The 56457-nt window shown below is 73.3% G+C and carries 51 protein-coding genes (1 of these 51 only partly in view); 18 read left to right on the top strand and 33 right to left on the bottom strand.

The features are described from left to right. The 8 genes from ACFYQQ_RS04930 to ACFYQQ_RS04895 all read right to left on the bottom strand — a co-directional run. A protein-coding gene (locus ACFYQQ_RS04930) for a DUF1996 domain-containing protein (RefSeq protein ID WP_355793968.1) crosses the window boundary here: on the bottom strand, positions 1-61 show its beginning. The gene continues 1487 nt to the left of window position 1, outside the view; only the first 61 of its 1548 coding nucleotides appear in the window; its start codon is at positions 59-61; its stop codon lies off the left edge, out of view. 245 nt (positions 62-306) lie between these two features. Then, complete coding sequence (locus ACFYQQ_RS04925; RefSeq protein ID WP_355793969.1) at positions 307-960, bottom strand: response regulator transcription factor; 654 nt, start codon at positions 958-960, stop codon at positions 307-309. Beyond that, the gene (locus ACFYQQ_RS04920) at positions 945-2225 is read right to left on the bottom strand and encodes a sensor domain-containing protein (RefSeq protein ID WP_356241904.1); all 1281 of its coding nucleotides are present in this window, start codon (positions 2223-2225) and stop codon (positions 945-947) included. The genes ACFYQQ_RS04925 and ACFYQQ_RS04920 overlap by 16 nt, the downstream gene beginning before the upstream one ends. An 81-nt stretch (positions 2226-2306) precedes the next feature. Then, positions 2307-3299: an SDR family oxidoreductase gene (locus ACFYQQ_RS04915; protein WP_356167378.1), complete on the bottom strand. Its 993-nt coding sequence runs from the start codon at positions 3297-3299 to the stop codon at positions 2307-2309. A gap of 64 nt (positions 3300-3363) precedes the next feature. Next, positions 3364-3945 carry a winged helix-turn-helix domain-containing protein gene (locus ACFYQQ_RS04910; protein WP_355790062.1) on the bottom strand — a complete coding sequence of 194 codons (582 nt, stop codon included), beginning with the start codon at positions 3943-3945 and terminating at the stop codon, positions 3364-3366. 119 nt (positions 3946-4064) lie between these two features. Further along, positions 4065-4187 (bottom strand): hypothetical protein, encoded by a 123-nt coding sequence (locus tag ACFYQQ_RS04905; protein WP_355729704.1) that lies wholly within the window; start codon positions 4185-4187, stop codon positions 4065-4067. Positions 4188-4336: 149 nt separating this feature from the next. Beyond that, entirely contained in the window at positions 4337-5365 is a 1029-nt protein-coding gene (glnII, locus tag ACFYQQ_RS04900) for a glutamine synthetase (protein ID WP_355790066.1), read from the bottom strand. 132 nt (positions 5366-5497) lie between these two features. Then, a complete protein-coding gene (locus ACFYQQ_RS04895) occupies positions 5498-7360 on the bottom strand; it encodes a TIR domain-containing protein (RefSeq protein ID WP_355790069.1) in 1863 nt (620 codons plus the stop codon). Between the two features lie 233 nt (positions 7361-7593). Here ACFYQQ_RS04895 and ACFYQQ_RS04890 point away from each other — a divergent pair, with 233 nt between their 5' ends. Continuing rightward, entirely contained in the window at positions 7594-8526 is a 933-nt protein-coding gene (locus ACFYQQ_RS04890) for a Gfo/Idh/MocA family protein (protein ID WP_388903474.1), read from the top strand. 386 nt (positions 8527-8912) lie between these two features. On the opposite strand, the gene ACFYQQ_RS04885 is transcribed toward ACFYQQ_RS04890, so the two are convergent. Continuing rightward, positions 8913-9587: a hypothetical protein gene (locus ACFYQQ_RS04885; protein ID WP_356167366.1), complete on the bottom strand. Its 675-nt coding sequence runs from the start codon at positions 9585-9587 to the stop codon at positions 8913-8915. 119 nt (positions 9588-9706) lie between these two features. Beyond that, entirely contained in the window at positions 9707-10066 is a 360-nt protein-coding gene (locus ACFYQQ_RS04880) for an arsenate reductase family protein (RefSeq protein WP_355793397.1), read from the bottom strand. A 163-nt stretch (positions 10067-10229) separates the two neighbouring features. Between ACFYQQ_RS04880 and ACFYQQ_RS04875 the strand changes: the two genes are divergently transcribed. Further along, positions 10230-10538 (top strand): hypothetical protein, encoded by a 309-nt coding sequence (locus tag ACFYQQ_RS04875; RefSeq protein ID WP_355793395.1) that lies wholly within the window; start codon positions 10230-10232, stop codon positions 10536-10538. A gap of 131 nt (positions 10539-10669) precedes the next feature. On the opposite strand, the gene ACFYQQ_RS04870 is transcribed toward ACFYQQ_RS04875, so the two are convergent. Further along, entirely contained in the window at positions 10670-11863 is a 1194-nt protein-coding gene (locus tag ACFYQQ_RS04870) for a winged helix DNA-binding domain-containing protein (RefSeq protein ID WP_388903470.1), read from the bottom strand. Positions 11864-12115: 252 nt separating this feature from the next. Here ACFYQQ_RS04870 and ACFYQQ_RS04865 point away from each other — a divergent pair, with 252 nt between their 5' ends. Both ACFYQQ_RS04865 and ACFYQQ_RS04860 read left to right on the top strand, forming a co-directional pair. Beyond that, positions 12116-13456: a DUF2252 domain-containing protein gene (locus ACFYQQ_RS04865; RefSeq protein WP_356167357.1), complete on the top strand. Its 1341-nt coding sequence runs from the start codon at positions 12116-12118 to the stop codon at positions 13454-13456. Between the two features lie 386 nt (positions 13457-13842). Next, positions 13843-14154 carry a hypothetical protein gene (locus ACFYQQ_RS04860; RefSeq protein ID WP_356167354.1) on the top strand — a complete coding sequence of 104 codons (312 nt, stop codon included), beginning with the start codon at positions 13843-13845 and terminating at the stop codon, positions 14152-14154. Between the two features lie 78 nt (positions 14155-14232). On the opposite strand, the gene glnA is transcribed toward ACFYQQ_RS04860, so the two are convergent. Next, positions 14233-15642: a type I glutamate--ammonia ligase gene (glnA, locus tag ACFYQQ_RS04855; RefSeq protein WP_356167351.1), complete on the bottom strand. Its 1410-nt coding sequence runs from the start codon at positions 15640-15642 to the stop codon at positions 14233-14235. Positions 15643-15851: 209 nt separating this feature from the next. Here glnA and ACFYQQ_RS04850 point away from each other — a divergent pair, with 209 nt between their 5' ends. Then, positions 15852-16319, top strand: a complete 468-nt coding sequence (locus tag ACFYQQ_RS04850; RefSeq protein WP_355795219.1) for an RDD family protein — start codon at positions 15852-15854, stop codon at positions 16317-16319. A gap of 112 nt (positions 16320-16431) precedes the next feature. On the opposite strand, the gene ACFYQQ_RS04845 is transcribed toward ACFYQQ_RS04850, so the two are convergent. From ACFYQQ_RS04845 to lipB, 4 genes are all read right to left on the bottom strand, one after another. Then, positions 16432-17130: a DUF4191 domain-containing protein gene (locus ACFYQQ_RS04845; RefSeq protein WP_355790737.1), complete on the bottom strand. Its 699-nt coding sequence runs from the start codon at positions 17128-17130 to the stop codon at positions 16432-16434. A gap of 49 nt (positions 17131-17179) precedes the next feature. Then, positions 17180-17383 carry a hypothetical protein gene (locus tag ACFYQQ_RS04840; RefSeq protein ID WP_121403422.1) on the bottom strand — a complete coding sequence of 68 codons (204 nt, stop codon included), beginning with the start codon at positions 17381-17383 and terminating at the stop codon, positions 17180-17182. A gap of 274 nt (positions 17384-17657) precedes the next feature. Then, positions 17658-18623: a lipoyl synthase gene (gene lipA, locus ACFYQQ_RS04835; RefSeq protein WP_355790733.1), complete on the bottom strand. Its 966-nt coding sequence runs from the start codon at positions 18621-18623 to the stop codon at positions 17658-17660. A 120-nt stretch (positions 18624-18743) separates the two neighbouring features. Continuing rightward, a complete protein-coding gene (gene lipB / locus ACFYQQ_RS04830) occupies positions 18744-19541 on the bottom strand; it encodes a lipoyl(octanoyl) transferase LipB (RefSeq protein ID WP_355790731.1) in 798 nt (265 codons plus the stop codon). A 330-nt stretch (positions 19542-19871) separates the two neighbouring features. On the opposite strand from lipB, the gene ACFYQQ_RS04825 reads away from it, so the two are divergent. Continuing rightward, positions 19872-21311 carry a regulator gene (locus ACFYQQ_RS04825; RefSeq protein WP_356167343.1) on the top strand — a complete coding sequence of 480 codons (1440 nt, stop codon included), beginning with the start codon at positions 19872-19874 and terminating at the stop codon, positions 21309-21311. 7 nt (positions 21312-21318) lie between these two features. Here the strand turns inward: ACFYQQ_RS04825 and ACFYQQ_RS04820 are convergent, their stop codons facing one another. Continuing rightward, complete coding sequence (locus tag ACFYQQ_RS04820; protein WP_388903980.1) at positions 21319-22722, bottom strand: NAD(P)/FAD-dependent oxidoreductase; 1404 nt, start codon at positions 22720-22722, stop codon at positions 21319-21321. Between the two features lie 218 nt (positions 22723-22940). Then, positions 22941-23855: a TIGR01777 family oxidoreductase gene (locus ACFYQQ_RS04815; RefSeq protein WP_355793583.1), complete on the bottom strand. Its 915-nt coding sequence runs from the start codon at positions 23853-23855 to the stop codon at positions 22941-22943. A 71-nt stretch (positions 23856-23926) separates the two neighbouring features. Between ACFYQQ_RS04815 and ACFYQQ_RS04810 the strand changes: the two genes are divergently transcribed. After that, the gene (locus tag ACFYQQ_RS04810; protein WP_355793581.1) at positions 23927-24415 is read left to right on the top strand and encodes a GNAT family N-acetyltransferase; all 489 of its coding nucleotides are present in this window, start codon (positions 23927-23929) and stop codon (positions 24413-24415) included. A 49-nt stretch (positions 24416-24464) separates the two neighbouring features. Here ACFYQQ_RS04810 and ACFYQQ_RS04805 read toward each other — a convergent pair whose 3' ends face one another. Further along, entirely contained in the window at positions 24465-25649 is a 1185-nt protein-coding gene (locus ACFYQQ_RS04805) for a MarP family serine protease (protein WP_356244577.1), read from the bottom strand. A 733-nt stretch (positions 25650-26382) separates the two neighbouring features. On the opposite strand from ACFYQQ_RS04805, the gene ACFYQQ_RS04800 reads away from it, so the two are divergent. Beyond that, positions 26383-27114, top strand: a complete 732-nt coding sequence (locus ACFYQQ_RS04800; protein ID WP_355790356.1) for a peptidoglycan recognition protein — start codon at positions 26383-26385, stop codon at positions 27112-27114. A gap of 91 nt (positions 27115-27205) precedes the next feature. Then, positions 27206-27577: a hypothetical protein gene (locus ACFYQQ_RS04795; RefSeq protein WP_355790364.1), complete on the top strand. Its 372-nt coding sequence runs from the start codon at positions 27206-27208 to the stop codon at positions 27575-27577. A gap of 82 nt (positions 27578-27659) precedes the next feature. Here ACFYQQ_RS04795 and ACFYQQ_RS04790 read toward each other — a convergent pair whose 3' ends face one another. The 7 genes from ACFYQQ_RS04790 to ACFYQQ_RS04760 form a co-directional block, all read right to left on the bottom strand. Next, positions 27660-28178, bottom strand: a complete 519-nt coding sequence (locus tag ACFYQQ_RS04790; RefSeq protein WP_355790361.1) for a DUF4240 domain-containing protein — start codon at positions 28176-28178, stop codon at positions 27660-27662. Positions 28179-28368: 190 nt separating this feature from the next. Further along, positions 28369-29340: a WYL domain-containing protein gene (locus ACFYQQ_RS04785; protein WP_355790359.1), complete on the bottom strand. Its 972-nt coding sequence runs from the start codon at positions 29338-29340 to the stop codon at positions 28369-28371. An 83-nt stretch (positions 29341-29423) separates the two neighbouring features. Then, positions 29424-32126, bottom strand: a complete 2703-nt coding sequence (gene aceE, locus ACFYQQ_RS04780; protein WP_356167326.1) for a pyruvate dehydrogenase (acetyl-transferring), homodimeric type — start codon at positions 32124-32126, stop codon at positions 29424-29426. Positions 32127-32394: 268 nt separating this feature from the next. Beyond that, complete coding sequence (locus ACFYQQ_RS04775; protein WP_356167323.1) at positions 32395-33018, bottom strand: GntR family transcriptional regulator; 624 nt, start codon at positions 33016-33018, stop codon at positions 32395-32397. A gap of 237 nt (positions 33019-33255) precedes the next feature. Then, the gene (gene sucB / locus ACFYQQ_RS04770; protein ID WP_388903459.1) at positions 33256-35094 is read right to left on the bottom strand and encodes a 2-oxoglutarate dehydrogenase, E2 component, dihydrolipoamide succinyltransferase; all 1839 of its coding nucleotides are present in this window, start codon (positions 35092-35094) and stop codon (positions 33256-33258) included. A gap of 88 nt (positions 35095-35182) precedes the next feature. Further along, on the bottom strand, positions 35183-36571 hold the full coding sequence (gene lpdA, locus ACFYQQ_RS04765; RefSeq protein WP_355789508.1) for a dihydrolipoyl dehydrogenase: 1389 nt from the start codon (positions 36569-36571) through the stop codon (positions 35183-35185). A 295-nt stretch (positions 36572-36866) separates the two neighbouring features. After that, positions 36867-38402 (bottom strand): leucyl aminopeptidase, encoded by a 1536-nt coding sequence (locus ACFYQQ_RS04760; RefSeq protein ID WP_356167318.1) that lies wholly within the window; start codon positions 38400-38402, stop codon positions 36867-36869. 330 nt (positions 38403-38732) lie between these two features. On the opposite strand from ACFYQQ_RS04760, the gene ACFYQQ_RS04755 reads away from it, so the two are divergent. The 4 genes from ACFYQQ_RS04755 to ACFYQQ_RS04740 all read left to right on the top strand — a co-directional run bounded on the left by ACFYQQ_RS04755 (position 38733) and on the right by ACFYQQ_RS04740 (position 44593). Further along, positions 38733-40772 carry a hypothetical protein gene (locus ACFYQQ_RS04755; protein WP_356167315.1) on the top strand — a complete coding sequence of 680 codons (2040 nt, stop codon included), beginning with the start codon at positions 38733-38735 and terminating at the stop codon, positions 40770-40772. Between the two features lie 121 nt (positions 40773-40893). Continuing rightward, complete coding sequence (gene pelF, locus ACFYQQ_RS04750; protein WP_355794390.1) at positions 40894-42414, top strand: GT4 family glycosyltransferase PelF; 1521 nt, start codon at positions 40894-40896, stop codon at positions 42412-42414. Then, positions 42411-43931: a hypothetical protein gene (locus ACFYQQ_RS04745; RefSeq protein WP_356167309.1), complete on the top strand. Its 1521-nt coding sequence runs from the start codon at positions 42411-42413 to the stop codon at positions 43929-43931. Before pelF ends, ACFYQQ_RS04745 begins: the two co-directional genes overlap by 4 nt. Next, entirely contained in the window at positions 43928-44593 is a 666-nt protein-coding gene (locus ACFYQQ_RS04740) for a spherulation-specific family 4 protein (RefSeq protein ID WP_356244540.1), read from the top strand. The genes ACFYQQ_RS04745 and ACFYQQ_RS04740 overlap by 4 nt, the downstream gene beginning before the upstream one ends. Positions 44594-44627: 34 nt before the next feature. Here ACFYQQ_RS04740 and ACFYQQ_RS04735 read toward each other — a convergent pair whose 3' ends face one another. Then, positions 44628-45410 carry an adenosylcobinamide-GDP ribazoletransferase gene (locus tag ACFYQQ_RS04735; protein ID WP_356244537.1) on the bottom strand — a complete coding sequence of 261 codons (783 nt, stop codon included), beginning with the start codon at positions 45408-45410 and terminating at the stop codon, positions 44628-44630. A gap of 60 nt (positions 45411-45470) precedes the next feature. Between ACFYQQ_RS04735 and ACFYQQ_RS04730 the strand changes: the two genes are divergently transcribed. Continuing rightward, on the top strand, positions 45471-46238 hold the full coding sequence (locus tag ACFYQQ_RS04730) for a hypothetical protein (RefSeq protein WP_356167300.1): 768 nt from the start codon (positions 45471-45473) through the stop codon (positions 46236-46238). Positions 46239-46262: 24 nt separating this feature from the next. Here ACFYQQ_RS04730 and ACFYQQ_RS04725 read toward each other — a convergent pair whose 3' ends face one another. Both ACFYQQ_RS04725 and cobT read right to left on the bottom strand, forming a co-directional pair. Further along, positions 46263-48059, bottom strand: a complete 1797-nt coding sequence (locus tag ACFYQQ_RS04725; protein ID WP_355793616.1) for a phosphatidylglycerol lysyltransferase domain-containing protein — start codon at positions 48057-48059, stop codon at positions 46263-46265. A 428-nt stretch (positions 48060-48487) separates the two neighbouring features. Continuing rightward, positions 48488-49573 (bottom strand): nicotinate-nucleotide--dimethylbenzimidazole phosphoribosyltransferase, encoded by a 1086-nt coding sequence (gene cobT, locus ACFYQQ_RS04720; RefSeq protein ID WP_388903448.1) that lies wholly within the window; start codon positions 49571-49573, stop codon positions 48488-48490. 116 nt (positions 49574-49689) lie between these two features. On the opposite strand from cobT, the gene ACFYQQ_RS04715 reads away from it, so the two are divergent. Further along, complete coding sequence (locus ACFYQQ_RS04715) at positions 49690-50754, top strand: class I SAM-dependent methyltransferase (RefSeq protein ID WP_355792455.1); 1065 nt, start codon at positions 49690-49692, stop codon at positions 50752-50754. A gap of 7 nt (positions 50755-50761) precedes the next feature. Here ACFYQQ_RS04715 and ACFYQQ_RS04710 read toward each other — a convergent pair whose 3' ends face one another. Further along, complete coding sequence (locus ACFYQQ_RS04710; protein ID WP_356167291.1) at positions 50762-51961, bottom strand: bifunctional adenosylcobinamide kinase/adenosylcobinamide-phosphate guanylyltransferase; 1200 nt, start codon at positions 51959-51961, stop codon at positions 50762-50764. A gap of 113 nt (positions 51962-52074) precedes the next feature. Here ACFYQQ_RS04710 and ACFYQQ_RS04705 point away from each other — a divergent pair, with 113 nt between their 5' ends. Further along, a complete protein-coding gene (locus tag ACFYQQ_RS04705) occupies positions 52075-52287 on the top strand; it encodes a hypothetical protein (protein WP_355790142.1) in 213 nt (70 codons plus the stop codon). A 101-nt stretch (positions 52288-52388) separates the two neighbouring features. Here ACFYQQ_RS04705 and ACFYQQ_RS04700 read toward each other — a convergent pair whose 3' ends face one another. From ACFYQQ_RS04700 to ACFYQQ_RS04690, 3 genes are all read right to left on the bottom strand, one after another. Beyond that, on the bottom strand, positions 52389-53456 hold the full coding sequence (locus tag ACFYQQ_RS04700; RefSeq protein WP_355790144.1) for a trypsin-like peptidase domain-containing protein: 1068 nt from the start codon (positions 53454-53456) through the stop codon (positions 52389-52391). Between the two features lie 93 nt (positions 53457-53549). Further along, positions 53550-54251 carry a methyltransferase domain-containing protein gene (locus ACFYQQ_RS04695; RefSeq protein WP_355790147.1) on the bottom strand — a complete coding sequence of 234 codons (702 nt, stop codon included), beginning with the start codon at positions 54249-54251 and terminating at the stop codon, positions 53550-53552. An 83-nt stretch (positions 54252-54334) separates the two neighbouring features. Next, a complete protein-coding gene (locus tag ACFYQQ_RS04690) occupies positions 54335-54961 on the bottom strand; it encodes a DUF3043 domain-containing protein (protein ID WP_355790150.1) in 627 nt (208 codons plus the stop codon). A gap of 276 nt (positions 54962-55237) precedes the next feature. Between ACFYQQ_RS04690 and ACFYQQ_RS04685 the strand changes: the two genes are divergently transcribed. Both ACFYQQ_RS04685 and ACFYQQ_RS04680 read left to right on the top strand, forming a co-directional pair. Next, positions 55238-56029 (top strand): PspA/IM30 family protein, encoded by a 792-nt coding sequence (locus tag ACFYQQ_RS04685; protein ID WP_355790152.1) that lies wholly within the window; start codon positions 55238-55240, stop codon positions 56027-56029. 44 nt (positions 56030-56073) lie between these two features. Continuing rightward, positions 56074-56352 (top strand): hypothetical protein, encoded by a 279-nt coding sequence (locus ACFYQQ_RS04680; protein WP_355790154.1) that lies wholly within the window; start codon positions 56074-56076, stop codon positions 56350-56352. Positions 56353-56457: the final 105 nt, after the last annotated feature.

The following is a 56457-nucleotide window of genomic DNA, read 5'->3' as shown; positions in this document are numbered from 1 at the left end:
CCGATGCGGCTATGGCGCGGACGGCAAGCGGTGAACGGCGTTTTCGTGTGTTGCGTCCCATGGAACTCCTCTGACTTCCTTGCGGGGCAGCGAGGCGCCCGACAGGAGTGAAGCGGCTCCGTTCCATACGGGTGAGGCGGGTGGGGCGTTCAGGAACCCCGGAAGAACTTGGAAATCCCCGTGGCCGATTCCGGCACCATCCGCCCCAAACGCCGTCGAATCAAAGGGAGTTGATCTCCCCGAAGAGGTTTGAACCATGTTCAGTGGGGGCCGGGAGACGAGCCGGTGGCGTACCCGGACCGGGCCTCAGCGACCCCGGTCCAGGTACGCCAGCACCGCGAGGACGCGCCGGTTGTCGTCGTCCGAGACCTCCAGGCGCAGCTTGGCGAAGATGTTGGACGTGTGCTTGGCGATCGCCCGCTCCGTGACCACCAGCTGACCCGCGATCGCCGCGTTCGAGCGGCCTTGCGCCATCAGCTCCAGCACCTCCCGCTCGCGGGGCGTGAGCCGGCCGAGCGGCTGGTCGGTGGCGCTCCGCCGGGACAGCAACTGCTGGATGACCTGCGGGTCCATGGCGGTGCCGCCCGCCGCGACCCGTCGTACCGCGTCGATGAACTGCTCCGCGTCGAACACCCGGTCCTTGAGCAGATAGCCGACCCCGCCGGTGCCGTCGGCCAGCAACTCCCGTGCGTACAGCTGCTCCACGTGCTGGGAGAGGACCAGCACCGGCAGCCCCGGCCTCCTGCGGCGTGCCTCCAGGGCGCACTGCAGCCCCTCGTCGGTGTGCGAGGGCGGCAGGCGTACGTCGACCACGGCGATGTCCGGGTCCGACTCGGCGAGGGCCCGCTTGAGTTCGGGCCCGCTCTCCACGGCCGCGGCGATCTCGAAGTCGTAGGCCTCCAGCAGCCTCACCAGTCCGTCACGCAGCAGGAACAGGTCCTCGGCTAGGACAACACGCACGGGATCTCCATGGTCACCATCGTGGGACCGCCCGCGGGACTGCTGACGGCCAGGACGCCGTCGAATGTACCGAGCCGCCGCTCCACCCCGGTCAGCCCGGAACCGGCCCCGACCACCGCCCCGCCGCGGCCGTCGTCGGTCACGCCGATGCGCAGCACGCCCGCCGCGTGCCGGACGTCCACCCAGACCCGCCCGGCACCGGAGTGCTTGACCGCGTTGGTGAGCACCTCGCTCACCGCGAAGTACGCGGCGGACTCCACGGGGGCGTCCGGGCGGCCGTCCAGGTCGACCCCGACCTCCGCTTCGAGGGGCAGGCGCAGCGCCAACGCCCGTACGGCGTCGCCCAGTCCGCGCTCGGCCAGCACCGGCGGATGGATGCCCCGCACCAGGTCGCGCAGCTCCGTGAGCGCGTCCGCGGAGGATCTGCGGGCCTGCGCGAGGAGCTCCCGCGCCCTGGCCGGGTCCTTGTCGATCAGCGCCTCCACGGTCCCCAGGTCCATGCCCATCGCGACGAGCCGCGCCTGCGCGCCGTCGTGCAGGTCCCGCTCGATCCGGCGCAGCTCGGCCGCCGAGGAGTCCACCGCGTCCCGCCGGCTGTCCGTCAACACCCTTACCCGTTTCGCTAGTTCGACCTGACTCGGGGAGAGCACCGACCGGGCGAACAGGAAGTGGACCCGCAGCAGCGCGGGGCAGAGCCGGTACGCGGCGAGGAGGAGCACGGCGCCGAGGGCCCCGGCCGCGAGGGCGCTCGCCTGTCCGGAGACCGGCACGAAGCCGTACCACCAGCCGGTGTGCGTACCGTCCGTGAAGACCCGCCACAGCCCCAGCGCCAGCGCGAAGCCCTCCAGCGGGTAGAGCAGCAGCGCGGCCGGCAGCAGCGCGGTCGCGAACCCGGCCGTCATCCGGACCGGCAGCCACCGCAGGTCCCGCCAGGTCGCCGGGTCCCGGAGCATGCCGAAGCACCGCCCCCACGGGTTGGCGTCGGCCTGCAGCGGCCGGTACGCCGAGGGGATCCGCACCCCGCACCAGCGTCCGGCGAGCTCGCGCTCCCGGCCGGCGAACGCGCGGACGCCGGTCAGCACCCAGGGCGTGGTGACGATCCCGACGCCGACCGGCACCAGCGCCACCGACACGACCGTCAGCACGAACAGGACGGTCGCCGCGACGAACCCCGCCACGGCGAGGACCAGCCCCCGCGCCGCTGCCACGGCAACCTCACGTGCCCTCGCCCGGACGTCGTCACTTCCGGCCCGCCTCGTCTCCATGCGCCCAGTCTTCCGGAGCCCGGCCCACCGGTCACTGGGCCGGCCACCCCGTCCGGGGGTGTACCTGGGTGCACCCCCGGCTCACCCCCCGAGCAGCTTCGCCTCCACGGCGGGATCCAGGCCCACCACCGGCCGGTCGGACCGCTGCGGGGCGACACCCCCGAGCTGCACGAGCCAGCTCCACGTGTCGGCCACCGTCTCCTCGACGGGACGGGCCCGCAGCCCCGTCGCGAGCGCGCGGGACACGTCCGCCCCGTGCAGCGCGTCGTGCAGGTCGCTGCCCGGCGGCACCCACACGGGCAGCTGCGTCCAGGGCTCGACACCGGCCTCCAGGATCACCGCGGGGTCGGTCCACCGCAGCTCCGCGCGCCCCCCGGTGGCCCGCGCGCACGCGTCGAGGAGCCCGCCGGTCGTCGTGTGCCCGCCCGGTGCGACCAGGTTGTACGCCCCGCTCAGCCCCCGCTCCGCCGCCCCCACGATCCACTCGGCGAGGTCGCGGACGTCGACGTACTGGAGCGGCAGGTCACGCGGACCCGGCGCGAGCACCGGGCCCCCGCGCGCCATCCGGTTCAGCCACCACGGCAGCCGCCCGATGTTCTCGTACGGCCCGAGGATCAGCCCGCTGCGCACCAGCACCGAGCGCTCAGCGCCGAAGCTCTCCAGCACGGCCAGCTCGCCGCCCCGCTTGTCCCGGGCGTAGTCGCTCTGCTCCGCGCCCGCCGACGCGCCCGCCACGAGCGGGGCGTCCTCGGTGTACCCGGCGGGCGGTGCCCACGCGTACACCGAGCAGCTCGACACGTACACGTACCGCCCGGCCCGGCCGGCCAGCAGCCGCGCCGCGTCCCGCACCGCCCGCGGCGCCGCCGACCAGGTGTCGACGACGACGTCCCACTCGCCCTCCGCGAGTGCCGCGAGCCCGTCCCGGGCGGTGCGGTCGCCGTGCCGCGTCCGCACCCCCGAGGGAGCCTCCCCCCGGCCCCGGTGGAACACCGTCACGTCCCAGCCGGCCGCGAGCGCCGCCTCCACGACGGCGCGCCCCACGAACTCCGTACCGCCCAGCATCAGAAGCCTCATACCGGCGACTCTGCCCGACGGGGCGGCCGGCCGGAACGGGAATCTGCTGACAGGAGATCCCCGGTCAGCGCTCGGCCGGCGGGGCGTACTTGTACCCGACCCGCCGCACCGTCTGGATCGCCTCGCGGTGCTCCGCGCCGAGCTTGCGCCGCAGCCGGGCGATGTGGACGTCGACGGTACGGCCGTCGCCCACGTGGCCGTAGCCCCACACCGTGGTGACCAACTGGTCGCGGGTGTGCACCCGGTGCGGGTGCGCGACAAGATGGGCGAGCAGCTCGAACTCCAGGTACGTCAGGTCGAGGGTCCGCCCGTCGACCCGCGCGGTGCGCTGCACGGAGTCGACGCGGACGAGGGGCTGGGCGCCGTCGTCGCCGAGGACCTCCGGCTCGGGCGCGTCCGGCACGGCGACCGGCAGCAACGGCTGCTGGTCGGCCGGGACGAGGACCAGGTAGCCGACCATCGGCGGGCGGCCCGGCAGCGTCGGCAGGGTGTGCGGGGGAGCGGGCAGCCAGGTGGCGCCCGGCGGCAGGAAGTCGGCGACGTCGACCACCTCGTCCCGGTCGACGGCGCGCAGCCGGTGGCGTGCGCTGCCCGGGGAGGTGGCGGTGAGGGTGCCGGCGGTGGAGAAGGAACGGGTGTTCGCCATGAGAGGTCAGCTCTTTCGCGCGAGGAGTCGTCGTGTGGCGGCGACGGCGGCGAGTTCTTGGTCGCGGCTGTCGTCGGACGTACGTCGTGCGCGCTGGCCGAAGGCCGGGGTGTACGGCTTTAGAGGGCCCGCGCGTTCATCGCGCGGCAACACACCCGGTCGAAGTCGTGGTGCTGACGGGACGGCCAGAACGGCTCCAGGTCGTGGCGACCCGTCGCGGTGTCCTTCTGGAAGCTGGCCATGGCCCCATTGAAGCAGATGAGCCCGGTCCGGAGCAGATCCCGTACGGACCTTCTCGGCACGTGATACGGACCTTGGCGCGATACGGCCCCTCCCGCGCGGAAGGGGCGCCCGCCGGACCTGCGGGCGCCCCTTCACGGGAAGCGGGGGATCAGACCTGGCCGGCCTTCTCCAGGGCGGAGCAGCAGGTGTCGACGAGCAGGCGCGTCACCACGTACGGGTCGACGTTCGCGTTCGGACGCCGGTCCTCGATGTAGCCCTTGCCGTCCTTCTCGACCTGCCACGGGATACGGACCGAGGCACCGCGGTTGGAGACGCCGTAGCTGTACTCGTTCCACGGGGCGGTCTCGTGCAGACCCGTCAGGCGGTCGTCGATGCCGGCGCCGTAGTTCTTCACGTGGTCGAGCGGCTTCGAGCCCTCGCCCAGCGACTCGCACGCGATGATGATCGCGTCGTAGCCCTCGCGCATCGCCTTGGTGGAGAAGTTGGTGTGCGCGCCCGCGCCGTTCCAGTCGCCCTTCACCGGCTTGGGGTCCAGCGTCGCGGAGACGCCGAAGTCCTCGGCGGTGCGGTAGAGCAGCCAGCGCGCCACCCACAGCTGGTCGGAGACCTCCAGCGGCGCCAGCGGGCCGACCTGGAACTCCCACTGGCCGGGCATGACCTCGGCGTTGATGCCGGAGATGCCGAGGCCCGCCTTGAGGCAGTTGTCCAGGTGCGCCTCGACGACGTCACGGCCGAAGATCTCGTCCGAGCCGACACCGCAGTAGTAGCCGCCCTGCGCGGCCGGGAACCCGCCCTCGGGGAAGCCGAGCGGGCGCGCGCCCTTGAAGAAGGTGTACTCCTGCTCGATGCCGAAGATCGGCTCCTGCGCGGCGAACTTCTCCGCCACCTCGGCCAGCGCGGCGCGGGTGTTGGACTCGTGCGGCGTCATGTCGATGTTGAGGACCTCGCACATGACGAGGACGTCGTCGCCGCCGCGGATCGGGTCCGGGTACGTGGCGACCGGCTTGAGTACGCGGTCCGAGGCGTGGCCCTCCGCCTGGTTGGTGCTCGACCCGTCGAATCCCCAGATCGGCAGCTCGGCCCCCTTCTCGGAGTCCGCCAGTATCTTCGTCTTCGAACGGAGCTTGGCCGTCGGCTCGGTGCCGTCGATCCAGATGTACTCAGCCTTGAAGGTCACGGGGCCTCATCCTTTGCGGTGCAGCGGTATGCCGCGCAGCTTCGCAATACGTGATTTCCCGGCCGTTGCCCGAGTGTGAACCCCACGTTACGCCGGACCGGTGGCCCGGTCCGGCGGCGGGTGAGGGTCCGTTCAGCCCCGGGCGGCGAAGACCCGGTGCAGTTCCAGAATCCGGCCGCGGGTCTCCGCGCGGTCGCCGAGCAGGAGTTTGTCGTTCCATTTCCACAGCAGTTCACCGGTCGCGTCGGCGATCATCCGGCGGAAGTACTGACTCGTCGACACGTCGGTCGCGGCGAAATGGTGCGCGCCCTCCTGGTCGATCAGCAGAAGGTATTCCTGCCGCGCTTCGTTGGCCTCCGGCAAATCGGACAGGGATCCGATTCGCCGACATGAGAATCGGTCACGGAAGTTCCCGGTGACGGACTGCTCCAGGGGTAGGACGTGCAGATGGGCGTGGTCGATTCCGCAGGCGGAACTCGTATTCGGGTCGCACATTCCGTGCTCGAATGCGACGACGTCCGACGCGTAGCCGTCGCGAAGGACCGACGTGACCCTCCGGCGCAGCACGTCGAGGGTCTCCAGCGAGGCCGCCGGCAGGGCCGACATCGACAGGACGTGTTCGTCCGGGACGATGAGCACATGTCCCCGGGTCAGCGGGGCGACATCGGCGACGACCACGAACCCGTCGCCCTGGGCCAGCAGCTCGCACGACAGCTCGTCCCGGCCGAACAGGCCGCGGAAGGGCGTGGCTTCGGCGTCGTCCAGCACGTCGCACAACAGGCACTGCGAGGTGGTCTCCGGCTCCGGCTCCAGTGCACCGGGGATGCCCAGGGGCTGGATCGTCTCGACCGCCTGCGGGTGGCGGCCGGTGCCAGGAGAGAACTTCACGGCGGTGTGCATGATGATCCCGTTTTCTTCGAGCAATGAGTCGAGCGCCTCGTTGCGACCGTCGTGTTCGGCGAGCGCAACGATATGTCGGGCATTGATGCCTGCGGACCGGAGGGCGGTCATGCAATCGACCAGATGATGGCCACTCAGTGCCACATCGTGCAACAGGACGGCGCGATCGCCCTTCTCGTAAAAACCCTCGACAGGGTTGTCGCGGTTGGGTCCGTACGGGCTCACATAGACCGCAGGGAAGGGTAGCAAGTCGGCCGCGGCACCCAAAATTCCGGTGGCCGCCACCTTGGAAACGGCGAGGAGTGTCGGCCGCATTGCCTTTCGGTTGACGAGTTCGGCCACATGATAGGCGAGATGGCCTGCCAGAACCCGCTGGTCAAGAGATTCCGGAGTGACGCGTGTCAGGTCGAGATAGCCCGCGACCGGCGTTTTCACCGTGTGCCCGACCCGCTCCTCGTGCCCGTAGGTCAGGGCGTATCTCCGCAGTATGTCGAGGACCTGCGCCTCGGGCAGTCTGGGGAAGGCACGCGAGTCCAGCTGGTCGCACAGCACCCGTGCCTTGAGCCGTATCCGGTCCCGCGGTTTCGCCTGCGGGGCGAGACGGGTGAGCAGACCCGCGATCCGCGCCCCGTTGCTGCTCACCGCGTCCAGAGTGCGCAGCCACGGCACGATCTTCGGCTCGATCTCCACCGACTCGTACACCGAGGGGTCCTGGTACGCGGCGGGCGAGCCCAGCCGCAGATGGACGACTCCGCCCAGGTCCGACGGCAGATCGGGATCGCCGACGGTCACGATGGCCACCCGTGACTGGCCCAGCCGCCCGGTGAACAGGCCGTACTCCAGAAGGACGTTGCTCGCGGGGGCGTACGTCGTCGCCCCGCGCCGCGTGGTCCGGTCGTCCGGCGTGGCGATGATCAGCGCCCCGTCCGCCTCGTTGAGCAGCCGCAGCAGCGAGTCGAGCAGCGTCATCCCGGGCGGAAAGCACTGCTGGCTCCACCACAGCAGCGGTTCCACCCCTTGCCGTGCCAGTACGGCCGCCGCGGCCTGCGCGAACGGCCGGCCCTCCGTCGAGGAAGCTATGAACACGCGCGTCATGCGGTCTGCTCCTACCGCTCACCTGCCGCGGGCGCCGCCCAGCCGCGCCGCCCCCCGTGGTGCCCGGATTTTAGCCTCCGGCCATCCGCCCGACCCCGTGTCCGAGCAGGCGGGTGCGGGTCTGTCGCGCCGGCGGACGGGGCTCGCGCTCTTTCGTATACGAGAAGCGCCCGGTGCGGGAGCGCGCCGGAGGGCGGCGTGCGGGCAGCCGGACGCCGGGCACACTGTCCCGCATGACGACCCCCTCGAATCAGCTGCGTATCGGACTCTTCGGCGCCGGCCCATGGGCCGAGCGCACCCAGGCACCCGCCATCGCCGCGCATGCCGGCGTGGAGTTCGCCGGAGTGTGGGCCAGGCGGCCCGAGGCCGCGAAGGCACTGGCCGAGGCGCACGGCACGACCGCTCACACCGGCGAAGCGGGTGCCGACGAACTGCTCGCCTCCTGCGACGTCGCGGCCTTCGCCCTGCCGCCGGACGTCCAGGCACCGCTCGCCGCGCGGGCCGCCGCGGCCGGCTGCCACCTTCTCCTGGACAAGCCGGTGGCGACGGACGTGGCCGCCGCCCGGGACACGGCCGGAGCCGCCGCGCGGGCCGGGGTCGCGTCCGTGGTGTTCTGCACGCTGCGCTTCGCCGCCGGAACCGCCGCCTGGATCGACGACCGGGCGGCGGAGGGCGGTTGGTACACCGCCCATGTGCGCTGGCTCGGTTCGCTGTTCGCGGACGGCAGCGACAGCCCGTACGCAGCGTCGCCCTGGCGGCGGGAGAAGGGCGGTCTGTGGGACGTAGGTCCCCACGCGCTGTCCCTGCTCCTCCCGGTGCTCGGCGAGGTGACCGGGGTGACCGCGGCACGTGGACCCCGGGACACCGCGCATCTGGTCCTGCGGCACGCGTCCGGTGCGTCGAGCACGGCGACCCTCGGGCTGAGCGCGCCGCCGGGGGCCGCCGGGGTGAGCGTTGATCTCGTGGGCGAGCACGGACCGGCCGCCCTGCCGGACTGGGGGGACGCGATCGGCTCGTTTCACGCGGCGCTGGACGCGCTGGTGGAGTCGGTGCGCACCGGACGGCCGCACGCGTGCGACCTGGCGTTCGGGGTGCGGATGACCGAGATCCTCGCCGAGGCCGAGGCGCAACTGGCCCTCCGCCAGGGCGAGTCACCCCTCAGGTGAGAGACCGGTGAGCGGCGGGCAGGGCGGTCCGTTGCCCTTGGGGGCGAGCCGCGGACCGCGTCGAGGGGGCCGGCGAGACGGCTCCGGCCTAGGGTCTGTCGTTTGGATCAGGTCGGCCGTGACGGACGGTTCGTCCCGGTCGGCCAGACCCCGCGACACCGGCCTGATCCAAACGACAGGCCCTAGCCCGCCCGCCCGGCGCCGCGTTGGGAGGAGGGCGGCCTGCGGCTGTCCGGCGCCGGCGCTCCGGCGGCCTTCCGCCGGTCCGCTTCCGTACGACGGGCGATGCCCACCGCACGGAAGCGGACCGGCTCCGGTGACCCCGGCGCCCGCTTGCGTGCACGGCCCCGCGGAAGGGCCACGGCACCGCAGCGGACTCCGCGGGGTCAGCCCACGCGTTCGATGCGGGCCTTGCGGATCAGGAACTTGCCGGGCTCCCTGACCTGCTCGAACGCCGCGTTGTTCAGCAGGACGCAGCTGCCCGAGACCGAGGTGACCTCCACGGTCGTGGACTTGTTGTTGTCCAGGTTGGTCACCCGGAGCTTCGTCCCGGCGGGGAACTGGTTGCTGGACGCGGCCGGTGCGCCGTTCTCCCCGGAGAGCGTGACGGTCGAACCGGCGCAGACCTGCTCACCGGCGGCGGCGCCCCCGCCCCCGGTGCCGGCCTCGTCGCCGGGGGCCGCCGCGCCGGGCGCGGCCTCCCCGGGAGCCGTCTCGGCGGGGGCGGTGGTGGCCGGCGCGGTGGCCTGGGAGTCCTGAGCCGACTCCCCGACCTCGCAGCCGGACGCCTTCTGCTGGCGCCCGATCTCCTTGATGACGGCCTCGCGGTTGGCGATGCGGGCCTCCGACTGGGCGTCGGGGGCGGCCCGTTGGGCGTCGATGAACCGCTGGTTGTTGCCGACCGCCGTGGCCAGCCCCTGGCAGACCGTCGAGTTCGCGTTCTGGACGGGCGCCGCGTTCGACGTGGCCGCCAGGGCGAAGGCCCCGCCTCCGGCCACGGCGGCGGCACCGGCCAGCAGGGCGAGCTTCTTCGGGGTGCTGAGCGTTCTCCTACGCGACATGCGCGCCTCCTGGGTCCGGGGGAACGTACGCCGCTAGGTACGAGATATCGAACGAGGTCACTCAACGGTCACGGAGACCGCCGGAGTGACGTGGGCCACAGAGGCGGGCGCCGGGGCGGTCAGCGGGACAGGGCGTCGCGTACCGCCTCCTCCGTACGGGCCACCACCGCGGTCCCGTCGTCCGCCGTGATGATGGGCCGCTGGATCAGCTTCGGGTGCTCGGACAGCGCCGTGATCCAGCGGTCCCGCGAACCGGCGTCCCGCGCCCACTCCTTGAGCCCGAGCTCCTTGGCGGCGGGCTCCTGGGTGCGGGTGATGTCCCACGGTTCGAGCCCCAGCCGCTCCAGCACGTCCCTGATCTCGTCCTCGGTCGGCACGTCCTCCAGGTAGCGGCGCACGGTGTAGTCGGCGCCCTCCGCGTCGAGCAGGCCGATGGCGCCGCGGCACTTCGAACAGGCCGGGTTGATCCAGATCTCCATGCTCACACGGTACCCGGAACACCCCCTCCCACCTGCGTCACACCCCAGGTCAAAGCCCTTGTGGCCAGCGGCTTTTGTCAGTGCCGGGCGGTAGAATAGAAGCAGTGTTCGAGGGTGCCGCCGGACGTTCCGGCGAGGCCCTGACCGCGACAGGAGGATGCCCGTGCCCGCTGCCGCACTGAAGCCGAAGCCCACCCAGTCCACCGCCCGCAGGGCGGTCCCGCTCGACCTGCCGTACGAGCCCGTGGAGAAGCGTCCGCTCCCGCCGGGACGCCCCCGCGACTGGTACGTCACGCACAACCGCCGGCTCAAGGCGATGCGCCTGGCGATCGCCCTGCTCGACTCCGGCGTCTACCTGGCCGACCACGCCCGCAACGAGACGATCCACAGCGCCGCCGCGCTCATCGGCGTCCACCCGCCGTCCGACACCACGTGCCACATGGTCAGGGCGCTGATGAGGTACGCCCGCTGACGCACCGGGGCTCCGCCCGCCCGCGAGGAGCGCGGCCCGGACGGAGCCCCACCAGCGACCGGAGCCGGTGGCGAGGACCTGGGGCCTGTCGTCTGGATCAGGCCGACCCGAGCGGGGTCTGGCACGCACACCTACCCCGCCGTCAACTCCCGCTCCAGCGGCGTCCGGAAGCGGGGCGTGACCCGGACCCCGCCCACCCACGCGGACAGCCGCGCGGCCTCGGCGGCGACGGCCTCACGGCCCTCCCGGCCCAGCCCCGCCGCGTCCAGCACCCGCCACACCACCTCCCCGTCGGGCCGCTGCGCCCAGCCCCCCACCACCTGCCCGTTCCACCACACCGTCGGGCCCACGTTCCCGCTCCGGTCGAAGAGGGCGGGCCGCAGGTCCGGAGCCAGGAACCAGTCCCTGTCCCGCCATCCCATGGCGGTCGGGTCGAGACCGGGCAGCAGCGCGGCCCAGGGCTCCGCGGGTCCGGTCACCGGCCCGGCGTCACCGTCCGCGACGTACCCCGTCACCCCGCCGTCGAGCGACACGGCCGCCGCGCCCGCCGCCGCCAGCGCCCGGCGCACGTCGGTGACCTTCCACCCCGTCCACCACTTCAGGTCCTCCTCCGTGGCCGGACCGCACGCGGCCAGCCAGCGCCGCATCAGGTCCGACTGGGCCTTCGCCGGCGCCAGTTCGGGATGCGGCGGTGCGACGGCCCACCGGAACCGGGTCGACGTCCACGTGCCCAACGGCCGCCCGCGCACGACCCGCCCCTCGACCCCGAGGACCCGCATCAGCCGGGACGACACGGTCTGCTCGCTCTCGTAGCCGCGCCCCGCGCCGTAGGTGAACCGCTCCCTCAACCGCGGCTCGTCGGCCACGAGTTCGTCCACCGTGGCCTCCCCGCGCCGGGCCAGCGCGGCGAGCGTGGCGGCCTCCACCTCGGCCAGCCACTCCTCCGTCAGCCGTCCCCCGCTGCCCTCCGCCAGCTGATCGAGCAGCCCGGCCCGCGCCTTCGCGGCGACGGCGAGACCCGTCGAGGCGTGCACCACGGCCGTCAGCGCGGCGGGGAACACGAACACCGTGTGCCGCATCCCGTGCATCCGCACCAGCGTGCGGTCCTCGTACAGCGCCCGCTCCAGCCCGGCCACGGTCTTCCCGGGTTCGGCCAGCCGCGCGCCCACCGCCAGGTACACCGTCGCCGGATCGGTCCCGTGCAGGGCGACCAGCGAGTCCGCCACCTCTTCGGGGCCCGCCGCGCGCGCCGGACCCGCCAACCGGTGCCGCAGCGCCAGCCTGGCCCGCCGCTCCGCCACCCCGATGTGCCGCCGCGCTCCCACGTCGCCTCCACCTCTCCGGCCGCCCGTGCGCCGGAATCCCGGCACTTCCCCCCATCCTCCCGAACACCCGGCCGCCCCGGGGCACGTCACCCGAATGCCGTACCCGGCATGCGTGCCCACCGCCCGGCGGACTTCACTGGGGCGACCGGGGAGAGCAGGGACCGCAGGCGCGGGGAAAGGCGGGACGGCGATGGGCAGTCAGGGTGGACGAAGGCTCGTCGCGACGGCCGCCGCGGCCGCGCACCCCCGCTCATGACCACGCCGGCCGACCGCGCCCAGAAGGGCAGAGCGGTCCGCAAGATCCTCCCCCGCTCCGCGCACGGCGAATGGCTCGCCGCCCTCGACCGCCCCGACCCCGTCGCCGTACTGGAACGCCAGGGCAGGGACCGGCTCCAGGAACTCCTCCCGGTCAGATACGGCAGGATGACCGCCTCGCCCTTCGCGTTCCTGCGCGGCGGGGCCGCCGTGATGGCCGCCGACCTCGCGGCCCGCCCCCACACGGGACTCACCGTGCAGCTCTGCGGCGACGCCCACCTGCTCAACTTCGGTCTCTTCGCCTCCCCGGAACACGCCCTGCTCTTCGACCTCAACGACTTCGACGAGACGTTCCCCGGGCCCTTCGAATGGGACGTCAAACGGCTGGCCGCCAGCATCGCCGTGGCCGCCCGCGAGAACGGGCACAGCGAGGCACGGGCCCGCCGCGCGGCGCGCGCCTCGGCCGCCGAGTACCGCCACGCCATGCGCGGGCTGGCCCGTCGGGGCGAGCTGTCCGTCTGGTACGAGCGCATCGACGCCGACCGGCTGCTCCCGCTGGTCCGCTCCGCCCACCACCGCAAACGCCTGGAGTCCACCCTCTCGCGGGCCCGCCGCCGCACCAGCCTCCAGGCGCTCGGCCGGCTCACCGAGACCGCCGAGGGCCGGCTCCGTATCGTCCAGGACCCGCCCCTGCTGGAGACTGCGGGACCGTCCGACATGGGCGCCCTGCGGAAGATCTTCAGCGACTACCGCTCCACGCTCTCCGAGGAACGCCGGCTGCTCCTGGACCGCTACCGCTTCATGGACGCCGCCCGCAAGGTCGTCGGCGTCGGCAGCGTGGGCGTCCGCTGCTTCGTCGTGCTGCTCGCCGGCCGGGACGAGGACGACCCGCTGCTCCTGCAGCTCAAGGAGGCCGGCCGGTCCGTGCTGGAGGAGCACCTGCCCACCGGCCCCTACGACCATCCCGGCCACCGCGTTGTCGCCGGCCAGCGGCTGCTGCAGGCCACCGGCGACATCTTCCTCGGCTGGATGACGGGACCCCAGGGACGGCCGTACTACTGGCGGCGGCTACGCGACATGAAGGGCTCCCCGGACGTCGCCGGCATGAGCCCGGACGAGCTCCACGACTACGCCCGTCTGTGCGGCGCGGCCCTCGCCCGTGCCCACGCCCGCTCCGGCGACCGCGTCGCCATAGCCGGCTACCTCGGCGGCGCCGACGCCTTCGAACGCGCCGTGGCGGACTTCGCCCTCCACTACGCTGACCAGAACGCCCTGGACCACGGGACGCTGTGCGCCGCCGTGGCCGCGGGCGTGGTCAGAGCGGCCCCCGGCGTCTGACCCGCCGGCCCCCGCCTCCTGCCCGCGCGTGCCGGGCACGGCACCCGCCTCCGACGCCGCGGGGTTCGCGCCGGCCCGCCACCGTGAGATGAGCGGGGCCCGGGCGCCGGCCGAGGTGGCCCGCGACGCGGTGGACGGCGGACCGGAGCTGGGGCCGGACCGAAGCCGGACCGACGGGCCCGCCGGAAATAGGGATGCACGCGGAGAGACCGGCTCCCTACGCTGGGGATGCGTTCCGGAGCCGTCGCGCACCGCTTCCCGCCGGACAGGCATCAGCCGGCGGTCCCGGGACTAGTCTCTACGCACCGACGCCGGCCGCCCACCCCAGCGCCCGCGTCGGAGCACTTGTCGAGATCCCGTTACCCACGCCCCCAAGGAGTCCCGTCATGGGCACCTTGATCCTTTCGGCGACCGCGGTCCTGGTCGTCCTAGGCTTCTCCCACCACGGCCTCTGGCTGGCCGCGGTCGCCGTGCTCTTCCTCCACGTCCGCTACGGACGCGCAGCCACTGGCGCGCCCACCGCGTCCTCGACCGGCGCGCCGGCCGCTCCCGGCGCCTCGGGAGGGTCCGCCGCCCGCCCGGACTCCAGCTACCGCGCCTACCGGGCCCGCCGTGACCGGCAGGCCCGCTGGGAGCGCCGCTACCGCCGCGAGCGCCCGCTGGAGGCGCGCCGCCAGGAGCGTCAGAAGGGCCGCTGAGACGGCCCGCCGTACGACTGAGCCCCGCCGCCGACCCGTGAGGGCGGCGACGGGGCTCGGGCCGGGAGCCGTGACGGTTTACACGTCGAAGTACAGCTCGAACTCGTGCGGGTGCGGGCGCAGCTGGAGCGGCGCGATCTCGTTCGTGCGCTTGTAGTCGATCCACGTCTCGATCAGGTCCGACGTGAAGACGTCGCCCTGGAGGAGGAACTCGTGGTCGCGCTCGAGGGCGTCGAGGACGGCCGGGAGCGAGGTCGGGACCTGCGCCACGTTCGCGTGCTCCTCGGGAGCCAGCTCGTAGAGGTCCTTGTCGATCGGCTCGGCCGGCTCGATCTTGTTCTTGATGCCGTCGAGACCGGCGAGCAGCAGCGCCGAGAAGGCGAGGTACGGGTTGCCGGAGGAGTCCGGGGCACGGAACTCGACGCGCTTGGCCTTCGGGTTCGAGCCGGTGATCGGGATACGCATCGCCGCGGAGCGGTTGCGCTGCGAGTAGACCATGTTGACCGGCGCCTCGAAGCCCGGGACCAGACGGTGGTACGAGTTCACCGTCGGGTTGGTGAAGGCGAGCAGCGACGGGGCGTGCTTGAGGATGCCGCCGATGTAGAAGCGGGCGGTGTCCGAGAGGCCCGCGTAGCCGGCCTCGTCGTAGAACAGCGGGTCGCCGTTGGCCCACAGCGACTGGTGGACGTGCATGCCCGAGCCGTTGTCGCCGAAGATCGGCTTCGGCATGAAGGTCGCGGTCTTGCCGTTGCGCCAGGCGACGTTCTTAACGATGTACTTGAAGAGCTGGAGGTCGTCGGCCGCGGCGAGCAGCGTGTTGAACTTGTAGTTGATCTCCGCCTGGCCGGCGGTGCCGACCTCGTGGTGCTGGCGCTCGACCTGGAGGCCCGAGGCCTCCAGCTCCAGGGAGATCTCGGCGCGCAGGTCGGCGAAGTGGTCGACCGGCGGGGCCGGGAAGTAGCCGCCCTTGTAGCGGACCTTGTAACCGCGGTTGTCCTCGATGGCGCCGGTGTTCCAGGCGCCCGCCTCGGAGTCGATGTGGTAGAAGGACTCGTTCTCGGCGGTCTTGAAGCGCACGCTGTCGAAGACGTAGAACTCGGCCTCGGGGCCGAAGTACGCGGTGTCGGCGATGCCGGTCGAGGCGAGGTAGGCCTCGGCCTTCTTGGCCACGTTGCGCGGGTCACGGGAGTACTGCTCGCCCGTGATCGGGTCGTGGATGAAGAAGTTGATGTTGACCGTCTTGTCGCGGCGGAAGGGGTCGACGCGCGCGGTGGACAGGTCGGCGCGGAGCGCCATGTCGGACTCGTGGATGGCCTGGAAGCCGCGGATCGAGGAGCCGTCGAAGGCCAGCTCCTCGGCCGGGTCGAAGGCCTGGGCCGGGATCGTGAAGTGCTGCATCACACCCGGAAGGTCGCAGAAGCGGACGTCGACGAACTTGACGTCCTCGTCCGCGATGAACTTCTTGGCCTCGTCGGCGTTCTGGAACATCCAGCTCCTCCTACTCCCGCCCACTAGGACCGGGGTGGTAGTTCGTTCGTGCGGCCAGTGCGGTGGCACACGCTGGACCCGACCATAGGGACGGGGGATTTCTCAAGCGTGACCCATTTGTTTCGCGCAAGTTAACCGGCCGGGTTCGACAGCAGCCTACGACTACCCCGGCCGGTGGGGCACATACCCGGGCGCAGTACCGTGGACGGGTGGACAACAGGCAAGCAATCGGATCGTGGCTGTCCGGCCCCCGCGAGGCCATGGAAGAAGCCGGTGCCGACTTCGGATACCGGGGGGAGCAGCTCGGTCTGCCGCAGGACGGGCCGGGTTCGATCGCCCGCCCGGGCCGCCGTCTGGGCGCCCTGGCGGTGGACTGGGGCCTGTGCCTGTTGATCGCATACGGGCTGCTCACCGAGGGCTACGACCAGGCCACGGGGAACTGGGCGCTGCTCGTCTTCTTCGTCCTGGGCGTCCTGACCGTCGGCACGGTCGGCTTCACGCCGGGCAAGCGCCTGTTCGGACTGCGTGTCGTCCCCGAGGGCGGCGGCCGGCTGAACCCGCTGCGCGCCCTGCTGCGGACGGCGCTGCTGTGCGTGGCCGTGCCGGCCCTGATCTGGGACCGCGACGGCCGGGGTCTGCACGACCGCCTGGCCCGCACGGTCGAGGTCCGCATCTGACGGCGCCGGGACCCGCGCCGGCCGACGGCGCGGGCGGGCCCCGGCAGCCCCCGCGACGAGAAGAGGGCGCCCGGAGTGATCCGGGCGCCCTCTTGCGTACGTGGGAGGGGTGTCAGCGGGTCTTGCCGCCGCGGGGCATCCGCATGCCCTTGGGCATCGGCCCCTTCGGCAGCGGCATGTTGCTCATCAGGTCGCCCATCGCGCGCAGCCGGTCGTTGGTCGTCGTGACCTGCGGGCCGGTGAGCACGCGCGGCAGCTTCAGCATGGTCGTGCGGAGCCTCTTCAGCTCCACCTGGCCCTCGCCGGTGCCCACGAGCACGTCGTGCACGGGGACGTCCGAGACGATCCGCGCCATCTTCCGCTTCTCGGCGGCCAGCAGGCTCTTCACCCGGTTCGGGTTGCCCTCGGCCACCAGCACGATGCCGGCCTTGCCGACGGCCCGGTGCACCACGTCCTGGCTGCGGTTCATCGCCACCGCCGGGGTCGTCGTCCAGCCCCTGCCGATGTTGTCCAGCACGGCCGCCGCTGCGCCCGGCTGTCCTTCCATCTGCCCGAAGGCGGCACGCTCGGCCCGGCGTCCGAAGACGATCGCCGACGCGAGGAAGGCGAGCAGGAGGCCGAGAATGCCGAGATAGACCGGGTGGCCGATCAAGAAGCCGATCGCGAGAAAGACACCGAGGGTGCCGATTCCGACAGCCGCGAGTACAAGACCGATCTTGGAGTCGGCCTTGCGGGTCATCTTGTAGGTCAGGGCGATCTGCTTGAGTCGCCCGGGGTTCGCAGCGTCCGCTGCGGTTTCCTTCCTCGCCATGCCACGAGTCTACGTGGCCCGGGAAGCGCCGACGACGGCGGTGCCGCCGCTACGACAGGCGGGGCCCGACGGCCTCCTCGAGGACGCGCTGAGCCTCGACCCGGTCCTTGGCACGGCGGCGGTCCTCCAGCACGGAGGTCCAGGCGTTGCGGCGGGCCGTGCGCTGTCCGCTGCTCATGAGCAGCGACTCGACGGCACGCAGTGCATCGGTGAACGAAGGAATGGCGGTGGCGCGTACGGGCGCGGCCTGCATGATGGAGGTCCCCCCTCGGGACGGCTCTTGCGGAGGCGATACGGTGCGTGGAACCAGGGTCACTGAATGGTGTTACCAGGGCGTGACCGACCGGTCAAACGCCCGTGAAGCCTGGAGGCGGAGGGGCCGAACGCCGACGCGGCCCTGACGGACGCCCTCATCTGCGAGGACGGTCAGAACCGCGTCGAACTGGCCATTTCCGGGCGTCGGCCGCTTGTGCGCGGATTCACACACTTGGCTGGCACCCCGTGCCACCGCCCCGGTCGTACGTGTGTCAGACCGCCTGCGAGGCGATGTAGGCGCCGCGCTTCTCGACGGCCATCTGGTACAGCCGGCCGGCGCGGTACGAGGAGCGGACGAGCGGTCCCGACATGACGCCGGAGAAGCCGATCTGCTCGGCCTCGTCCTTCAGCTCGACGAACTCGTGCGGCTTGACCCAGCGCTCCACGGGGTGGTGGCGCACGGAGGGCCGCAGGTACTGCGTGATGGTGATCAGCTCGCAGCCGGCCTCGTGCAGCTGCCGGAGCGCCTCGCTGACCTCCTCGCGCGTCTCGCCCATGCCGAGGATGAGGTTCGACTTGGTGACCAGGCCGTAGTCGCGGGCCTCGGTGATGACCTTCAGCGAGCGCTCGTAGCGGAAGCCGGGGCGGATGCGCTTGAAGATGCGGGGGACCGTCTCGACGTTGTGCGCGAAGACCTCGGGGCGCGAGGAGAAGACCTCGGCCAGCTGGTCGGGCTCCGCGTTGAAGTCGGGGGCGAGCAGCTCGACCTTGGTGCGGCCCGACTCGCGGCCGGCGGTCTGCGCGTGGATCTGGCGGACCGTCTCGGCGTACAGCCAGGCGCCGCCGTCCTCCAGGTCGTCGCGGGCGACGCCGGTGATCGTCGCGTAGTTCAGGTCCATCGTGACGACGGACTCGCCGACCCGGCGGGGCTCGTCGCGGTCCAGCGCCTCGGGCTTGCCGGTGTCGATCTGGCAGAAGTCGCAGCGCCGGGTGCACTGGTCACCGCCGATGAGGAACGTGGCCTCGCGGTCCTCCCAGCACTCGTAGATGTTGGGACAGCCCGCCTCCTGGCAGACCGTGTGCAGGCCCTCGCTCTTCACGAGCTTCTGCAGCGCGTTGTACTCGGGACCCATTTTCGCCCGGGTCTTGATCCACTCGGGCTTGCGCTCGATGGGGGTCTGGCTGTTCCGGACCTCCAGGCGCAGCATCTTGCGTCCGTCGGGTGCGACTGCGGACACGTCCGGCTCCCTACAACTTCGATTCGTCGGCGTACACCAGGGTACGCCCGTGCTGTTTTCGGCCCTGCGTATGGGCAACCTTCGGGTCCGAGGGTGCATTCCCGGGCCCGGGGCGACGGATCAGGCCGAGGCCCGCTCCACCTCGCGCGGCTTGAGCTCCGCGTTCTCCAGGACGTCCCGCAGGTGCTTCTCGGCCACCGGCAGGACGTCGGCGATGGTGAGGTCGCGCCCCAGCTCGTACGCGAGGGAGGTGACGCCCGCGTCCCGGATGCCGCACGGGATGATCTTGTCGAAGGACGAGGTGTCCGGGTTCACGTTCAGGGCGAAGCCGTGCATGGTGACGCCCTTGGCGACCCGGATGCCCACGGCGCAGATCTTGCGGTCCTCGCGCCGCTGGCCCGCGTTGGAGGGCGCGTACTCCGGGCCGTCCAGGCGGGGGTCGAACTCGTCGTCCGTCAGCCGCGGGTCGAAGTCGAGCGACAGGCCGCCCGGGGCAGGCCGCTGCTCCACCGGGTCGCCGAGGACCCAGACGCCGGCCCGGCCCTCGACCCGGCTGGTCTCCACGCCGAACTCGGCGCAGACCCGGATCATCGCCTCCTCCAGCCGGCGCAGGTGCGCCACGACGTCCACCGGGCGCGGCAGCTTCTGGATCGGGTAGCCCACGAGCTGGCCCGGACCGTGCCAGGTGATCTTGCCGCCGCGGTCCACGTCGACGACCGGGGTCCCGTCGAGGGGGCGCTCGCTGTCTGCCGTGCGCCGGCCCGCCGTGTAGACGGGCGGGTGCTCCAGCAGCAGGCAGGTGTCGGGGACCTCGTCCAGGAACCGGGCGGCGTGCACGCGACGCTGCTCGTCCCAGGCCTCCTGGTACTCGACGGCCTCCGCACCGAATCCCATCCGGACGAACCGCAACTCACTCACGGCAAGCGCCTCCCTAGAAGCTCCCACGGGCACGAACTGGCGGCGCGCGGGCCAACGGGCACCGGACCCCCGGGCCGCGCCCCGGGGACGCGCCCGCGTGACACGCGGGGCGAGGCCCGTAAGGCACGAAGCACGCCTACGCCACTGTACGTCCGGCCGGCGGTCGTCAGCCCCGGGGCCAATCCTCACACGATCGGATGAATGAACGTCGAAGTGTGCGATGGCGTGCTTACAGACCGCTACATTCACGCCGTTCACGAGGCCATAAGGGCTGCTCACAGGCAATCCGGGCACTTGACGTGCCCGGAAGGCAGGAGACCGCACCGCACCATGACGGAACGACCCGCGCAGCGCACCCCCAACCGACAGCTCGCCGCGCTCATCGCAGAAGCGGGGTTCTCCAACGCAGGTCTCGCCCGTCGCGTGGACCAGCTAGGCCTCGAACACGGCCTCGACCTCAGATACGACAAGACGTCCGTGACCCGATGGCTGCGCGGACAGCAGCCCCGGGGCACCACACCCGCCCTCATCGCCGAGGTCTTCACCCGCCGCCTCGGCCGGCGGCTCACCGCCCAGGACCTCGGACTCGACGCGTGCGCGCCCGTCTACGCGGGCCTCGAATTCGCCGCGAGCCCCGAGGAGGCCGTCGACATCGTCAGCGGCCTGTGGCGCAAGGACTCCGGCAGCCACGCCGAACTGCGCAAGATCGCCTTCACCCCGGCCGGACTGGTCGTCCCCAGCCGGGACTGGCTCATCGGACGTGCCGACGACCGGGTCGGCCGCGGCGAACCGGCCGCCCTCCGCGTGCCCGTGCAGGGCCGCCCCGCGGTGCCGCGCCAGCGCGGGACCGCCGAGCGCGGACCCGGCCAGCGGGTCACCGGCGGCGACATCGCGGCCCTGCGCTCGGTCGGCGAGTTGTTCCGGTCGCTCGATCACGCGTACGGCGGCGGCCACGCCCGCCAGGCCCTCGTGCGCTACCTGGAGCACGAGGCCGAGCCGATGCTGCGCGGCAGCTACGGCGAGCAGACCGGCCGCCGCCTCTTCGCGGCCGCCGCCGACCTCACCCGCCTCGCCGGCTGGACCTCGTACGACATCGCCGCGCACGGGCTCGCCCAGCGGTACTTCGTGCAGGCGCTGCGTCTCGCCCAGGCGGCCGGCGACCGGGCCTACGGGTCGTACGTGCTGGTGACGATGAGCCGGCAGGCGGTCTACCTCGGCCACGGACGCGAGGCAGTCCAGCTCGCGCGGGTGGCGCAGCAGGGCGTCGGCTCCTCCGCCCCGCCCGTCATGCAGGCCATGCTGCACTCCGTCGAGGCGCGCGCGCACGGCGTCCTGGGCGAGGTGCGGGCCTGCACCGCCTCCCTGGTGCGCGCCGAGCGGGCCCTGGAGGCGGCCCGGCCCGCCGACGAGGTCCCGCACTGGGCGCGCTTCTTCGACGAGGCGCAGCTCGCCGACGAGTTCGGGCACTGCCACCGCGACCTCCAGCAGTACCGGGCCGCGGCCCAGCACGCCGAGCGCTCCCTGCAACTGAGGGCGCCCGTGTACGCCCGCAGCCGGCTGTTCTGCCGCGTCGTGCTGGCCACCGCCCGCCTCGCGCTCGGCGAACTCGACCAGGCCTGCCAACTGGGGGCTGAGGCGGCCGGACAGGCGGCGGAGATGCGGTCGGTGCGGGCGGTCGAGTACGTACGCGACTTCGAACGCCGGCTCGAACCGTACCGGGACGCCGCTCCCGTCCGGGGGTACCGGGACCGGGTGTCCGCCCTGGGATGAGCCGCGCTCAGGCCGCCGTCCGCAACGGCTTCTCCAGGGGAGCCGGCCGCACGCCCAGGTCGGTGAGCAGCGCCCGGGCGGCCCGGCGGCCCGAGCGCAGCGCGCCCTGGACGGTGCTGGTGCCGCGGTGGTCGCCGCACACGTACAGGCCGGCCAGCAGGCGCACCGGACGGCGCAGGTCGTGCGGCGGGGGCATCGCGGGGACCGCCTCGGGGTCGTGGTGGACGCCGAGGAGCTCCCACCGGCGGGTCGACGTGCCGTAGAGGCGGGCCAGTTGGGCGCGGACCGCGGTGTCCAGGTCGGCGGCGGACGGCGGGGTGCCCAGCACCGTCGAGGTGATGAGGGCGCGGCCGGCCGGTGCCCGGGTCGGGTCGACCTGGCTGATCACCGCGGTGTGGGCGACCGGGCCGCTCCGGTCGGCGTCCAGGAGCAGCGCCGGTTCGCCGAGCGGGGGCTCGTCGGCCGTGTGGTGGACGACGGTGACGGGGTGGAAGGCGGGGACCCGCAGCCCCGGCAGGAGTCCGGCCGCGGCGCGCGCCCCGGTGGCCAGCAGCAGGGAGCGGCAGCGCAGTTCGCCGTGGTCCCGGGTGGTCACGGACGTCGTGGAGACCGCGGTGACGTGCACGCCGGTGCGGACGGTACCGGGCGGGAGCGTGGCGGCGAGGAGTTCGGGCAGGGCGTCGGCGCCGCCCTCGGGTACGCACAGCCGCCCGGTCGCGAACGCGTGCAGCGCGAGGTCCGCGCAGCGGCTGGAGGTGGTGAGCGCGGGATCGCACAACAGGGCGGCGAGCAGGGGCCGCAGGAACCCGTCGACGGTGCGGGGTGGGAAGCCCCGGGCCGACAGGGCGCGCCCGGCCGGGAGTTCGGGGCGGCTCAGCAGGGTCTCCGGCGGGGTGACGGCCAGCCGCGCCAGGGCGGCCCCGAGCCGGGCCTGGTCGACGGGCCGGCCCAGCGGTCCCACGGGGCGCGCCGAGGTGCCCGGCGGGCCGCCCGGACGGACGGCCGCGCCCGCGGGTCGGGGGAGCCGGGGGGCGCTCGCCAGGGCGCGTACGACGGTGAGTGCGCCCCTCGCGCTCCGGGGGTTGAGGGGAGCGTACGCCCGGTGGTGCCGGCCCTCGCTGTGGAGCAGGACGCCCGGTGAGAACGACCGCAGGGCCAGGGCGTCCAGGCCTGGGGTGCGGCGCAGTTCGGGATACGAGGTGGACAGCAGCCGGCCCAGCCGGTCCAGGCGGAAGCCGTCCACCTTGTCCGTCGCCATGCGGCCGCCCACATGCGGGGCGGCTTCCAGGACCGCCGTGGTGAGGCCCGCCCTGGTGAGGTGGTGGGCCGCCGCGAGTCCCGCGGCCCCGGCCCCCACGATCACGACGTCCACGTCCTGCGAGATGTGCGCTTCGCGTGCCGGCTCTAGCACGTGCTCCTCCTGGAGGTCGCGCGGCTGTGGGGACGTCATGCCCCCGACAGGGGCCCGGAATACCCGAGTTCCGGTCGAGATTAGATCCGCCGTCCCGCCAGGCAAGGCGTACACGGCCCTCGCACGGTGGCACGGGGGAGCACGGGGAACCAGACCCCGGGGCGTATGACTCGGGGTCAGGAGCCGGTGGCGGCACGGGGGCCGCGGGGCGACGCCCGTCAGCGCAGCGCGGAGCGCAGGGCCGCGTCGATCGACGGGAAGGCGAACGCGAACCCGGAGTCCAGCAGCCGGGACGGCAGGACGCGCTGGCTGCCCAGGACGTCCCCCGACATCCCGCCGAGCGCGGTCCGCAGCACCGGCGCCGGCACCGCGAAGAGCGTGGGCCGCCGCAGCACCCGCCCCATCGCCTCCGTCACCTCGGCGTTGGTGAGCGGCTCGGGCGCCGTGAGGTTGACCGGTCCGGACAGCGACTCCGTGTCGAGGAGATGGCGCAGCGCGGCCACCTCGTCGTGCAGCGAGATGTAGCTCCAGTACTGGCGCCCGTCGCCCATCCGTCCCCCGAGGCCGGCCTTGAAGAGCGGGAACAGCTTCGCCCAGGCCCCGCCCTCGCGCGCCACCACCAGCCCGGTGCGGGCGAACACGGTGCGGACGCCCGCCTCCCGCGCGGCGCCCGCCGCCTCCTCCCACTCCACGCACACCGACGGCAGGAAACCGTCCCCGGGCGGCGCGGTCTCGTCCACCGCGCGGTCGCCCGTGTCGCCGTAGAAGCCGATCGCGCTGCCGTTGAGGAAGACGCGCGGCGGGGTGTCCAGCGAGGCAACCGCCTCCGCGAGCGCGGCCGTCCCGAGCACCCGGCTGTCGCGGATCTGCCGCCGGTAGTCCTCCGTCCAGCGCCGTGAGGCGATCCCGGCGCCCGCGAGGTTCACCACGGCGGCGCAGCCGGCGAGCCCGGCCGCGTCGACCCGCTGGGCCGCGGGGTCCCACCGCACCTCGTCCTTGGAACGGGGCGCCCGGCGCACGATCCGGACCACCTCGTGGCCGTCCGCGGACAGGGAGCGCGCCAGTGCCGAGCCGATCAGGCCGGACGCACCGGAGATCGCGATGCGGGAGCCGGGAGCAAGCGGTGAGTTCATGGATCCATCCTGCCGGGTGCCCCCGGAAAACACCGGCCGCGCCGCCGGACCCCCGTCGTACAGTGATCGACATGCCCGTTCCGCACATACGCCACGCCACCCTCGACGACGAGGAGACGCTCGGCCGGCTCGACCGCGTCACCTGGTCCCCGGTGCACGCCGTCCAGCCCCGCCCCCAGCCGCCGTACGAGCCGTTCTACAGCGAGCGGTTCGGCCCGCGGGACCACCTCGTCGCCGAACTCGGCGGACAGGTCGTCGGCTACATCCGGCTGGGGTTCCCGACCCCGCTCGCCTGCAATTCCCACGTCCGGCAGATCCAGGGGCTCGTCGTCGCCGAGGAGGCGCGCGGAGCCGGCGTCGGGCGGGCGCTGCTGCGGGCCGCGCAGGACGAGGCCCGGCGCCAGGGGGCGCGGCGCATCACGCTGCGCGTCCTCGGCCACAACACCCCGGCGCGCAGGCTGTACGAGTCCGAGGGGTTCGCGGTCGAGGGCGTCCTGCCGGAGGAGTTCCTTCTCGAAGGCGGGTACGTGGACGACGTCATGATGGGGCGCCGGCTCTGAACTCCGCTTACACGAAGGGGAGTTCGCCAGGCCGGCATGGAGCGGACGGTCAGGAGGTGACCAGGTCGCCCGTGTCCACCGGCACCGTCGCCCGCGCCGCGCGTCCGGCGTCGCCCGCGATCTCGTCCACCGTCAGGACGTAGCCGGTCCGGCTGTCCGAGGTCGAGCGGGCGAAGACGACACCGAAGACCTTCCCGTCCGTGGTCAGCAGGGGGCCGCCCGAGTTGCCGGGGCGGACCGTGGAGCGGATCGAGTAGATCTCGCGGGTCACCGTGTCCGTGTTGTAGATGTTCTGACCGGTCGCGTCGATACGGTTCGCGACGGTCGCCGCCTGGAGGTCGAGACCGCCGTCCTGCGGATAGCCCGCGACGACCGCCGAGTCGCCCCGCTCCGCGGCGTCGTCGAAGCGCAGCACGGGCGCGTCGAGATCCGGCACGTACAGGACGGCGACGTCCTTCTCGGGGTCGAACAGCACCACCCTCGCCTCGTACGCGCGTCCCACGCCGCCGACCCGGACGGTGGGCCGGTCGATGCCGGCCACCACATGGGCGTTGGTGATCACGTGCCGCGCGGCGTACACGAAGCCGCTGCCCTCGCGGCCCTGGCTGCCGGAGGCGCCCTCGACCTTCACGGTGCTGCGGCGGGCCGCGTCCGTCGCGGCCGCCGTGACGCTGTCGCCGGAGGGCTCGGGCACACCGGCCGCCGGCTCGTTCTCGAAGGGGTTGAAGACCTGCGGGAAACCGGCCTCCGTCAGGGCCGAGGTGGCCCGCGAGAACCAGGTCGGGGTGGCGTCCGGCATCGCGTCCTGCACGGCGCCCAGCAGCGCGGAGTCGCGTATCGACTGGGTGACCACGGTGGACGACGAGGCGCCCAGGACGCTCGCGGCGACCCACGCCACCAGCAGCACCGCCACGGTGTTCGCGGCGGCTCCGCCGACGCCGTCCGCCACCCGCAGCGGGCCGCCCCGCAGCTCGCGGCGCAGCTTCAGCGCCAGCCGTCCCGCCAGCTCGTGGCCCACCACGGCGGGCATCAGCACCGTCAGGACGGCGGTCACCGTGGCCGCCGGGGTCCCCGGCGTGACCAGGTCCATGACCCACGGCAGCAGCCACACGCCGATGACGGCACCGCCCACGAAACCGGCCAGCGAGACGCAGCCGGCGACCAGGCCACGCCGGTAGCCGGACGCCGCGTAGGCCAGGATCACCAGCGACAGCAGCAAGTCGAGCAGGTCCACGGAGCCGCCTTCCTCTCGGGCCCAGTAGTACGCACGGGGCGGGCCCTGTGATCAGGCACGCGCGCGTGCGGCGCGGGAACCGGCACACGTGCGTGGACCTGTAAAAACGTCCCGGACCGGGACGATGGTTCCACCGGGTGGCACAGCACACATCGCGGATGGACCGGACCCGGGTGAGGGTGGGGACATGCGTGTCTTCCCCAGAGCGCGGGGGACACGAATACCCGGCGGCGCGCTCCGACGGACCGCGCGTCACGCGCGGGCCGACGGGACGCGGCAGCCACGGGCGGCGCGCCTGCGGGCCGCGGTACGCCGCCTCGGCCTTCCCCGCGCCGAAACCCCGCCCACGGCCCCGCCGCGCCCGCCGCGGCCGGACCCGTCCCCGACACGCCCCGCCCCGGCCGAGCCCACGTCCGCGCCGCCACCGCCTCCTGGAGCCGGTCAAGCGGGAACCTCGCCCGGGCCGCCACCGATCCCTGGAGCCGGCCAGGCCGAGCGCTCGCCCGGGCCGCCCCCGCCCCCGGGGACCGGCCGGACCGGGTCCACGCCCGGGTCGCCATCGCCCCCGCCCCCGGGGACCGGCCAGGCCGGGTCCAGGTCTGAGTCACCCCCGTCCCCCGGGGAGAGCCCGTCGCGCCCCGAGGAGGCTGCTGGGGCTCCTGCGGGCGGTGAGCGCCGTCCGTGGTCCGCCGGGCGTCCCTTCGACCTGTCCCGGCTTCCGGCGCCCGCACGGGTGGCGCTGCTCTTCCTGCCGGGGATCGCCGTCGTCCTGGCGCTGGTGCTCGGCACCGTGGGACTCGGCGGCGGGGGAGACGAGGCCGACCGGCCCGTCGCGGGCCGGGCCGCCGTGGAGCACAAGGCCCCGCGCCCGCCCATCGTGCCGCGCTCGCGCTGGTTCGACCCCCGCGCGCCCCACCAGCCGCCCCCGCGCTACGACGACCGCATCGCCGCCGTCTTCGTGCACCACACCGACTCGCCGAACGGGTACGACTGCGCCGACACGCCCCGCATCATCCGCTACCTGTACGCCGGCCAGACAGGGGCCCGGCAGTGGGACGACATCGGCTACAACTTCCTGGTCGACCGCTGCGGCACGATCTACGAGGGCCGCGCGGGCGGCGTCGACCGGCCCGTCACCGGCGCCCACACCCAGGGCTTCAACCACCGCACCGTCGGCATCGCCGCCATCGGCACCTTCACCGCGGGCACGCCGGTGCCGAAGGCGATGACCGACGCGATCGCCGCCGTCGCCGCCTGGAAGCTCGGCCTCGGGAACGTCGACCCGCGCACCAGGGTGCGGCTCGTGTCCAGCAACGACCTCAGCCGCTTCGAGGCCGGTGCCACCGCCTCCCTGCCCGCGCTGGCCGGCCACAACGCGGGGTTCATGACCAGCTGCCCGGGGGCGGCGCTGACCGCACGGCTCCCGGCCATTCGGGAGCTGGCCGCCCGCCTCCAGGGCCGGTGAGGTCCACACCGGCCGCACAGGCGGCCCAGGGCGGACGCAGAGCCGCGCTTCCTACGCTGCGGGCACGGCGAGGCGGAACGGAGGCGGGACGATGAACAGCGGGCGTGCGTACGGGACGGGACGCTGGACCGGGGCCCTGCGCGGCCCTTGGACGGTCGTGTGCGCGGCGGTGACGGTCGTGGTGGGCCCGGCGACGGCCACGGCCTCCGCCCTGGACCGCGCGAACGCGGCACCCCCGCTGCAAGCCCCGGACCGCGCGAACGCGGCACCCCCGCTGCAAGCCCCGGACCGCGCCGAGGTCGCGGCCCCGCTGCAAGCCCTTGAGCGCGCCGAGTCGGCGCCCCGCCCGCACGCCCCCGACCGCGCGAACGCGGCGCCCCGGCTGCACGCCTCCGACCGCCCGGACGCAGCGCTCCCGCAGAACGCCCCGGACCGCTCCGAGGCGGCTCCCCGGAGCGTGTGAGGCGCTGCGTCCCGACCGGGCGGGTCGTCCGGGCGCCCCGCGCACGCACGCGGGGACCGGCCCGGTTCCGGCACCCCCGGTGTCAGTCCTTGAACCGCTCCCACAGGCGGGGGTACCGCTCGGCGAGCAGGCTCTCGTTCTCGAAGTCGACCGGCGTGCCCTCCGGCTCGGCGGGCGCGGGCGGAATCCCCAGGTCGGGGGCGACGACCCCGGTGAGCTGCTCGTACGCCTCGTCCGCCGCGTACCCCAGCTCCTCGCCGTCGCCGTCCACCTCCTCGTCGAAGTCCCCGAGGAGGTCGGCGAGCGAGTCCGGGTCGTGCACCGCGCCCTCGAAGACCTCGCGGCCCTGGCCGATCAGCCAGCACCGGAAGAAGTCGAAGGCGTCGTCGCTCGCCCCGTCGAGCAGCATCCAGGCGGCGCCCCACAGGTCCCAGCGGTAGGCGCGGTTGTAGCGGGACTCGAAGTGCCGGGCGAAATCGAGGACCGACTCGGGGTCCAGCCGCAGCAGCCGCTCGACGAGCAGGTCCGCCTGCTCCTCGGGGTCGCCCTCGGCGGCCTCGCGGGTCGCGTCCACCAGCTCCCAGAACTCCGTCTCGTCCATCACGGGTCAAGCATCGGGCCTGGACGGGAGGGACGCACGCGGAGTGCCGCAGATTGTTATGCGCGCACATGCCCGCGGTAAGACCGCCGGGTACCTGGGCCTTTGACACCCGGCGGGCCCGCCCGGCACCGGCGGGCACGCAGGGCGGGACCCGGCACGGAGGCGGCACCCGCCGCCGAGCGGCGGCCGGTCAGCGGTAGAGCGCCGCCAGCCGCACCGCGTCCGCCGAGAACCGCTCCCGCAGGGAGGCGGGCGCCAGCACCTCGGCTTCCGGCCCCAGCGTCAGGAGTTGCGCGTGCGCGACCTCCTCGGACTCCACCGCGAGGGCGACGGTCACCCACCCCTGGCCGTCGGGCTCGCCGGCCGCTCCCAGCGCCCGTCTCGCCGCCTCCGCATCGACCACGTACGGCAGCCGCCGCGCCCCGGTCGCCGACAGCCGTACGACGACCTCCGCCCGCAGGATGGACCCCGCGAACTGCGCGGCCCGCTCCGCCCAGAAGCCGGGCAGGTCGAAGCCCTCGTCCCGGACGAAGCGCTCCTCGCCCGGCTCGGCCGCCGTGAACCGGTCGATCCGGTAGACCCGGAAGGACCCCGACGCCGGCTCCCGCGCGCACAGGTACCAGACACCCGCCTTCAGCACGAGCCCGTACGGCTCCAGGGCCCGCTCGACCTCGTCCTCGCCGCGCCGGTAGCGCGCGGCGATCCGCCGGTCGTCCCACACCGCGTCCGCGACGGCGGGCAGCAGCTCCGGGGTCTCGGGCTCGCTGAACCAGGCGGGCGCGTCCAGATGGAAACGCTGCCCCGCCGTCCGCGAGGCGTCCCGCAGCGAGGGCAGCAGCGCCGCGGACACCTTGAGGCGCGCCGCCGAGGCGACGTCGTCGAGGCCCATCTCCCGGAGCGCCCCCGGCACCCCGGACAGGAACAGCGCCTCCGCCTCGCTGCGCGCCAGCCCCGTCAGCCGGGTCCGGTACCCGCCGATCAGGCGGTAGCCGCCGGCCCGCCCCCGGTCCGCGTACACCGGGACACCGGCCTCGGACAGCGCCTGCGCGTCGCGCGTGACGGTCCGCTCGGACACCTCCAGCTCCCGCGCCAGCTCCGCGGCGGTCATCGACGGCCGGGACTGGAGCAGCAGCACCATCTTGATCAGGCGGGCAGCGCGCATGCGTTCATGATGCCGGGCCCCGCCGACAGCGAAGGGGCACGGCGACCGCCGTACCCCTCCACCGCGAATCGAGCCCCTCGGCCCTACAGCCCGTAGCGCTCCCGGGCCTCCTTGACCGCCGAGGCCTTGACCTCGCCGCGGCGGGCGAGCTGGGCCAGGGCGGCGACGACGATCGACTCGGCGTCGACACCGAAGTGGCGGCGGGCCGCCTCACGGGTGTCGGACAGACCGAAGCCGTCGGCGCCGAGGGAGGACCAGTCCTGCTCGACCCACTGCGCGATCTGGTCCGGGACCTGGCGCATGTAGTCGCTGACGGCCAGCACCGGGCCCTCGGCGCCGTTCAGCGCCTGGCGGACGTAGGGCACCCGCTCCTCGCCGCGCAGCAGGGCCGCGTCGGCCTCCAGCGCGTCGCGCCGCAGCTCGGTCCAGGAGGTCGCGGACCACACGTCGGCGGCCACGCCCCACTCCTCGGCGAGCAGCTTCTGGGCCTTCAGAGCCCAGTGGATCGCCGTACCGGAACCGAGGAGCTGGATGCGCACCGCGTTGGCGGCGGGCGCGAGGCCGGCCGACTCGGCGGTGTTGAAGCGGTAGAGCCCCTTGACGATGCCCTCGTCGATGCCGAGGCCCGACGGCTTCGCGGGCTGCGGCAGCGGCTCGTTGTAGACCGTCAGGTAGTAGAAGACGTTCTGGTCCTCGCCCGGGGCCGCCTCGCCGTACATCCGGCGCAGACCGTCCTTGACGATCACCGCGACCTCGTACGCGAACGCCGGGTCGTACGTCAGCGCCGCCGGGTTGGTCGCCGCGATGACCGGGGAGTGGCCGTCCGCGTGCTGGAGGCCCTCACCGGTGAGCGTGGTGCGGCCGGCCGTGGCGCCGACCAGGAAGCCCCGGCCGAGCTGGTCGCCGAGCTGCCACATCTGGTCGGCCGTGCGCTGCCAGCCGAACATCGAGTAGAAGATGTAGAAGGGGATCATCGCTTCGCCGTGCGTGGAGTACGCGGTCGACGCGGCGATGAAGTCCGCCATGGAGCCGGCCTCGGTGATCCCCTCGTTGAGGATCTGGCCGTTCGTCGCCTCCTTGTAGTACATCAGCTGGTCGCGGTCGACCGGCTCGTACGTCTGCCCCTTCGGCGAGTAGATGCCGAGCGAGGGGAAGAGGGACTCCATGCCGAAGGTGCGGGCCTCGTCGGGCACGATCGGCACCCAGCGCTTCCCGGTCTCCTTGTCGCGCACGAGGTCCTTGATCAGGCGGACGAACGCCATGGTCGTCGCCACGTTCTGCGAGCCGGAGCCCTTGTCGAAGGACGTGAACGCCTTGTCGGCGGGGGCCGGCAGCGGCGCGAGCGCGTGCGTGCGGCGGGCCGGGGCCGGACCGCCGAGCGCCGCGCGGCGCTCCTGGAGGTAGCGGACCTCGGGGGAGTCGGCGCCGGGGTGGCCGTAGGGCACCACACCGTCGACGAACCGGCTGTCGGAGATGGGCAGCTCCAGCAGGTCGCGCATCTGCTTGAACTCGTCCGTGGACAGCTTCTTCATCTGGTGGTTGGCGTTCTTCGACGCGAACCCGGGACCGAGCGTGTGGCCCTTGACCGTCTGGGCCAGGATCACGGTCGGCGCGCCCTTGTGGGACAGGGCCGCCCGGTACGCGGCGTAGACCTTGCGCGCCTCGTGACCGCCGCGCGAGAGGTGGAAGCACTCCAGGATCTTGTCGTCGGACAGCAGCTTGGCCATCTCGACGAGCGCCGGGTCGGCGCCGAAGAAGTCCTGGCGGATGTAGGCGGCGTCGCGCGTCTGGTACGTCTGCACCTGCGCGTCGGGCACCTGGCGCAGGCGGCGTACGAGGGCGCCCGTGGTGTCGAGCCGGAACAGCTCGTCCCAGGCGTTGCCCCACAGCGACTTCACGACGTTCCAGCCGGCGCCGCGGAACTGGGCCTCCAGCTCCTGCACGATCTTGAAGTTGGCGCGGACCGGGCCGTCGAGGCGCTGCAGGTTGCAGTTGATGACGAAGGTCAGGTTGTCCAGGCCCTCGCGGCTGGCGAGTGCGAGTGCCGCCGTCGACTCGGGCTCGTCCATCTCGCCGTCGCCGAGGAACGCCCAGACGTGGGACTGCGAGACGTCCTTGATGCCGCGGTTGGTCAGGTAGCGGTTGAAGCGCGCCTGGTAGATCGCGGAGAGCGGGCCGAGACCCATGGAGACGGTGGGGAACTCCCACAGCCAGGGCAGGCGCCGCGGGTGCGGGTACGACGGCAGGCCGTCGCCGGCGGACTCCTGGCGGAAGCGGTCGAGGTGGTGCTCGGTCAGCCGCCCGTCGAGGAAGGCGCGGGCGTAGATGCCGGGAGAGGCGTGGCCCTGGATGTAGAGCTGGTCGCCGGACCCGTCACCCTCCTTGCCCTTGAAGAAGTGGTTGAAGCCGGTCTCGTAGAGCCAGGCGGCGGAGGCGAAGGTCGCGATGTGGCCGCCGACGCCGTGTTTCGCGCCGCGCGTCACCATGGCGGCCGCGTTCCAGCGGTTCCACGCGGTGATGCGGCGCTCCATCTCCTCGTCGCCGTCCACGGTGGGCTCGGCGGAGGTGGGGATGGTGTTGACGTAGTCGGTCTCGAGGAGCTTGGGCAGCGCGAGGCCGTTGCCCTCGGCGCGCTCCAGGGTGCGGCGCATCAGGTACGCGGCACGGTGCGGCCCGGCCGCCTGGGTGACGGCGTCCAGGGAGGCCTGCCATTCGGCGGTCTCCTCGGGGTCGCGGTCCGGGAGCTGGTCGAGCTCGCTCGGCTGGATTGCGGTGGGGTCGGTCATTACGCCGCCTTCCTCAGTCGAAGGGGGTTCCCTCATCGGCAAGGGTTCGGGGGTGCCCTAGGTCTTTGGCAGGACAGGGCGTGGGGCCTCGGTGGAAGCCCGTCGGTGACTGTAACTCCCTGATCGATGATCGATCAAAGGGTTGCGGGAGAAAACCTCTTCGAATCGACAAAGTCGGCACCCGGTGCCTTCAGCGCAGGCACCGGGTGCCTTGAAATCGAAGGTTCCCGCAGGTCGGAGCACGTCTGAGCGAGGGGACGCACATCCGTCACGGGCGCGGCGCGCAGCCCAGTACGTGCGCCTTGACGAGGTCCGCGATCAGCGGGTCACGGCGGCGGAAGGCGTCCACGAGGGCCTCGTGCTCCTCGGCGTAGGACTGCTGGACGGTGCCGAGCCAGCGGATCGACAGCGCCGTGAACACCTCGATGCCGAGGCCCTCCCAGGTGTGCAGCAGCACGGAGTTGCCCGCGGCGCGCACCAGCTCACGGTGGAACCCCACGGTGTGCCGCACCTGGCCGGTCCCGTCGGCGTTGCGGTCGGCCTCGTACAGGGCCGCGACGTGCGGCTCCAGGGCCGAGCAGTCCTCCGCCAGCCGCGCGGCCGCCAGCTCCGCCGCGATGGCCTCCAGACCCGCCCGCACCGGGTAGCTCTCCTCCAGGTCGGCGGCGGTCAGGTTGCGCACCCGTACGCCCTTGTTCGGCGCCGACTCGATCAGCCGCAGCGACTCCAGCTCGCGCAGCGCCTCGCGGACCGGCGTCTGGCTGACCTCCAGCTCGGTGGCGATCCGCCGCTCGACGATCCGCTCGCCCGGCTTCCAGCGACCGCTCACGATCCCCTCCACGATGTGCTCGCGGATCTGTTCGCGCAGCGAGTGGACGACGGGCGCGGTCATGAGAGCTCCTTTGGAACGCGCGGGCCCCGAGGGCGTTGACGTCTAGACAATAAGGCCGTGCCGCTGCGGGGGAGAGGCGCACGGGGGCGCTTTCGCGCAGGTGAGACGAGACTTACACGCGGTGACCGGCGGTCCGCCCCGCGCGCGTTGGGCGCGGTCCCGGGACCACGGGGCGGCAGCACACGGCGCCCCCGCCCGGAGAGCTCCGGACGGGGGCGCCGTACAAGCGGATGCGGACTACAGGCCGAGCTCGACCTCGAACTCGCCCGCCTCCAGGATGGCCTTGACCGCGGTCAGGTAGCGGGCGGCGTCGGCGCCGTCCACCAGACGGTGGTCGTAGGAGAGCGTCAGGTACGTCATGTCGCGGATGCCGATGACGGTGCCCTCGGCGGTCTCGATGACGGCCGGGCGCTTGACGGTGGCGCCGATGCCCAGGATGGCGACCTGGTTCGGCGGCACGATGATCGTGTCGAAGAGCGCGCCGCGCGAGCCGGTGTTGCTGATGGTGAAGGTCGCGCCGGACAGCTCGTCCGGGGTGATCTTGTTCGCCCGGACCTTGCCCGCCAGCTCGGCGGTGGCCTTGGCGATACCGGCGATGTTGAGGTCGCCCGCGTGCTTGATGACCGGGGTCATCAGGCCCTTCTCGGAGTCCACCGCGATACCGATGCTCTCGGTGTCGAAGTAGGTGATGGTGCCCTCGTCCACGTTGATCCGGGCGTTGACGGCCGGGTGGGCCTTCAGCGCCTGGGCCGCGGCCTTGACGAAGAACGGCATCGGGGACAGCTTGACGCCCTCGCGGGCGGCGAAGGAGTCCTTGGCCTGGTTGCGCAGGCGCATCAGGCGGGTGACGTCGACCTCGACGACCGAGGACAGCTGGGCCTGCTCGTGCAGGGCCTTGACCATGTTGTCGCCGATGACCTTGCGGATGCGGGGCATCTTCACGGTCTGGCCGCGCAGCGGGGAGGCCTCCAGCGCGGGAGCCTTCCGGCCGGCGGGGGCGGCGGCCGCGGCCGGAGCCGGGGCGGCGGCCTTCGCGGCCTCGGCGGCGGCGATGACGTCCTGCTTGCGGATGCGGCCGCCGACGCCGGTGCCCTTGACGGAGGACAGGTCGACGCTGTTCTCGGCGGCGAGCTTGCGCACCAGCGGGGTCACGTACGCGCCCTCGTCACCGGAGGTCGCGGCGGGTGCCGGGGCCGGGGTGACGGGAGCCGGGGCCGGGGCGGGAGCCGCCGGCGCCGGGTCGGGCGCGGGGGTGGTCTGCTGCTGCGGCGCGGGGGCCGACGGCGCCTGCGGGGCGGCCGGGGCCGGCGCGGGCGCGGCGGGGGCGGCCTGGGCCGGAGCCGGAGCCGGAGCCGCGGCGGCGGGCGCCGGGGCCGGGGTGGGCTCGGCGGCCGGGGCCGCGGGGGCCTCGGCGGGGGCCGCGGCCGGGGTGGCGCCGGGCGCGCCGATGACGGCGAGCTTGGCGCCGACCTCGGCGGTCTCGTCCTCGCCGACCACGATCTCCAGGAGCACGCCGGAGGCGGGCGAGGGGATCTCGGTGTCGACCTTGTCGGTGGAGACCTCGAGGAGGGGCTCGTCCTCGGAGACCTCCTCGCCGACCTCCTTCAGCCAGCGGGTGACGGTGCCCTCGGTGACCGACTCGCCCAGCGCGGGCAGGACCACGTCGGTGCCCTCGGCGCCGGCACCGCCGGTGGCGGCCTCGGCGGTCGGGGCGGGCGCCGGGGCGGCCTGCTCGGTGGACGGGGTGGCCTGCGGGGCCGGCTCGGGGGCGGCCTCGGGCTCGGGGGCGGCCTCGGGCTCGGGCTCGGCGGCCGGAGCGGCGGCGGCGGGCGCGCCCGTGCCGTCGTCGATGACGGCCAGCTCGGCGCCGACCTCGACCGTCTCGTCCTCGGCGACCTTGATGGAGGCGAGCACACCGGCGGCGGGCGAGGGGATCTCGGTGTCGACCTTGTCGGTCGACACCTCCAGCAGCGGCTCGTCGGCCTCGACGCGCTCGCCCTCGGCCTTCAGCCAGCGGGTGACGGTGCCCTCGGTGACGCTCTCGCCGAGCGCCGGAAGGGTTACGGAAACCGGCATGGTTTCTGTTGCTCCTTACGAATGTGCGGAAGTCTGTGGTCGTCGCGCCCGGGTGCGACGCAGTGACGGATCGGCCTGGGTCGGCTGATCAGTCGTGGGAGTGCAGCGGCTTGCCCGCGAGGGCCAGGTGGGCCTCGCCGAGCGCCTCGCTCTGCGTCGGGTGGGCGTGGATCAGCTGGGCGACCTCGGCGGGCAGCGCTTCCCAGTTGTAGATCAGCTGGGCTTCGCCGACCTGCTCGCCCATACGGTCGCCGACCATGTGGACGCCGACCACGGCACCGTCCTTGACCTGGACGAGCTTGATCTCGCCCGCGGTCTTGAGGATCTTGCTCTTGCCGTTGCCGGCGAGGTTGTACTTCAGGGCGACGACCTTGTCCGCACCGTAGATCTCCTTGGCCTTGGCCTCGGTGATGCCCACGGAGGCGACCTCGGGGTGGCAGTACGTCACCCGCGGCACGCCGTCGTAGTCGATCGGAACGGTCTTCAGACCGGCCAGACGCTCCGCCACCAGGATGCCCTCGGCGAAGCCGACGTGCGCGAGCTGGAGCGTCGGGACCAGGTCGCCGACGGCGGAGATGGTCGGCACGTTCGTGCGCATGTACTCGTCGACCAGGACGTAGCCGCGGTCCATCGCGACGCCCTGCTCCTCGTAGCCGAGGCCCTGCGAGACCGGGCCGCGTCCGACGGCGACGAGGAGGATCTCGGCCTCGAACTCCTTGCCGTCGGCCAGGGTGACCTTGACGCCGTTCTGGGTGTACTCGGCCTTCGAGAAGAAGGTGCCCAGGTTGAACTTGATGCCGCGCTTGCGGAACGCGCGCTCGAGAAGCTTGGAGGAGTTCTCGTCCTCGACCGGGACGAGGTGCTTGAGGCCCTCGATGACCGTCACGTCGGCGCCGAAGGACTTCCACGCCGAGGCGAACTCGACGCCGATGACGCCGCCGCCCAGCACGATCGCCGACTGCGGGACGCGGTCCAGCACCAGCGCGTGGTCCGAGGAGATGATGCGGTTGCCGTCGATCTCCAGGCCCGGCAGCGACTTCGGCACGGAGCCGGTCGCGAGCAGCACGTGGCGGCCCTGGACGCGCTGGCCGTTGACGTCGACGGAGGTGGGGGAGGAAAGACGCCCCTCGCCCTCGATGTACGTCACCTTGCGGGAGGCGACGAGACCCTGCAGACCCTTGTAGAGGCCCGAGATCACGTCGTCCTTGTACTTGTGGACGGCCGCCATGTCGATGCCCTCGAAGGTGGCCTTCACACCGAACTGCTCGCTCTCGCGGGCCTGGTCGGCGATCTCACCGGCGTGCAGCAGAGCCTTGGTGGGGATGCATCCGTTGTGCAGGCAGGTGCCGCCGACCTTGCCCTTCTCGATCAGGGCGACGTCCAGGCCCAGCTGCGCCCCGCGCAGGGCCGCGGCGTAACCGCCGCTACCGCCGCCGAGGATCACTAGGTCGAAAACGGTGCTGGCGTCGTTCGCCACGTCACGTCCTCCATGCATGTGCGCCGTACGCCGGTCTCCAGTGACCGGGCGGCGGCTGGTGTCCGGCCGCTCTTGGTCGGCCCTGTGGTGGGGGCCCTGTCCTGCCGAGAACCCATCTTCGCACTTGTCGGACGGAGGCGGGACGCCGGGCCGGGGTGTGGGACGTCTGTTCCATCACGTGCGGGGGGTGGGACTGCGCACGAATGTGCGGATTTCGTCGAGGGCGCGATCACCCTACGCCCGGACGGACGACCACGCCCCGGGCCGCACGGCCCGGGGCGCGGTCGTACGGGCCTCAGCCCAGGTCGCCCGCCGCCGTCAGCTCGGCGAGGCGGACCAGCGTGCGGACCGCGGAGCCGGTGCCGCCCTTGGGGGTGTAGCCGAAGGGGCCCTGCTCGTTGAAGGCGGGGCCGGCGATGTCCAGGTGCGCCCAGGTGATGCCCTCGCCCACGAACTCCTGGAGGAACAGGCCGGCCACCAGGCCGCCGCCCATGCGCTCGCCCATGTTGGCGATGTCGGCGGTGGGGGAGTCCATGCCCTTGCGCAGGTGGGCGGGGAGCGGCATCGGCCAGGAGTCCTCGCCGACCTCCTCCGCGGCCTCGACGATCGCGGTGCGGAACGCGTCGTCGTTGGCCATCACGCCGAACGTGCGGTTGCCGAGGGCCAGCACCATGGCGCCGGTCAGGGTCGCCACGTCGACGATCGCGTCGGGCTTCTCCTCAGAGGCCTTCCACAGGGCGTCGGCGAGGACCAGGCGGCCCTCGGCGTCCGTGTTGAGGACCTCGACGGTCTTGCCGCTGTACATGCGCAGCACGTCGCCGGGACGGGTCGCGGAGCCCGAGGGCATGTTCTCGGCGAGCGCCAGCCAGCCGGTGACGTTCACCTCCAGGCCGAGGCGCGCGGCGGCGACGACGGCGGCGAAGACCGCCGCGGCACCGCTCATGTCGCACTTCATCGTCTCGTTGTGGCCGGCCGGCTTCAGGGAGATGCCGCCCGAGTCGTACGTGATGCCCTTGCCGACCAGGGCGAGGTGCTTCTTCGCCTTGGAGCTGGTGTACGAGAGCTTGACCAGGCGGGGAGCGGCGGCGGAACCGGCGCCGACGCCGAGGATGCCGCCGTAGCCGCCCTTGGCCAGGGCCTTCTCGTCGAGCACCTGCACCTTGATGCCGTGCTCCTTGGCCGCGGCCTGCGCGACGGCCGCGAAGGCCTCCGGGGTCAGGTCGTTCGGCGGGGTGTTGATCAGGTCGCGGGCGCGGTTGAGCTCCTCCGTGACGGCGACGGCGCGCTCGACGGCGGCCTTGTACGCCTTGTCACGGGGCTTGGCGCCGAGCAGCACGATCTCGGCCAGCGGCGCCTTGCCGTTGCCCGCGGCCTTGCCGCCCTTGGCGGAGCCGTTCTCCTTGTAGGCGTCGAAGGAGTACGCGCCGAGGAGCGCGCCCTCGCCGACGGCGCCGGCGTCGGCCGGGTCGGCCAGCGGCAGCGCGAAGGCGGCCTTCTTGCTGCCGGCCAGCGCGCGGGCGGCGGCACCGGCGGCGCGGCGCAGGGACTCGGCGGTGTGGGCCTCGTCCTTCTCCGGCAGGGCGCCCAGGCCGACCGCGACCACCACGGGGGCCTTGAAGCCGGACGGCGCGGGCAGCTTCGTCACCTCGCCCTCGGCACCCGAGGCGCCGAGGGTCTGCAGGACGTCGGCGAGCCTGCCGTCGTACGCCTTGTCCACGGCCTCGGCGCCCGGGGCGACGACCGGGCCCTGGGCGCCCTTCGCGACACCGACCACGATGGCGTCGGCGCGGAGGCCGGACGCCGCGGAGGTGCTGAGAGTGAGAGCAGTCACGGTGGTGAAATCTCGCTTCCGTTGAAATGTGGACGGTCGAGCGGGGGTGGGTCGACCGGGCCTGTGCAACAGACCCTAGATCGGTGGGGGGCGGCCGCTCGGACCGGGCCCGGTGGTACCGGGGTCGAGCCTACGCGCGGGCCGGGCGTTCGCTCATTTCTGCGGGCGTTCACTCCTCGGTGGCGTCGTGGCCGCTTGCCGCCCCCGATGCTGGTGACCTGGGACACACTCGTCGGGTTCCGGCGAGTGGCCGACCCGCCGCTTTGCATCATTTCCACGGATCCTCCTCGGAGCGAGCACATGAGGATCTTTTTCTGGGGGAGGACGAACATGGCGCGAAGTGCGCCCAGATGGAGAAACACGACGGCGGCCCTGGCGGCCGCCGGTCTGCTGGCGACGGGCCTGGGGGCGGCGCCCGGAGCCTCGGCGGCGGCCGAGCCGCGCATCGACCTGAAGGTCCTGCTCGTGGACAACGGCGACAGCCCCGTCCAGGCCATCGCCGCCGAGCTGAAGAGCACCGGCGTCCCGTACACCACGGTGGACCTGAACGACCCGGGCCGCCCGACGATCGACGCGGCCTTCCTGAGCGACACGGCCGGCGGCACGCCGCGCGCCCGGTACCAGGGAGTCGTACTTCCCAACGAGGCGCCGTTCGGAGCCGGTTCGGCCGAGCAGACCGCCCTGGAGGCGTACGAGAAGACCTACGGCATCCCGCAGGTCGACGCCTACACCTGGGCCCACCCGGAGGTCGGCCTCGAATACACCAGCGACGGCGGCTACAGCGGGAGCCTCGACGGCCGGGAGGCGGCCGTCACCACGGCGGGCCGGTCGGGCCCGTTCGGCTACCTGGACGGCCCGCTCACCTTCGAGGACAACTCCCCGAGTACACCCGAGAGTTACGGCTTCCTGGCGAAGCCCCGGGCCGGCTTCACCAGCTACGTCGACGCGGCCGTGCCGGAGGGCACCGGACGCGCCAGCCTCGTCGGCGAGTACGCCCACGACGGCCGCCGCGAACTCGTGGTGACCTTCGCCTACAACCAGTACCAACAGCAGTTCCGCGTCCTCGCCCGCGGCATCGTCGAATGGCTGACCCAGGGCATCCACCTCGGCCGCAGCCGCAACTCCTTCGCGGTGCACGTCGACGACGTCTTCGCGCCCGACGCCCGCTGGGACACCGAGCGCAACTGCACCCCGGGCGACCTCGACTGCGTCGGCGGCGACGGACAGGAGACCACCACCCCGGTCCGGATGACGGCGGCCGACGCCGCCTACGCCGCCCAGTGGCAGCAGTCCAGCGGCTTCACGCTCGACATGGTCTACAACGCCGGCTCCGGCGAGGAGTGGAAGAGCGAGAACGGCGGCACGGACGCCCTCACCGACAAGCTGCTCGCGGACAAGGCCAAGTACCGCTGGATCAACCACACCTACACCCACGCCTTCCTCGGCTGCGTGCAGGACACCACCACGGTGCCGTGGACGTGCGCCCGGAACGCGGACGGCTCGACCCGGTACATGAGCCGCTCCGACATCTCGGCGCAGATCCGCGACAACCACTCCTGGGGCGTCGCCAAGGGTCTGCCGCTGGACCGCACCGAGCTGGTGACCGGCGAGCACTCGGGCCTCAAGACGCTGCCGCAGCAGCCCGCCGACAACCCGAACCTGGCCGGCGCGCTCTCCGACAACGGCGTCAAGTGGACGGGCTCGGACAACTCCCGCGAGCCCGAGCAGCGCCCGGTGGGCGGCGCGCTGACCGTGCCCCGCCACCCGATGAACGTGTACTACAACGTGGGCACCGGCGCCGAGATGGCCGACGAGTACAACTGGATCTACACGTCGAAGGCAGACGGCGGCAGCGGCGTCTGCGAGGACAACCCCACGTCCACCTGCATGCCGGAGCCCCTCGACACGGCCACCGGCTACGCGTCGTACATCGTCCCGCAGGAGGCGCGCACCGCCCTCGGGCACGCCATCGGCAACGACCCGCGACCGCACTACGTGCACCAGTCCAACCTGGCCGAGGACCGGCTGCTGTACCCGGTCCTGGACAAGGTGCTCGCCGGTTACCGGGCGCTGTACGCCGACAACGCCCCGCTGGAGAACCCCCGGCAGAGCGCGATCGGCGCCGAGCTCAAGCGCCGCGCCGACTGGCGGACCGCCGTCGCGAACGGCAAGGTCACCGCGTACCGCGTCGGCAAGACCGTCACCGTAAGCGCCCCGTCCGGGACCCAGATCCCGGTGACCGCGCCCGAGGGCACCAGGAAGCAACTGCTCCTCGGCACCAGCGTGTTCGGGACGCCGTACGCGGGCAGGCGCTCGGCCTGGACCACGCCCGAGGCGCTGCAGACCGCCCTCAGGCTGACGCTGCCCTAGGCCCAGCAGCACGACGGCGCGGCGTGCGCCCCGGTCCGACCGGCCGGGACGCACGCCCGCCGCATGACCGGGGGCCCGGGGTGCCCCCGAAGGCACCACACCACAGGGGGGAACGCGCACGATGCGCACAGGCCGTCATGTCACCATGCTCACCGAAGGCACCTATCCGCACGTCCACGGCGGCGTCAGCACCTGGTGCGACCAGCTCGTCAAGGGCATGCCCGAGGTCGACTTCCACGTCGTCTCGCTCACCGGCAGCGGCCGCGAGCCCGTGACCTGGGAACTGCCGCCCAACATCAGCCGCCACACGACGGTACCGACCTGGGGCCCGCGCCCGGGACGCGGCCGGGCACCCCGGGGAGGGGCCCTCCGCCGCTTCACCGACACCTACGAGCGCCTCCTGCTCTCCTTCCTCGACCCCGACGCCCAGGGCGACTTCGGCCAGGCGCTGTGCGAACTGGCCGTCCTCGCCCGCGACGGACGGCTCTCGGCGGCCCTGCGCTCCGAGAGCGCGCTGCGCTCGCTGATGTGGATATGGACGATGCCGCACCTGCCCACCGCCACGGCCCGGCCCACCGTGCACGACGCGCTGACCGCCACCGACCTCCTGGAACACGCGCTGCGCCCGCTCGGCGTACGCGTCCCCGAGGAATCCGTGGCCCACGCCGTCAGCAGCGGTCTGGCCACCCTGCCCGCACTGGCCGCCCGCCACCTCGACGGGGTTCCGTTCCTGCTCACCGAGCACGGCATCTACCTGCGCGAGCGCTACCTCGGCTACCGCAGCGCCGAACAGCGCTGGCCCGTCAAGGCGTTCATGCTCGGCTTCTACCGCGCGCTCAACTCCTTCGGCTACCGCGCCGCCGACCTGATCACGCCCTGCAACCAGTACAACCGGCGCTGGGAGGAACGGGGCGGCGCCGACGCCGCCCGGATCCGCACCGTCTACAACGGCGTCGACCCGCACGCCTTCCCGCACGCGGGACCCGAGCCCGAGGTGCCGACCCTCACCTGGTGCGGCCGCGTCGACCCGATCAAGGACCTGGAGACGCTGCTGCGCGCCTACGGCATGGTGCGCGCCGAGCTCCCCGAGACCCGGCTGCGGCTGTTCGGACCGGTGCCGCCCGGCGGGGAGGCGTACCTGACCCGGCTGGAGAAGCTCGCCGCCGAACTCGGCGTCAGGGACGGCCTGACCTTCGAGGGCCGTATCACCGAGGTGTGGCGGGCGTACGCGGCCGGTCACGTGGTGATGCTCTCCTCCATCTCCGAGGGCTTCCCCTTCTCGATCATCGAAGCCATGTCCTGCGGCCGTACGACGGTCTCCACCGACGTCGGCGGGGTGCGCGAGGCCGTCGGCGACACCGGGCTCGTGGTGCCGCCGCGCGAGCCGGAGAAGATGGCCGCCGCCGCGCTGACCCTGCTCCGCGACGACGAACGACGCCTGGAACTGGGCCGGTTGTCGCGCCAGCGGGTCATCGACCGCTTCACCCTGCGCCGCTCCGTCGACGCCTTCCGCACGATCTACCAGGAACTCGCGGGCCTGCCCGAGGTCTACGAGCCGACCGTGGAGACCGTCGCCGACTGGACCCTCGAACTGCGCGACCCCTGGTACCAGGCCGTCGCCACGGACGGAGCCGACTGGTGAGCGGTTCCCTCCGGATGCCGCCCGGGACCTACGAGGACGTCCTCCCGCACGTGCCGCGCCAGCGCCGCTCGCCCGGCCGGCCGCACCCTGACCCCGTCGACGAACTCGCCGAGCGCCTGGGCGAGTTCGTGGCGGCCGCCGTCCACCCGGACGAGATAGCCGCCCTCCTGGAGTCCGACGGAATGTCGGACGACCAGATCCGTGAGCGCTACGGCTGCCGCAACTCCTTCGCGCTCGCCGAGGAGCTCTTCGAGCGCGTCGAGCGCAGCCATCCCGAACCGGCCGGCCCGGTCCACGACCCATGGCAGGAGGGTCTGCTCGGCTGCCTCCTGCGCGGAGTCGTGTTCGCGCTGCCGGGTCTCGGCTACGTCCTCGGCGCGCCGTTCCTCGCCGGGCCCCACGACCGCCTCGGCCTCCCGGCCGGCACCGTGCCGCTCCTCGCCGGAGCGCTGTGCGGCTGGACCTGGAACCAGGGGCTCGCCCACCGGGCCTACCTCTGGCTGGGCCTCGGCGACCGCGCCGCCGCCCGGCGCTCGCTGCTCGCCGGCGCGCCCGCCGGGGCGGTGCTCGGCTCCCTGGTCGCCCTGGCCGCGGCGGACTCCGCCGACGCGGGCGCCGTCGTCTTCGCCGCCGGCCAGTCCTGCTACCTGGGCGCGGCCACCGTGCTCCTGGTGATGGGCCGGGAACGGGCCCTGACCGCCGCCCTGCTGCCGATGGCCGCCGGCGCCCTGGTGGACCTCGCCCACCCCGTCCCCGGCGCGGTCCGGGCGGTGCTGCTCCTGGGCTCGCTGGCGGCGGTCGCCCTGCTCGCCCTGCGCGAGGTGGCCCCCGCCGTGCACCGGCCCGGCGGGGGCGGGTGGGCCGCCGGGCTCGCGGCGCTGCTGCCGTTCGGGGCGTACGGCGACGCGGGTGCGCCCGGCGTGCGTACCCCCGCGCCTCCGCTCGCCGGATCGCTGCCGTACGCCCTCTTCGGACTCGGCACCGGCGTCCTCGTCCTGTACGCCGGGCTCGGCGACGTCCTGGCCGGCGCGCACACCGCGGCCGCCGCGCCCGCCGCGGTGGCCCTGACGCTCAGCATGGGCCCGGCCGAGTGGCTGCTCTTCCGGTTCCGCAGCGGCGGCCTCGCCGGGCTGCGCTCCAGCGGCACGGCGAGGGACTTCCGCCGGACCACCGCCCTCACGCTGGTCCGCTGCCTCAGCGGCTACCTCGCGGCGCTGCTCGTGCTCGGCGTCGCCGCCTCCGCGCTGTGGCCGCACGCGCCCGGCACCGGCGGCACCCGCCTCGCCGGGCTCCTGCTGCTCGGCGTGGTGCTGTGGACCGGGCTGCTGCTGCAGTCCTTCGGTGCCGTGGTGAGCGCCGCCGCGGTCTGCTGCGCCGCGGCCCTCGCCCAGACCGCCGCCCTGGCCACCGGGGCCGTCGGACCGGACCGCGCGGCGCTCCTAGTGCACGGCGTCGCGGCGACCGTGCTGACCGGCCTGGTCTGCGGGCTGCTCGGGAGGGCGACGGCGCACCGATGACCGCCTCCGACCCGCGGGGCACGCTTCTCGTGCCCTACTACGAGCACCCTGCCGTCCGGCCCGCGGAGTGGCGGGCGCTCATCGCCGCGGCGCCTCGCCTGCACAGCGTCGTCCTCAACCCGGCCAGCGGACCCGGCGAGCGCCCCGACCCCGGTTTCGCCGAGGTCGTCGCCGGGCTGCGCGCCGCGGACGTGCGGGTGCTGGGGTACGCCGACACGGACTACGGGCGCCGCCCGCACGCCGACGTCGTCGCCGACCTGGACCGGCACCGCGACTGGTACGGCGTCGACGGCGCCTTCCTCGACCAGGCCGCCTCCGGTCCGGGGGAGCTCGGGTACTACCGGGGCCTCGCGGCGGCCGCCTGGGGCGCCGGCTGCCGCACCCTGGTCCTCAACCACGGCACGCTCCCGCATCCCTCGTACGCCCGTGTCGCGGACGTCCTCGTCACCTTCGAGGGCACCTGGCAGACGTACCGCGCGCTGCGCCCGGCACCGTGGGACGGCGCCGGGGCGAAGCTGTGCCACCTGGTCCACGGGGTGCCGCCCGGCGCCGGGTTCGACGCGCTGGCCCGGGCCCGCGGCGCCGACCTGCACTGCGCGGTGCCCGGCGCCGGAGACCATCCGTGGGGGACGCTGCCCCACGGGCTGGAGGCGGCCGACTGAGGTCCAGGCGTCCGCCCCCCGACAGGCCCCGCTCTCAGCCCAGCGACAGCACGACCAGCGCGGTCGTCGCCGCCGTCTCCGCCAGCCCGCCGAAGACGTCGCCGGTGACGCCTCCGAACCGGCGGACGCAGTGACGCAGCAGCAGTTCGGCGGCGGCACAGGCGGCGAGGACCGCGAGCGGGCCGCGCACGGGCCCGTACGTCCCGAAGAGCGCCCCCGTGCTCGCCGCCACGCCCAGGACGAGCGCCGCCACGAGCAGCGCCCCGCGCACCGGGACCACGCCCGCGACCGCCGCGCCCAGCCCCTCGGGGCGGGCCGGCGGCACCCCGGCGCGGGCGGCCAGCGTCAGGGCGAGCCGGGCGGCGAGTGCCGAGACGACGGCCGCGCACGCCCCGCGCCCCCACGAGTCGCCGTACGCCTGCGCGAGGGCGGCCACCTGGCCGAGCAGCACGAACAGCAGGGTGATCACCCCGAACGGGCCGATGTCCGACTGCTTCATGATCCGCAGCGCGTCCTCGGCGGGCTTCCCGCTGCCCAGCCCGTCCGCCGTGTCGGCGAGCCCGTCGAGGTGCAGTCCCCGGGTGAGCGCGGCCGGTACGGCGGCGGAGGCCACGGCGGCCGTCAGGGGACCCGCGCCCAGCGCCAGCAGCAGCACGCCGGCCGCGGCGGCGCCCAGCCCGACCACCAGCCCGGCCGCGGGCGCGCACAGCATCCCGCCGCGCGCGGCGTCGCGGTCCCAGCGGGTCACCCGGACGGGCAGCACCGTCAGGGTGCCGAAGGCGAAGCGGAGGCTGTCGGGAAGGGGGGTCCTGGGCACCGGCGCAGGTTATCCGCCGACCGGAGGAGCGAGGACGGCGGCCATGGATAAAGTTCGCATATGGGTCATTGGGTGTATCGCAACATCGTCGAGCCGGGCAAGCTGCCCCTGCTGCTGGCGCTCGCCTCCTTCGTGCTGACCTTCGTGATCACCCGTGTCGTCGTCCGGATGATCAGGGCGGGCAAGGGGCCGTTCGGCAACGTCAAGGCGGGCGACCTGCACATCCACCACGTCGTCCCCGGTGTCGTGCTGACCGTGATCGGCGGCTTCGGCGCGGTGGCCAGTGGCCGGCACGGCTTCGGCGCGGGCGCGTTCGCCGTGGTCTTCGGCATGGGGGCGGGCCTCGTCCTCGACGAGTTCGCGCTGATCCTGCACCTGGACGACGTCTACTGGACCGAGGCCGGACGCAAGAGCGTCGAGGTCGTGGTGGTCACCGCCGCCCTGGTCGGCCTCGTGCTCAGCGGGTTCCTGCCGTTCGGCGTCAACGACCTCACCAACCGGGAGCTCCAGGACCGCGGCGGCGTCATCATCAGCGTCGCGGTGAACTTCCTCTTCGCGCTGCTCGCCCTCAGCAAGGGCAAGGCCCGCACGGCGATCTTCGGGGTGATCGTCCCCGTGGTGGCCCTGGTCGGCGCGATCCGCCTGGCCCGCCCCGGCTCCCCGTGGGCCCGGCGCTTCTACCGCCGCCGGCCCCGCGCCCGCGCCCGCTCCAGCCTGCGCGCCTACCACCACGACCGGCGCTGGGCGAAGCCCCGGCGCCGGCTCCAGGACCTGATCGGCGGCAAGCCCGACCCGGAGCCGGTCCGTTCCCTGCCGGGCGGCGACTGACCGGCCGCCGACGGGGCACCGTGCTCAGCGGTGCGTCTGCAGATGCTTGCGGTGCAGCCACTTCGGCAGCCCCGGCGCCTCCAGGAACCCCTCGGCGCGCGCCGCCGCGACCCCGATCCGCAGCAGGTCCGCGCTCTTCTCGAAGAGCAGGAACCGGGGCTCCCAGATCGGCCGGTACTTGGCGTTGGCGCGGTACAGCGACTCGATCTGCCACCAGCGGGAGAAGAAGCTGAGCAGCGAGCGCCACAGCCGCAGCACCGGTCCCGCGCCGAGGCGGGCGCCCCGCTCGAAGACGGACCGGAACATTGCGAAGTTGAGGGAGACCTGGGCGATCCCGATCTCCCGGGCCCTGCGCAGGAGTTCGATCACCATGAACTCCATCAGCCCGTTGTCGGAGTCCCGGTCCCGGCGCATCAGGTCCAGCGACAGCCCGTGCGGCCCCCACGGCACGAAGGACAGCAGGGCCCTCAACTCGCCGTCCCGGTCGGTGCATTCGAGCATCACGCAGCGCCCGTCCTCGGGGTCGCCGAGCCGCCCGAGCGCCATCGAGAAGCCCCGCTCGGTGGCGCCGTCCCGCCAGTCGTCCGCCCGCCGCAGCAGATACGCCAGCTCCTCGGCGGGGATGTCCTCGTGCCGCCGGATACGGACCGTGTACCCGGCCCGCCTGATCCGGTTGAAGGCCTGCCGGACGGTGCGCATGGCACGTCCCTCCAGCGTGAACTCGGCGATCTCCACGAGTGCTTCGTCCCCCAGCTCCAGCGCGTCCAGGCCGTGCCGCGCGTAGATCGTCCCGGCCTCCTCGCTCGCGCCCATCACCGCCGGGATCCAGCCGTGCGCCCGCGCCTCGGCCAGCCACGGCTCGATGGCGCCGGGCCACGCCTCGGGGTCGCCGACCGGGTCACCGCTCGCCAGCGACACCCCGCCCACGACGCGGTACGCCACCGCCGCCTTGCCGGTCGGCGACCACACCACGCTCTTCTCGCGGCGCAGGGCGAAGTAGCCCAGCGAGTCGCGCTCGCCGTGCCGGTCCAGCAGGGCGCGCAGCCGCTTCTCGTCGTCCTCGGTGAGCGGGTCGACGGCGCGGCGGGAGCGGAAGGCCGCGTACAGGACGGCGAGGACCAGCAGCGTGCTGAACCCGTTGACGGCGACGTTGACCCAGTTGGGGGTCTCGATCCCGGGGAAACGGGCGTCGTCGGCGGCGACGGACACGAGCCGCAGGGTGCCGTAGCGCCAGCGGTCGGTGAACGTCGAGATCCGGGCGTCCGGCGCCTGGTTGGTGGCCGTGACCAGGAGCGCGGCGAGCAGCGAGGTGACCAGCAGCCCGCCGGCCCCCACGGCCGCCGCCAGCCTCGGGTTCGACCGGTCGCCCTTGGCGTAGAACTCGCGCCGGCCGACGACGAGCGATGCCACGAACGCCGCGGTCAGGCCGAGCGAGACCCAGTTCTGCGGGTACCGCCGGACCTCCGGGAAGGTCATGGCGAACGAGAACAGCAGCAGGAACGAGCCGCTGAGCACCAGGTTCAGGATCCAGGCGGCCCGCTTCCTGCGCCGCATGGTGAGGGCGAGGAACATCGTGAAGACACCGGAGGCGAATCCCGCCGTCAGCAGATACGGCGTGAAGTAGTTCTCCGTGTTGTGCCGCCGCACGTCCTGCCCCAGGGAGACCCACCCGGCACTCAGGAAGTTGACGAACGCGACACCCCGCAGATACCAGACGGCGAAGGCGGCGGCCCGGCGCGGGACGCCGGCGGGCCGGGGGTCCCGCTCGCCCTGACGGGCCGGAGCCCGCTCCCGACCCGTGGCAATTCGGACATCTCCCATGAGCCGGGATGATAGGTCCCCACACCCCGCCGCCACCCACAAACCCCCCGGACCGCACCCGCTCAGGGGCCAAGAGGACCAACGCCCCCGGCCCCCACGCACCCGCACGGGAACCGCAAAGGATTGCCCCGCAAGGGGCGCGACGAACGGCGCGCCCAGCCCCCACACACCCGCAGACAAAACCCAACGGGACCCGGTCAGGGGCGCGAGGAACGGCGCGCCCAGCCCCCACACACCCGCACGGAAAATCGCAACGGATGGCCCCGCCAGGGGCGCGAGGAACGGCGCGCCCAGCCCCCACGAACCGGCACAGGAAACTCAACGTCCAGCCCCGCAAGGGGCGAGGAATGCCGCGCCCAGCCCAAGTCAGGTCGCACCAAACCCCAGGTGAGCCCTCGTCAGGGGGCGAGAGACGCCGCACCCGGCGCCTACGCCCCCGCCCCCACCCCACCCTCAGGAGAGGACCCGAGCCCCACCTCGGGCAACTCCGCAGCCAAGGCCGCAGCAGCCTGCACCAACGGCAACGCCAGCAACGCCCCCGCCCCCTCACCCACGGTGACCCCGTGATCAAGCAGGGGTTCGAGCGCCATCCGGTCGAGAGCCTTCGCCTGCGCAGGCTCCCCGCTGCTCTGTCCGGCCAGCCACCAGTCCGGCGCCCGGAAGGCGACCCGCTGCCCGACCAGGGCGCACGCGGCGGAGACCACCCCGTCGAGAATGACGGGCGTCGTGCGCACCGCGCACTGGAGCAGGAACCCGGTCATGGCGGCGAGGTCGGCCCCGCCCACCGTGGCCAGCAGCTGGAGCTGGTCCCCGAGCACGGGCCGGGCCCGCCGCAACGCGTCCCGCACCGCCGCGCACTTGCGCATCCACGCGAGGTCGTCGATGGGCTGCCCGCCCCGCCCGGTGACCACGGACGCGTCGGTCCCGCACAGCGCGGCGACGAGCACCGCCGCCGCGGTCGTCCCGCCGACGCTCAGATCGCCGAGGACGACGAGATCCGTACCGGAGTCGGCCTCCTCGTCGGCGACGGCGACGCCCGCCAGGAACGCGGCCTCGGCCTCCTCGGGAGTCAGCGCGTCCTCGACGTCGATCCGCCCCGACCCGCGCCGCACCCGGTGCCGTACGACCTCGTCCGGCAGCCCGTCCGGGTCGCAGTCGAGGGACATGTCGACCACCCGCACCGGCACGCCGAGCCGCCGGGCCAGGATCGCGGCGGGTCCTGCGCCCTCCAGGAGGGAGCGCACGAGCCGGTCGGCGGTGCCCGCGGGCCGGGCCGACACGCCGAGCGCCGCGATCCCGTGGTCACCCGCGAACAGCACCGCGCGAGGCCGCTCGACGGGCCGCACCGGCACCGCCGACTGCGCCGCCGCGAGCCACTCGCCGAGTTCGTCGAGGCGGCCGAGCGACCCGGGCGGCACGGCCTGACGCTCCCTGCGCGCCTCGGCGTCACGGCGTACACCACCGTCGGGGCGCTCGATCAGATCGGTGAAGTCGTCGAGATTAAGCGAGCTCATTCGCCGAACAGTACCGGCCGCGATCGAACACGGCGGAGCCACGTCATTGCACCCATGATCGGGATCCCATACGTTCCGGTTTGCATCGAATTGCCTCCCGGGTCCAGGAGCCGCTCATGACCCCCACCCCGCGGACGAGCGCCCTGCGCCGAGCCGCATACCTCAGCGAACTCGCCCAGGGCACCGACCGCTTCCACGAACCGCGCCGGGAGGACTGCCCCTGGTGCGGTTCGACCCGGCTGCGCACCCGGCTGCGGACGCCCAACCTGCGCCGGCACCAGCCGGGCACCTTCGTCGTCGACGAGTGCCGGGACTGCGCCCACGCCTTCCAGAACCCCCGCCTCACCGCGGAGGGACTGGCCTTCTACCACCTCGACTTCCACGAGGGCCACGACGGCTTCGCGGAACGGATCCTCGCCGCCCGCGGCAGCCGCAGACGCCACCGCGCCGCCGCCCGCGCGATGCTCCGCTTCGGGGAACCGGAGAGCTGGCTGGACGTCGGCACCGGGCACGGCCACTTCGCGGAGACGGCCCGGCAGGTGCACCCCTACACCGCCTTCGACGGCATCGACGCCGGCGTGGCGATCGAGAAGGCGTATGCGGCAGGCCGCGTCGACGAGGCCCACCTGGGCCGTCTCACCGACCCGGGAATCGCCGCACGGGTGCGGGGCCGCTACGACGTCGTCAGCATGTTCCACCACCTGGAGCACACCCCCGACCCGCGCGGGGAACTGCGCGCGGCGCTGGCCGCGCTGCGCCCCGGCGGCCACCTCCTCGTCGAAGTCCCGGACCCCGCCTGTGTGTTCGGCAGCCTGCTGGGCCGCTGGTGGGTCAACTCGGGCCAGCCGCAGCACCTGCACCTGCTGCCGCTGCCGAACCTGCTGGCCGAACTGGAGTCCCTGGGCTGCGAGATCGTCGCCACCGACCGCCGCGAACCCCACATCCCGTACGACCTCACGGGCGCCCTCGCGCTGGCGCTCGCCCGTGTGCTGCCCGACGTCGACGCCCCCTGGCGGGCCAAGCCCCCCACCGAACTCCAGCGCGCCGTCCGCGCGGTCCTCATGAAGGCCACCGTCCCCCTGCTCGCCGCGGCCTCCGCCCTGGACCACGCCCTCGCCCCGCTGTTCAGCCGCACCCGCTTCTCGAACGCGTACCGGATCATCGCCCGCCGCGGGGCGTGAACCGGCGTCAGGGCCGCAGCGGCAGCGCCTGCCCCGCCACCACCAGCAGCACGTGCTCGCACTCCGCCGCGAAGGCGGCGTTCAGCCGCCCCAGCTCGTCGCGGTAGCGGCGGCCGGAGGCGGTCGCCGGCACGATGCCGGACCCGACCTCGTTCGAGACGGCGACGACGGTCCGGCGCGTGCGGCGTACGGCGTCGGTCAGTTCGCCGGTCCGCTGCCGCAGGGCCCGTTCGCCGCCGCCCGCCCACTCCGCGTCGTCCCAGGCGCCCACCGCGTCCATGGCGTCCGTCAGCCACAGGGACAGGCAGTCGACGAGCAGCGGGGGACCGTCCTGGTCGAGCAGGGGCACGAGGTCGCAGGTCTCGACCGTGCGCCAGGACCCCGGGCGGCGCTCGCGGTGCGCGTGCACCCGCGAGGCCCACTCGCCGTCCCCGGCGCGCGTGCCGCCCGTCGCCACGTACACCACGTCGGGGAACGCCTCCAGCCGGCGCTCCGCCTCGACCGACTTGCCGGAACGGGCGCCGCCCAGCACGAGGGTGCGCCGCGGCACGTCCGGCACGTCCTCGTACACGCCGACGGTCAGCGTCGTGCCGTCCGGCACCGCCCGCGCCCCGGCCGCGGCGAGCCGGCGGCGCAGTTCGGCCCCCGGCGGCACGTCGTGGTCCAGGTGCGCGGCGACGACGTCGCTCGTCGGCCCGACGGCGCCCACGGCCCGCAGCCTCGCCAGCGCGTCCGGCCGCCCGGTCACGTCGGCGACGACCATGTCGTACGGCCCGCCGTTCGCGTCGAGCCCGGCCGGCGCGGCCCCCGGCGGCAGATACAGCAGCCGCTGCCCGTCGGGCCCCGTCACCGCGTACCCGGTGCCGGGCGCGTCCAGCGGCACCGCCCGCACCCGGTGCCCGGTCAGCAGCGCCAACTCCCGCCCGTCCGGCACCCGTCCGGGCTGCGGCAGCCCCGCCGGGACCTCGACCGCGGGCCCGTTGTGCGGATGCGAGAGCAGCACCTGCCGTACGCCGCCCAGCGAGCGGCCGGCGCGGGCGGCGGCGAACGCGGCACCGGGGGTGAGGTCGAGGAGCAGGGTCCCGTCCACCAGCAGCGCGGTCGCCGCCCGCGCGTCGGGGCCGAGCGCGGTGGCGCAGGCGGCGCAGGGACAGTCGGGGCGGGGGAGGCCCGCGGGGGCACCGGTGCCGAGCAGAGTCAGTTCCACGGAGCTGATTTTCGCCTGTCGGTGCAGGTCTTGCGCGTCCGGCTAGGCTTCGGGCAGGGGCTGGATCTTGTCCGGCCCCCGCTGTGCAGTGTGCTCATACCTTGGAGGCGTACATGGCGGCATGGACGTGGCGGTTCGAGAAGGCCGACGGGGCGGAGGTCCCGCCCGCGGTCGTGCCCGAGGAGTTCACCACGCAGGGGGACGCCGAGTCCTGGATCGGTGAGCACTGGAAGGACCTTGCGGACGGAGGTGCCGACCAGGTGCGGCTGTTCGAGGACAGCACGGAGATCTACGGGCCGATGAGCCTGCACGCCGAGGAGGCGTAGCTCCCCGGTGCTGCCGGGGGCCCGGCTCTCGGCAGCACCGCCCACCGCCCGTCCCGCGCGGGTCAGCGGGACCACCGCCCGCCCGGGGCCGTCCCGCCGGCTCACTGCTCGCCCAGCGTCACGTCGACGGTCTTCTCGTCGCCGCTGCGCGTGTAGGTCACCGGGACCCGGTCGCCCGGCTTCTCGGCGGCCAGCGCCTCGGTCAGCGAGGTGATCGTCCCGATGTCCGTCCTGCCGAACCGCGTGATGATGTCGCCCGGTTCGATGCCGGCCCGGTCGGCCGCGCCGCGCCTCTGGACCTCGACCACGGCGACTCCCGCGGCCCGGTAGCCGTCGTCCACGACCGTGCGGCCCGTGATGCCGAGCGCGGCCCGTCCCGAATCGGTGACCCGGCCGTCCTCGATGATCTGGTCGGCGACCGTCCTCACCATCGACGCCGGGATGGCGAACCCGATGCCGGGAGCCGCGCCGCCGCCCATGTTGGGATCCGCCGCGGCCAGCGTCGGGATGCCGACGACCTTGCCGTCCAGGTCCACCAGCGCGCCCCCGCTGTTGCCCGGATTGATCGCGGCCGACGTCTGCACCATGTTCGGGATCGTCGCGCCGGTCCCGCCGCCCGGGCCGCCCTCGCTGACGGTGCGTCCGGTCGCCGACACGATGCCCTGCGTCACGCTGGAGGACAGGCCGAGCGGCGAGCCCATCGCGAGCACGATCTGCCCCACGGCGACCTTCGACGAGTCGCCCATCGTCGCCGCCTTCACCCCGTCCGGCACCTTGTCCAGCTTGATGACGGCGAGGTCCTGCTGCGGGTAGGCGTAGACGAGCCGGGCGGTCAGCACGTCCTCGCTGTTGGCCGTCGTCACCTGGAACGTCTTCTCGTTCCCGACCACGTGCGCGTTGGTCACCACGTGCCCCTGGTCGTCGTACACGACCCCCGAGCCGAGGTCGTTGCGCGCCTGGATCTGCACCACCGACGGCAGGACGTCCCTGATGACCCGCTGGTAGTCGTCCTGAAGGTCACCGGCGGCCCTGGGCGCGGCGGCCCGCTCCGTCGTCGCGCGGCGCTCCGTGACCGAGGGCGCCGCCGCGGAGCAGCCGGCGAGCAGGGCGGCGGAGCAGACGACGGCGGCGGACAGGCGCGCACGAGTGCGGGCACGGAAGGCATCCATGCCCGAAGTGTCCCTTTCGGGAGGTGGTTCAGCCCGCGCTGCACACCCGAACAGGCGGTGTCACAGCCGCGTTTCCCCCGCCCGGACGGCCGCTCAGCCGCGCACTCCGCACAGATGCAGCAGCGCCGCCACCTGGCGGTAGGGGTCGGTGCGTCCGGCGCGTTCCTCGACAGCCAGCAGGGCGTCCACGTCGGAGGGGACCTCGGCCCCGTCCGCCGCCGTGTCCGTGAAGACCCGCACCCCGTACCAGGCGTGCAGCGGTGCCCCGATGCCCAACAGGGTCGCCGTCAGGGTGGCGAGCCGGTCGGCGCGGACGTCGAGACCGAGCCGGTTGCGGTAGGCGACGGTGTCGAACGCCCCGAGGGCACCCGTCCAGTCACCGGCCAGCCCCGGCCGCATGGCCAGCGCGTCCGCGTTCCGCACCAGGAGAGAGAGCAGCCCGCCGGGGGCCAGCATCCGCGCCATGCCCGCGAGCAGGGCGTCGGGCTCCTCGACGTACATCAGCACGCCGTGGCACAGCACCACGTCGAAACTGCCGGGCAGGAAGTGGACCCCGGTCTCCCGGCCGTCGCCCTCGATCAGCCGGACGCGGCTCTGGATGCCCTCGGGCTCGGCGGCCAGCGCCTCCCGGGCGACGCCCAGCATCCTCGCGTCCTGCTCCAGGCCGGTCACCTGGTGCCCGGCCCTGGCCAGCCGCAGCGCCTGCGTGCCCTGGCCCATGCCGACGTCGAGGATCCGCAGCCGCTGCCCGACCGGGAACCGCCCGGCTATCTGCTCGTCGAGCTGCCGGGCCACCAGCTCCTGCCGTACGACATCACGCAGCCCGCCCAGCCTGCTCAGCCAGGCGTCCGCCGCGCCCCCGGAGAAAGACGTCGCGCTCAGGGCCGCTCTCCGCGCTTGACCTGCGGCTTCGGCAGCCGGAGCCGGCGCATCTGCAGGGTGCGCATCAGCGCGTACGGGACCGCGCCCTTCTTGGGCGCGTCCGGGAAGCGCGTGTTGAGCTGCTTCTTGAGGCGGATCGCGATGCCGATCGAGTCGACCACGATCATCGCGATCACCACGAGCCACAGCAGCAGCGCGATGTTCTGCAGCGATCCCACCCGCACCATGCTCAGCACGAGGATGACCACGGCCATCGGCAGGAAGAACTCGGCGACGCAGAACCGCGAGTCGACGAAGTCACGCGCGAACTTGCGCACCGGGCCCTTGTCGCGCGCGGGCAGGAAACGCTCGTCGCCGCTCGCCAGCGCCTGACGCTGCTTCTCCAGCTGGGTCCGGCGCTCGTCGCGCTGCCGCTTGGCCGCCTCCTTCCGCGACGTCGGAGTGTTGGCGACGCTGCGGCGCTGGGTCTGTGCCTCACTGCGCTTGGGCGTGGGGCGACCCTTGGGGGCCTGCGGGTCGCGGGGCTGCTTGGAGTCGGTCACCTGCGCCTTGACGGCGGGGGCCTTCTCTTCCTTGGCACGGCTACGGAACACAAAACCCAAGGGTACGGGGTGCCGGGGCATGGACCGCGGCCGACCGGGGAACGATCCGGCAACACCGGACGTCTGTACTGGGACAAGGGGGACGTTGCGTGTCGTTCGGCCCGGGAGTTCCGCCGGGACCTCCGGGGGACCCCGAGAGACACCTACTCCCTACGCCGGAGCGGGGTCGTACGCAGTCGTCCTTGGGGATGAGCGCATCCGTCCCCGAACAGTGCGGTAATGGATGCAGGGCCCGTACTGTGGGTTCTGTCGCAGGTGCTGGAGCCGTAGTCCGTCAGAAGGGGGCGCGCGAAGCCCATGAGCGGTGTCATGAAGCGTATGGGGATGATCTTCCGCGCGAAGGCGAACAAGGCCCTTGACCGGGCCGAGGACCCGCGCGAGACCCTCGATTACTCGTACCAGAAGCAGCTGGAGCTGCTCCAGAAGGTCCGCCGGGGCGTCGCCGACGTGGCGACCTCGCGCAAGCGCCTGGAGCTCCAGCTCAACCAGCTCCAGTCGCAGTCCTCCAAGCTGGAGGACCAGGGCCGCAAGGCGCTCGCCCTGGGCCGCGAGGACCTGGCCCGCGAGGCACTCTCGCGCCGGGCCGCGCTCCAGCAGCAGGTGACCGACCTGGAGACGCAGCACCAGACCCTCCAGGGCGAGGAGGAGAAGCTCACCCTCGCGGCCCAGCGGCTGCAGGCCAAGGTGGACGCCTTCCGCACGAAGAAGGAGACCATCAAGGCCACGTACACCGCGGCCCAGGCGCAGACCCGGATCGGGGAGGCCTTCTCGGGCATCTCCGAGGAGATGGGCGACGTGGGCATGGCCATCCAGCGCGCCGAGGACAAGACCGCCCAGCTCCAGGCGCGGGCCGGCGCGATCGACGAACTGCTCGCCTCCGGAGCACTCGACGACCAGTCCGGGCTCGCCAAGGACGACATCCAGAGCGAGCTGGACCGGCTTTCCGGTGGTACGGATGTAGAGCTGGAACTGCAGCGCATGAAGGCGGAGCTGGCGGGCGGCTCGCCGCAGCAGGCGATCGAGGGCGGCTCCGGCCAGTCCCGGTCCCAGCAGCAGCCGCAGGACACTCCGCGCTTCGACAAGCAGTAGGCACGCACCGGAATCCGCCGGGTCCCACGCCTGAGGAGGGCGACATGATCGTACGGATCATGGGGGAGGGGCAGGTGACGCTGGCCGACGGCCACCTCACCGAACTGAACAGGCTCGACGACGAGCTGCTCGCCGAGATGGAGCGCGGCGACCAGGAGGGTTTCCGGCGCACGCTGGCCGCCCTCCTGGACGCGGTCCGCCGCCTGGGGACGCCCCTGCCCGACGACTCCCTGGAGCCGTCCGAGCTGATCCTCCCCTCGTCCGACGCCTCCCTGGAGGAGGTACGGGACCTCCTGAGCGACGACGGCCTGATCCCGGGCTGAGCCAAGCCCGGCGCCCGGTCAGGGGCGCGGGGAACGGCGCGAGCAGCCACGACGGCGGTCCGGGGATTCCACGACCCCCGGTGGCGCCCGGTCGGGGGCGCGGGG

This window comes from Streptomyces sp. NPDC005496, from assembly GCF_042872045.1.
Lineage (GTDB): Bacteria > Actinomycetota > Actinomycetes > Streptomycetales > Streptomycetaceae > Streptomyces.
This window is presented reverse-complemented; position numbering and strand designations above follow the sequence as displayed.

Coding starts and splice junctions, on each gene's coding strand:
- ACFYQQ_RS04920 (WP_356241904.1), bottom strand. CDS start 2,225: ATGGAGACGAGGCGGGCCGGAAGTGACGACGTCCGGGCGAGGGCACGT.
- ACFYQQ_RS04915 (WP_356167378.1), bottom strand. CDS start 3,299: ATGAGGCTTCTGATGCTGGGCGGTACGGAGTTCGTGGGGCGCGCCGTC.
- ACFYQQ_RS04910 (WP_355790062.1), bottom strand. CDS start 3,945: ATGGCGAACACCCGTTCCTTCTCCACCGCCGGCACCCTCACCGCCACC.
- ACFYQQ_RS04905 (WP_355729704.1), bottom strand. CDS start 4,187: ATGGCCAGCTTCCAGAAGGACACCGCGACGGGTCGCCACGACCTGGAG.
- ACFYQQ_RS04895 (WP_355790069.1), bottom strand. CDS start 7,360: ATGACGCGCGTGTTCATAGCTTCCTCGACGGAGGGCCGGCCGTTCGCG.
- ACFYQQ_RS04890 (WP_388903474.1), top strand. CDS start 7,594: ATGACGACCCCCTCGAATCAGCTGCGTATCGGACTCTTCGGCGCCGGC.
- ACFYQQ_RS04885 (WP_356167366.1), bottom strand. CDS start 9,587: ATGTCGCGTAGGAGAACGCTCAGCACCCCGAAGAAGCTCGCCCTGCTG.
- ACFYQQ_RS04880 (WP_355793397.1), bottom strand. CDS start 10,066: ATGGAGATCTGGATCAACCCGGCCTGTTCGAAGTGCCGCGGCGCCATC.
- ACFYQQ_RS04865 (WP_356167357.1), top strand. CDS start 12,116: ATGACCACGCCGGCCGACCGCGCCCAGAAGGGCAGAGCGGTCCGCAAG.
- ACFYQQ_RS04860 (WP_356167354.1), top strand. CDS start 13,843: ATGGGCACCTTGATCCTTTCGGCGACCGCGGTCCTGGTCGTCCTAGGC.
- glnA (WP_356167351.1), bottom strand. CDS start 15,642: ATGTTCCAGAACGCCGACGAGGCCAAGAAGTTCATCGCGGACGAGGAC.
- ACFYQQ_RS04845 (WP_355790737.1), bottom strand. CDS start 17,130: ATGGCGAGGAAGGAAACCGCAGCGGACGCTGCGAACCCCGGGCGACTC.
- ACFYQQ_RS04840 (WP_121403422.1), bottom strand. CDS start 17,383: ATGCAGGCCGCGCCCGTACGCGCCACCGCCATTCCTTCGTTCACCGAT.
- ACFYQQ_RS04825 (WP_356167343.1), top strand. CDS start 19,872: ATGACGGAACGACCCGCGCAGCGCACCCCCAACCGACAGCTCGCCGCG.
- ACFYQQ_RS04815 (WP_355793583.1), bottom strand. CDS start 23,855: ATGAACTCACCGCTTGCTCCCGGCTCCCGCATCGCGATCTCCGGTGCG.
- ACFYQQ_RS04810 (WP_355793581.1), top strand. CDS start 23,927: ATGCCCGTTCCGCACATACGCCACGCCACCCTCGACGACGAGGAGACG.
- ACFYQQ_RS04795 (WP_355790364.1), top strand. CDS start 27,206: ATGAACAGCGGGCGTGCGTACGGGACGGGACGCTGGACCGGGGCCCTG.
- ACFYQQ_RS04790 (WP_355790361.1), bottom strand. CDS start 28,178: ATGGACGAGACGGAGTTCTGGGAGCTGGTGGACGCGACCCGCGAGGCC.
- ACFYQQ_RS04785 (WP_355790359.1), bottom strand. CDS start 29,340: ATGCGCGCTGCCCGCCTGATCAAGATGGTGCTGCTGCTCCAGTCCCGG.
- aceE (WP_356167326.1), bottom strand. CDS start 32,126: ATGACCGACCCCACCGCAATCCAGCCGAGCGAGCTCGACCAGCTCCCG.
- ACFYQQ_RS04775 (WP_356167323.1), bottom strand. CDS start 33,018: ATGACCGCGCCCGTCGTCCACTCGCTGCGCGAACAGATCCGCGAGCAC.
- sucB (WP_388903459.1), bottom strand. CDS start 35,094: ATGCCGGTTTCCGTAACCCTTCCGGCGCTCGGCGAGAGCGTCACCGAG.
- ACFYQQ_RS04755 (WP_356167315.1), top strand. CDS start 38,733: ATGGCGCGAAGTGCGCCCAGATGGAGAAACACGACGGCGGCCCTGGCG.
- pelF (WP_355794390.1), top strand. CDS start 40,894: ATGCGCACAGGCCGTCATGTCACCATGCTCACCGAAGGCACCTATCCG.
- ACFYQQ_RS04740 (WP_356244540.1), top strand. CDS start 43,928: ATGACCGCCTCCGACCCGCGGGGCACGCTTCTCGTGCCCTACTACGAG.
- ACFYQQ_RS04730 (WP_356167300.1), top strand. CDS start 45,471: ATGGGTCATTGGGTGTATCGCAACATCGTCGAGCCGGGCAAGCTGCCC.
- ACFYQQ_RS04725 (WP_355793616.1), bottom strand. CDS start 48,059: ATGGGAGATGTCCGAATTGCCACGGGTCGGGAGCGGGCTCCGGCCCGT.
- cobT (WP_388903448.1), bottom strand. CDS start 49,573: ATGAGCTCGCTTAATCTCGACGACTTCACCGATCTGATCGAGCGCCCC.
- ACFYQQ_RS04715 (WP_355792455.1), top strand. CDS start 49,690: ATGACCCCCACCCCGCGGACGAGCGCCCTGCGCCGAGCCGCATACCTC.
- ACFYQQ_RS04705 (WP_355790142.1), top strand. CDS start 52,075: ATGGCGGCATGGACGTGGCGGTTCGAGAAGGCCGACGGGGCGGAGGTC.
- ACFYQQ_RS04700 (WP_355790144.1), bottom strand. CDS start 53,456: ATGGATGCCTTCCGTGCCCGCACTCGTGCGCGCCTGTCCGCCGCCGTC.
- ACFYQQ_RS04690 (WP_355790150.1), bottom strand. CDS start 54,961: ATGCCCCGGCACCCCGTACCCTTGGGTTTTGTGTTCCGTAGCCGTGCC.
- ACFYQQ_RS04685 (WP_355790152.1), top strand. CDS start 55,238: ATGAGCGGTGTCATGAAGCGTATGGGGATGATCTTCCGCGCGAAGGCG.
- ACFYQQ_RS04680 (WP_355790154.1), top strand. CDS start 56,074: ATGATCGTACGGATCATGGGGGAGGGGCAGGTGACGCTGGCCGACGGC.